The sequence below is a fragment of the Nocardioides humilatus genome (assembly GCF_008373755.1).
In the GTDB taxonomy this organism is placed as follows: domain Bacteria; phylum Actinomycetota; class Actinomycetes; order Propionibacteriales; family Nocardioidaceae; genus Nocardioides; species Nocardioides humilatus.
This window is the reverse complement of record NZ_VUJV01000008.1, coordinates 166279-223949: the sequence shown is the minus strand read 5'-3', so window position 1 is coordinate 223949 and position 57671 is coordinate 166279. Positions and strand designations below refer to the sequence as shown.

The 57671-nt window shown below is 68.0% G+C and carries 47 protein-coding genes, 1 tRNA gene and 1 pseudogene (2 of these 49 only partly in view); 38 read left to right on the top strand and 11 right to left on the bottom strand.

Annotation, left to right across the window (positions count from 1 at the left end; translation table 11 throughout):
• The 8 genes in view from F0U44_RS20415 to F0U44_RS20380 are tightly spaced (at most 50 nt apart) and all read left to right on the top strand, a layout consistent with a single transcriptional unit that may run on beyond the window.
• On the top strand, positions 1 to 548 hold the 3' portion of the coding sequence (locus F0U44_RS20415; protein ID WP_149730219.1) for a prephenate dehydrogenase. The gene continues 520 nt to the left of window position 1, outside the view; only the last 548 of its 1068 coding nucleotides appear in the window; its start codon lies beyond the left edge, outside the window; it ends in the stop codon at positions 546 to 548.
• 11 nt (positions 549 to 559) lie between these two features.
• Entirely contained in the window at positions 560 to 1255 is a 696-nt protein-coding gene (gene cmk, locus F0U44_RS20410) for a (d)CMP kinase (RefSeq protein ID WP_246160695.1), read from the top strand.
• On the top strand, positions 1252 to 1977 hold the full coding sequence (locus F0U44_RS20405) for a lysophospholipid acyltransferase family protein (RefSeq protein WP_149730217.1): 726 nt from the start codon (positions 1252 to 1254) through the stop codon (positions 1975 to 1977). Before cmk ends, F0U44_RS20405 begins: the two co-directional genes overlap by 4 nt.
• Entirely contained in the window at positions 1970 to 3322 is a 1353-nt protein-coding gene (gene der / locus F0U44_RS20400) for a ribosome biogenesis GTPase Der (protein ID WP_149730216.1), read from the top strand. Before F0U44_RS20405 ends, der begins: the two co-directional genes overlap by 8 nt.
• A 45-nt stretch (positions 3323 to 3367) precedes the next feature.
• Complete coding sequence (gene imuA', locus F0U44_RS20395) at positions 3368 to 3964, top strand: DnaE2-dependent mutagenesis accessory factor ImuA' (RefSeq protein WP_149730215.1); 597 nt, start codon at positions 3368 to 3370, stop codon at positions 3962 to 3964.
• A complete protein-coding gene (locus tag F0U44_RS20390; RefSeq protein WP_149730214.1) occupies positions 3961 to 5574 on the top strand; it encodes a DNA polymerase Y family protein in 1614 nt (537 codons plus the stop codon). The genes imuA' and F0U44_RS20390 overlap by 4 nt, the downstream gene beginning before the upstream one ends.
• Positions 5575 to 5624: 50 nt before the next feature.
• The gene (locus F0U44_RS20385) at positions 5625 to 6167 is read left to right on the top strand and encodes a hypothetical protein (RefSeq protein ID WP_149730213.1); all 543 of its coding nucleotides are present in this window, start codon (positions 5625 to 5627) and stop codon (positions 6165 to 6167) included.
• Positions 6164 to 7024 (top strand): LLM class flavin-dependent oxidoreductase, encoded by an 861-nt coding sequence (locus tag F0U44_RS20380; RefSeq protein ID WP_281292665.1) that lies wholly within the window; start codon positions 6164 to 6166, stop codon positions 7022 to 7024. The genes F0U44_RS20385 and F0U44_RS20380 overlap by 4 nt, the downstream gene beginning before the upstream one ends.
• Here F0U44_RS20380 and F0U44_RS20375 read toward each other — a convergent pair.
• Complete coding sequence (locus tag F0U44_RS20375; RefSeq protein WP_149730211.1) at positions 7021 to 7275, bottom strand: hypothetical protein; 255 nt, start codon at positions 7273 to 7275, stop codon at positions 7021 to 7023. The two genes, F0U44_RS20380 and F0U44_RS20375, sit on opposite strands and share 4 nt — an antisense overlap.
• A 106-nt stretch (positions 7276 to 7381) precedes the next feature.
• Here F0U44_RS20375 and F0U44_RS20370 point away from each other — a divergent pair, with 106 nt between their 5' ends.
• Positions 7382 to 10654, top strand: a complete 3273-nt coding sequence (locus F0U44_RS20370) for an error-prone DNA polymerase (protein ID WP_149730210.1) — start codon at positions 7382 to 7384, stop codon at positions 10652 to 10654.
• A 3-nt stretch (positions 10655 to 10657) separates the two neighbouring features.
• On the opposite strand, the gene F0U44_RS20365 is transcribed toward F0U44_RS20370, so the two are convergent.
• The 4 genes from F0U44_RS20365 to F0U44_RS20350 form a co-directional block, all read right to left on the bottom strand.
• Entirely contained in the window at positions 10658 to 11128 is a 471-nt protein-coding gene (locus F0U44_RS20365; RefSeq protein WP_149730209.1) for a hypothetical protein, read from the bottom strand.
• A gap of 64 nt (positions 11129 to 11192) precedes the next feature.
• Positions 11193 to 11783: a hypothetical protein gene (locus tag F0U44_RS20360; protein ID WP_149730208.1), complete on the bottom strand. Its 591-nt coding sequence runs from the start codon at positions 11781 to 11783 to the stop codon at positions 11193 to 11195.
• A 66-nt stretch (positions 11784 to 11849) separates the two neighbouring features.
• On the bottom strand, positions 11850 to 12422 hold the full coding sequence (locus tag F0U44_RS20355; protein ID WP_149730207.1) for a TIGR03086 family metal-binding protein: 573 nt from the start codon (positions 12420 to 12422) through the stop codon (positions 11850 to 11852).
• A gap of 29 nt (positions 12423 to 12451) precedes the next feature.
• The gene (locus F0U44_RS20350; protein ID WP_149730206.1) at positions 12452 to 13819 is read right to left on the bottom strand and encodes an FAD-dependent oxidoreductase; all 1368 of its coding nucleotides are present in this window, start codon (positions 13817 to 13819) and stop codon (positions 12452 to 12454) included.
• Positions 13820 to 13974: 155 nt separating this feature from the next.
• Between F0U44_RS20350 and F0U44_RS20345 the strand changes: the two genes are divergently transcribed.
• Positions 13975 to 14562 carry an RNA polymerase sigma factor gene (locus F0U44_RS20345; RefSeq protein ID WP_149730205.1) on the top strand — a complete coding sequence of 196 codons (588 nt, stop codon included), beginning with the start codon at positions 13975 to 13977 and terminating at the stop codon, positions 14560 to 14562.
• A complete protein-coding gene (locus tag F0U44_RS20340) occupies positions 14563 to 15471 on the top strand; it encodes a maleylpyruvate isomerase N-terminal domain-containing protein (RefSeq protein WP_149730204.1) in 909 nt (302 codons plus the stop codon).
• Here the strand turns inward: F0U44_RS20340 and F0U44_RS20335 are convergent.
• The 3 genes from F0U44_RS20335 to F0U44_RS20325 are packed head-to-tail and all read right to left on the bottom strand — an operon-like array spanning position 15468 to position 20300.
• Positions 15468 to 16586 (bottom strand): response regulator, encoded by a 1119-nt coding sequence (locus F0U44_RS20335; RefSeq protein WP_149730203.1) that lies wholly within the window; start codon positions 16584 to 16586, stop codon positions 15468 to 15470. The genes F0U44_RS20340 and F0U44_RS20335 overlap by 4 nt on opposite strands.
• A gap of 4 nt (positions 16587 to 16590) precedes the next feature.
• On the bottom strand, positions 16591 to 18204 hold the full coding sequence (locus tag F0U44_RS20330) for an ATP-binding protein (RefSeq protein ID WP_188113588.1): 1614 nt from the start codon (positions 18202 to 18204) through the stop codon (positions 16591 to 16593).
• 2 nt (positions 18205 to 18206) lie between these two features.
• The gene (locus F0U44_RS20325) at positions 18207 to 20300 is read right to left on the bottom strand and encodes a putative bifunctional diguanylate cyclase/phosphodiesterase (RefSeq protein WP_188113587.1); all 2094 of its coding nucleotides are present in this window, start codon (positions 20298 to 20300) and stop codon (positions 18207 to 18209) included.
• 214 nt (positions 20301 to 20514) lie between these two features.
• Here F0U44_RS20325 and F0U44_RS20320 point away from each other — a divergent pair, with 214 nt between their 5' ends.
• From F0U44_RS20320 to F0U44_RS20310, 3 genes are all read left to right on the top strand, one after another.
• Positions 20515 to 21855, top strand: a complete 1341-nt coding sequence (locus F0U44_RS20320; protein WP_149730200.1) for a glycosyltransferase family 2 protein — start codon at positions 20515 to 20517, stop codon at positions 21853 to 21855.
• Positions 21856 to 21955: 100 nt separating this feature from the next.
• Positions 21956 to 22774, top strand: a complete 819-nt coding sequence (locus tag F0U44_RS20315; RefSeq protein ID WP_188113586.1) for a Calx-beta domain-containing protein — start codon at positions 21956 to 21958, stop codon at positions 22772 to 22774.
• 93 nt (positions 22775 to 22867) lie between these two features.
• A tRNA-Pro gene (locus tag F0U44_RS20310) sits at positions 22868 to 22941 on the top strand.
• Between the two features lie 67 nt (positions 22942 to 23008).
• On the opposite strand, the gene F0U44_RS20305 is transcribed toward F0U44_RS20310, so the two are convergent.
• Both F0U44_RS20305 and F0U44_RS20300 read right to left on the bottom strand, forming a co-directional pair.
• The gene (locus tag F0U44_RS20305) at positions 23009 to 24217 is read right to left on the bottom strand and encodes a tyrosine-type recombinase/integrase (RefSeq protein WP_149730198.1); all 1209 of its coding nucleotides are present in this window, start codon (positions 24215 to 24217) and stop codon (positions 23009 to 23011) included.
• Positions 24218 to 24231: 14 nt separating this feature from the next.
• Positions 24232 to 24528, bottom strand: coding sequence for a helix-turn-helix transcriptional regulator (locus tag F0U44_RS20300; RefSeq protein ID WP_246160693.1), 297 nt, complete (start codon positions 24526 to 24528; stop codon positions 24232 to 24234).
• Positions 24529 to 25018: 490 nt separating this feature from the next.
• Between F0U44_RS20300 and F0U44_RS20295 the strand changes: the two genes are divergently transcribed.
• From F0U44_RS20295 to F0U44_RS20200, 21 genes and pseudogenes are all read left to right on the top strand, one after another.
• A complete protein-coding gene (locus tag F0U44_RS20295) occupies positions 25019 to 25945 on the top strand; it encodes a tyrosine-type recombinase/integrase (protein ID WP_149730197.1) in 927 nt (308 codons plus the stop codon).
• 140 nt (positions 25946 to 26085) lie between these two features.
• Positions 26086 to 26478 (top strand): helix-turn-helix domain-containing protein, encoded by a 393-nt coding sequence (locus tag F0U44_RS20290; protein WP_149730196.1) that lies wholly within the window; start codon positions 26086 to 26088, stop codon positions 26476 to 26478.
• Complete coding sequence (locus F0U44_RS20285) at positions 26475 to 28703, top strand: protein kinase domain-containing protein (RefSeq protein ID WP_149730195.1); 2229 nt, start codon at positions 26475 to 26477, stop codon at positions 28701 to 28703. The genes F0U44_RS20290 and F0U44_RS20285 overlap by 4 nt, the downstream gene beginning before the upstream one ends.
• Positions 28704 to 28748: 45 nt before the next feature.
• A complete protein-coding gene (locus F0U44_RS20280; protein WP_149730194.1) occupies positions 28749 to 29423 on the top strand; it encodes a vWA domain-containing protein in 675 nt (224 codons plus the stop codon).
• A complete protein-coding gene (locus F0U44_RS20275; RefSeq protein WP_149730193.1) occupies positions 29424 to 30179 on the top strand; it encodes a PP2C family serine/threonine-protein phosphatase in 756 nt (251 codons plus the stop codon).
• The gene (locus F0U44_RS20270; RefSeq protein WP_149730192.1) at positions 30176 to 30805 is read left to right on the top strand and encodes a hypothetical protein; all 630 of its coding nucleotides are present in this window, start codon (positions 30176 to 30178) and stop codon (positions 30803 to 30805) included. Before F0U44_RS20275 ends, F0U44_RS20270 begins: the two co-directional genes overlap by 4 nt.
• A 554-nt stretch (positions 30806 to 31359) precedes the next feature.
• Positions 31360 to 32304 (top strand): SGNH/GDSL hydrolase family protein, encoded by a 945-nt coding sequence (locus F0U44_RS20265; RefSeq protein WP_149730191.1) that lies wholly within the window; start codon positions 31360 to 31362, stop codon positions 32302 to 32304.
• Positions 32305 to 32390: 86 nt separating this feature from the next.
• Positions 32391 to 34328 carry an MFS transporter gene (locus tag F0U44_RS20260; protein ID WP_149730190.1) on the top strand — a complete coding sequence of 646 codons (1938 nt, stop codon included), beginning with the start codon at positions 32391 to 32393 and terminating at the stop codon, positions 34326 to 34328.
• Positions 34325 to 35263, top strand: a complete 939-nt coding sequence (locus tag F0U44_RS20255; protein ID WP_246160691.1) for a carbohydrate kinase family protein — start codon at positions 34325 to 34327, stop codon at positions 35261 to 35263. The genes F0U44_RS20260 and F0U44_RS20255 overlap by 4 nt, the downstream gene beginning before the upstream one ends.
• 2 nt (positions 35264 to 35265) lie before the next feature.
• Positions 35266 to 36636 (top strand): flavin monoamine oxidase family protein, encoded by a 1371-nt coding sequence (locus tag F0U44_RS20250; protein ID WP_149730189.1) that lies wholly within the window; start codon positions 35266 to 35268, stop codon positions 36634 to 36636.
• A 2-nt stretch (positions 36637 to 36638) separates the two neighbouring features.
• Positions 36639 to 37097, top strand: coding sequence for an SRPBCC family protein (locus tag F0U44_RS20245; protein WP_149730188.1), 459 nt, complete (start codon positions 36639 to 36641; stop codon positions 37095 to 37097).
• Between the two features lie 2 nt (positions 37098 to 37099).
• The gene (locus F0U44_RS20240; RefSeq protein WP_149730187.1) at positions 37100 to 39268 is read left to right on the top strand and encodes an aldehyde dehydrogenase family protein; all 2169 of its coding nucleotides are present in this window, start codon (positions 37100 to 37102) and stop codon (positions 39266 to 39268) included.
• 573 nt (positions 39269 to 39841) lie between these two features.
• On the top strand, positions 39842 to 41116 hold the full coding sequence (locus tag F0U44_RS20235) for a GDSL-type esterase/lipase family protein (RefSeq protein ID WP_188113585.1): 1275 nt from the start codon (positions 39842 to 39844) through the stop codon (positions 41114 to 41116).
• Positions 41117 to 41198: 82 nt separating this feature from the next.
• A pseudogene (locus tag F0U44_RS23830) lies at positions 41199 to 41387 on the top strand (LysR family transcriptional regulator); the annotation flags it as partial.
• Between the two features lie 39 nt (positions 41388 to 41426).
• Positions 41427 to 42152 (top strand): LysR substrate-binding domain-containing protein, encoded by a 726-nt coding sequence (locus tag F0U44_RS20230; protein WP_223163768.1) that lies wholly within the window; start codon positions 41427 to 41429, stop codon positions 42150 to 42152.
• Between the two features lie 361 nt (positions 42153 to 42513).
• A complete protein-coding gene (gene sph / locus F0U44_RS20225) occupies positions 42514 to 43464 on the top strand; it encodes a sphingomyelin phosphodiesterase (protein ID WP_149730184.1) in 951 nt (316 codons plus the stop codon).
• A 27-nt stretch (positions 43465 to 43491) separates the two neighbouring features.
• Entirely contained in the window at positions 43492 to 45009 is a 1518-nt protein-coding gene (locus F0U44_RS20220; protein WP_149730183.1) for an aldehyde dehydrogenase family protein, read from the top strand.
• Between the two features lie 28 nt (positions 45010 to 45037).
• A complete protein-coding gene (locus F0U44_RS20215; protein WP_149730182.1) occupies positions 45038 to 45991 on the top strand; it encodes an alpha/beta hydrolase in 954 nt (317 codons plus the stop codon).
• On the top strand, positions 45988 to 47022 hold the full coding sequence (locus tag F0U44_RS20210) for an NAD-dependent epimerase/dehydratase family protein (RefSeq protein ID WP_149730181.1): 1035 nt from the start codon (positions 45988 to 45990) through the stop codon (positions 47020 to 47022). The genes F0U44_RS20215 and F0U44_RS20210 overlap by 4 nt, the downstream gene beginning before the upstream one ends.
• Before the next feature lie 134 nt (positions 47023 to 47156).
• Complete coding sequence (locus tag F0U44_RS20205) at positions 47157 to 49343, top strand: neutral/alkaline non-lysosomal ceramidase N-terminal domain-containing protein (protein ID WP_188113584.1); 2187 nt, start codon at positions 47157 to 47159, stop codon at positions 49341 to 49343.
• Positions 49344 to 49725: 382 nt separating this feature from the next.
• Positions 49726 to 52173, top strand: coding sequence for a hypothetical protein (locus tag F0U44_RS20200; protein ID WP_188113583.1), 2448 nt, complete (start codon positions 49726 to 49728; stop codon positions 52171 to 52173).
• 36 nt (positions 52174 to 52209) lie between these two features.
• On the opposite strand, the gene F0U44_RS20195 is transcribed toward F0U44_RS20200, so the two are convergent.
• The gene (locus F0U44_RS20195) at positions 52210 to 54267 is read right to left on the bottom strand and encodes a heparinase II/III family protein (RefSeq protein WP_188113582.1); all 2058 of its coding nucleotides are present in this window, start codon (positions 54265 to 54267) and stop codon (positions 52210 to 52212) included.
• 139 nt (positions 54268 to 54406) lie between these two features.
• Here F0U44_RS20195 and F0U44_RS20190 point away from each other — a divergent pair, with 139 nt between their 5' ends.
• The 3 genes from F0U44_RS20190 to F0U44_RS20180 form a co-directional block, all read left to right on the top strand.
• The gene (locus F0U44_RS20190) at positions 54407 to 56584 is read left to right on the top strand and encodes a Calx-beta domain-containing protein (protein WP_188113581.1); all 2178 of its coding nucleotides are present in this window, start codon (positions 54407 to 54409) and stop codon (positions 56582 to 56584) included.
• 9 nt (positions 56585 to 56593) lie between these two features.
• Complete coding sequence (locus F0U44_RS20185; protein ID WP_149730176.1) at positions 56594 to 57499, top strand: patatin-like phospholipase family protein; 906 nt, start codon at positions 56594 to 56596, stop codon at positions 57497 to 57499.
• Positions 57500 to 57606: 107 nt separating this feature from the next.
• Positions 57607 to 57671: the 5' portion of a glycosyltransferase family 2 protein gene (locus F0U44_RS20180; protein WP_149730175.1), read on the top strand. The gene runs 1363 nt beyond the window's last position; only the first 65 of its 1428 coding nucleotides appear in the window; its start codon is at positions 57607 to 57609; the stop codon falls past the right edge of the window.

Genomic DNA, 57671 nt, shown 5'->3' with positions numbered 1-57671 from the left:
ACCTCGCCGTCGCGCGGACCTCGCACGTGCCGCACCTGATGTCGGCGCTCGTCGCGGGCACGCTCGCTGGAGCGGCACCCGACCACCTGGCCCTGACGGGACAGGGCGTCCGCGACGTCACCCGGGTCGCTGGCGGCGACCCCACGCTCTACAGCCAGATCATCGGCGGCAACAGCGCGGCGGTCGCCGGTCTGCTCCGCGAGGTGCGTGACCGGCTCGATCTCGTGCTCGAGGCCGTGACCGACGGTGACCGGGTCGGTCTGGAGTCGCTGCTCGCCCACGGCGTGGCGGGCACCCGGGCGATCCCGGGCAAGCACGGCGGACCGGTGCAGGCGGTCGCGGCGGTCCACGTCGCCGTACCGGACCATCCGGGGGAGCTGGCACGACTCTTCGCCGACGTGGGCGCGAGCGGGGTCAACATCGAGGACGTGCGGATCGACCACGACCCGGGTCGACCGGTCGGTCTGGTCGAGCTCGACGTCGCGGAGGGCCGCGCTGTCGAGCTGGTGGCCGCGCTCGAATCCAAGGGTTGGGTGACTCACCGGTAGGATTGCCGCCTGTGAACGCAGGTGGACTGAGCCAATCGTTGGGCTCGCTCGTGGTGGCCGTCGACGGTACGTCCGGCTCCGGCAAGTCGAGCACCTGCCGCGCGGTCGCCGAACGGCTCGGACTGCGCTATCTCGACACCGGTGCGATGTACCGCGCCGTGTCGTGGTGGATGCTCCAGCACGAGGTCGACATCTACGACCCGGCCGCCGTCGCCGCGCAGGCCGCGACGCCCGTCCTGGTCTCCGGCACCGACCCGCGCAACCCGACGATCACGCTCGACGGCGTCGACGTGTCGGCGGAGATCCGCAGCGATGCGGTCAACGGCGCGGTGTCGCCGGTGAGCACGGTCCCTGCGGTGCGGGCGCGATTGGTCGACCTCCAGCGGGCCATCATCGGCGCGGGAGGGATCGTCGTGGAGGGTCGCGACATCGGCTCGGTCGTGTGGCCCGAGGCCGGGCTCAAGGTCTACCTGACCGCCGACCCGACCGCTCGAGCGCGCCGGCGCGCGGCCGAGGCGGGCACGGCCGACGTCGCTGCCACCCAGGAGTCGCTGCTCAACCGCGACCGGATCGACTCGCTGCGCGCCGTCGCCCCGTTGACCATGGCGGACGGCGCGGTCCACATCGACAGCACGGACCTCACCCTCGACGAGGTCGTCGACCTGGTCGTCGGCCTCGCCACCGCGCCGGCGGACGTCTCGCCGTGAGCGCCGCGTCCGCTCACCGCGAGCGGCCGCGTAGCGATGTCGTCCGGCACCCGCACCGCTGGCTGCTCCACGGAGCACGTCCGCTGTGCCGGTGGATCATCCGGAGGCGGTACGACGTCCGGGTGATCCATCCCGAACGGTTCCCGAGCCATGGCCCGGTGGTCGTGGCCGGCAACCACGTCGGCGTGATCGACGGTCCGCTGATGGCGATCTTCGCGCCCCGTCCCGTGCACGCGCTCACCAAGATCGAGATGTTCAAGGGTGCGCTCGGCGGCCTTCTTACAGCAGCCGGGCAGATCCCGCTCGACCGCACCGCCGCAGACCCGGGTGCGGTGCGCGCGGGCATCCGGGTGCTGCGTGACGGCGGTGCCGTCGGCGTCTTCCCCGAGGGCACCCGGGGGAGCGGCGAGATGGTCTCGTTCCAGCGCGGCGCCGCCTACCTGGCCCTCACGACGGGGGCGACCGTCGTGCCACTGACGTTCATCGGCAGCCGCGAGCCGGGCGGCTCCCTCAACTCGCTGCCGCGCCGACGCGCACGGATCGACATCGTCGTTGGGCAACCCGTGCCGGTGACGGCCGTGCCGTGGCCGCGGCGCGTCTCCCAGGTCGCGGCGCTCGCCGACGACCTCCATCAGCAGATGCAGTCCGGGCTCAAGGACGCGCTGGCCGAGACCGGCCGCAGCCTGCCCGGCCCCCTACCTTCAGGAGAACCGCATGAGTGACCCCGACATCGACACCAGGGTCGACACCGGCCCCGTGCCCGTGCTCGCCGTCGTCGGCCGGCCCAACGTCGGCAAGTCGACGCTGGTCAACCGCATCCTCGGGCGTCGCGAGGCCGTCGTCGAGGACATCCCCGGCGTGACCCGCGACCGGGTCTCCTACGACGCCGAGTGGAACGGGCGCGCCTTCACGGTCGTCGACACCGGCGGTTGGGACCCGGACGCGCGAGGGCTCGCAGAGCGGATCGCCGCCCAGGCCGAGATCGCGGTCACCCTCGCTGATGCCACGCTCTTCGTGGTGGACGCGATGGTCGGGATCACCGATGCCGACGAGGAGGTCGTCAAGATCCTGCGGCGGTCGGGCAAGCCGGTGATCCTGGCGGCCAACAAGGTCGACGACCAGCGGACCGAGGCGGAGACCTACGGTCTCTGGAACCTCGGGCTCGGGGAGCCCTACCCGGTGTCCGCGCTGCACGGTCGCGGGTCGGGCGACATGCTCGACGCCATCCTCGCTGTGCTGCCGGAACCGCCGCCCGTCGCCGAGAAGGAGCTGGGCGGCCCGCGACGGATCGCGATCGTCGGACGACCCAACGTCGGCAAGTCCTCGCTGCTCAACAAGCTCGCGGGCGAGGAGCGGGTGCTCGTCGACAACGTCGCCGGCACCACCGTCGACCCGGTCGACGAGCTGGTCGAGCTCGGCGGGCGTCAGTGGCGTTTCATCGACACCGCGGGCATCCGCAAGCGCGTCAAGGAGGCTTCGGGCCACGAGTACTACGCGTGGCTGAGGACCTCGACCGCCATCGAGCGCGCCGAGGTGTGCGTGCTCGTCCTCGACGGGCAGAACTCGATCGCCGAGCAGGACATGCGGATTCTCCAGGCCGTGCGTGAGTCGGGCCGTGCGCTCGTCATCGCGTTCAACAAGTGGGACCTCGTCGACGACGAGCGCCGCTACTACCTCGACCGCGAGATCGAGCGCGACCTCGTGCAGGTGCAGTGGGCTCCGCGGATCAACATCACCGCTCGGACCGGGTGGCACATCGACCGGCTGGTGCCGGCGATCGACCGCGCCATCGAGGGGTGGGAGACCCGGGTGACGACGGGGGCGCTCAACGCGTTCCTCGGCCGACTGGTCGCCGAGCACCCGCACCCGGTGCGCAGCGGCAAGCAGCCGAGGGTGCTCTTCGGCACCCAGGCCCAGACCGCGCCGCCGACCTTCGTGCTCTTCACCTCCGGCAAGCTCGACGCGGGCTACGAGCGGTTCATCGAGCGCAGGCTGCGCGAGGAGTTCGGCTTCGTCGGCACGCCTATCCAGCTCCAGGTGCGGCCGCGCGAGAAGCGGAAGCGTTGACCCTCCCCACTTGATTTGTTCGAACATATGTTCGAACATTGAGAGGTGAGTGCCCAGCCCCTCGAAGCGGTCGCGACCGTCGCTGATCTGCAGCGGCGGATCGAGTCGCTCCAGGGCGGTCCGACCCGACTGACGGTGCCGGTCCACCCGGTGCTCGAGGGGCTGGTGCAGCTGCGCACGGGCACCAGTTATGCCGTCGACTCAGCGACACTGGCGCTCGGCCTCGCTGCCGGAGCGTCGCGCGCAGGGGAGTGGGTCGGCTTCGCCGGGTGGGGTGACTTCGGTGCCGAGGCGGCTGACCAGTGGGGCATCGACCTGCGCCGCACGGTGCTGGTGCCCGACCCGGGCGATCTCTGGCTCGAGGTCACTGCGGCGCTCGTCGACGTGCTCAAGGTGGTCGTGCTCAAGCCCACCGGGCAGGTCGATGCGAAGTCGGCGTCGATCCTCGACGCCCGGCTCCGCGCCAGGTCCTCGGTCCTGGTCGTCTGGGGGGAGTGGCCGCGCGTCGAGGCGCGGCTGAGCGCCGAGCAGGCGGTCTGGTCCGGTGTCGGCCGCGGCCGTGGCCGGCTCGACCAGAGGGGCTTGCGTGTCGCCGTCACCCGCGGCACCCGGCGTTCGGCGCGTGACCTCGTGCTCCCATGAGGGTGCTCGTCGCCTGGTGTCCCGACTGGTCTGTCACCGCCGGGATGTTCGAGCTGGCCGAGACAGGTGAGGCTCAGCACCCCGCAAGCCAACCCGCGGCAGTCCTCGCCAACAACATCGTCGAGGTCTGCAACGGGGCCGCGCGTGCCGAGGGCGTACGACGAGGTCAGCGGCGCCGTGATGCGCAGTCGCGGTGCCCCGAGCTCGTGCTGCTCCCGGCCAACCCCGAACGCGACGTGCGCTACTTCGAGCCGGTGCTCGCCACGGTCGAGGACCTGCGACCAGGTGTGGCTCCGATCCGCCCGGGCCTGCTGGCAGTGTCGGCGCCGGGCCGCTACTTCGGTGGCGAGCCCCATGCGGCAGCTCTCCTATCTCAGCACCTCGTCGATGCGGGCGTGTGGGACTGCAGGTTCGGTGTCGCCGACGACCTCTTCACGGCTGAGCAGGCGGCCCGGCAGGCGCCGGTGCAGGACTGCGTGGTCGTGTCTCCTGGTGCTTCGGCCGCCTTCATTCAGGCGCTGCCCGTGCGGGTGCTCGCCGACACGGTCGATGGTGGCGCGGAGGGGCGTGAGCTGGCCGACCTGCTTCGTCGCCTCGGTCTGCCGACCCTCGGTGACTTCGCTCGGTTGTCGCGCGCGGAGGTGAGCAACCGGTTCGGTGCTTTCGGGCTGAGCGTCTGGCAGCGCGCCCAGGGTGGGGCGCCGACCAGGCTCGGGTCGCGGGAGCCGCCACCCGAGCTTGCCTGCGAGATCGGATTCGAGCCGCCCCTGGAGTCGGCAGAGGCGGTCTGCTTCAGCGTGCGCACCACCGCTGAGAGGTTCGTCGCCGGACTCGCGGAGCGGCAGCTGGTGGCGGTCGCCGTACGCATCGAGGCCGAGGCCGACGGCGTCGTCATGTCTGCCCGCACCTGGCTCCATCCGCGATGCTTCACCTCGCGCGACCTCATCGACCGGGTGCACTGGCAGCTCCAGGCCGGCATGGCCTCCTCGGGGCTGCGGAGCCGGCGCGACGCGGGAGCCGTGAGCGCACCGGTCGAGCGGGTGCGGTTCCTGCCGGAGACCGTCGAGCCTGCCTCTGCCCACGCCGAGGGGCTGTGGGGTGGCGGTGCTGATGAGCAGGTGACGCGAGGCGTCGCCAGGGTCCAGGCGATGATCGGCTTCGACGCGGTGCGCACGCCCGTGCTCCAAGGCGGGCGCAGCGTCGCCGACCGTCAGTCGACCGTGGCCTGGGGCGAACGTCCGGTCGGGCTTCGGCCGCTCGATCGACCGTGGCCAGGCCGCATCCCCGGCCCAGCGCCTTCACGGGTGTTCGCCGTGCCGCCTGCCGCCGAGGTCGTCGACGAGGCGGGCAGGTCGGTGACGGTGACTGAGCGTGGAGCAGTGACCGGTGAGCCGTGGCGCTACCGGATCGACGCTGCCGCCGACGTGGCCGCCCGGCGTTGGACCCCCGTCGCCTCCTGGGCCGGCCCGTGGCCGGTCGACGATGCGTGGTGGGTGTCGGAAGGTGGAGCGGGCAGGTCGGCGCGCTTCCAGGTCGTCGGCGTCGACGGTCGCGCGTGGTTGCTGGTGTGGCGCGCCACCGGATGGGAAGCAGAAGCCGGTTACGACTGACCCTGTTGAGGCCCTGTCGAGGCACTCGCGGCGGGTCTAGGGTGCGAACCATGGATCCGGTCACCAAGAACCTGCGAGCACTCCAAGGAGCCCTCGAGCACAGCCTGACCATCCAGCGTGCGCGAGTGCAGGAGATCGTCGACGACCTCGTGTCCCGGGGCACGCTCAGTCGCACCGACGCCGACGGTTTGATCGGTCAGCTGTTGTCGAGCAGCAAGGACTACTCCCAGGCACTGCTCCAGGTGCTCGAATCAGTGACGTCCGAGACCCGTAAGACCCTCGGTGCCGGCATCGCGCCGGTGATGGCGACCGCCGGCAAGCTCGCCGGCACCGTGCGCAAGGCGCCCGGCCTCGGCGGCAAGAAGGCGGTGAAGCTGGCGCCGAAGCAGGCGGCGCAGGCGCCGAAGGCCGCTCCCGCGCCACCGGTCGACCCGCTCCCCGGGCTGGCCGCGATGACCGTCGCGGAGATCAAGCCACGGTTGGCCGGCCTCAGCGTCGGCGCGCTGCGCAAGGTCCGCGACAACGAGCTGGCCGGGAAGGCGCGCAAAAGCGTCATCGGCCAGATCGACACGCTGCTCGGAGCGAAGTCCTGAGGCTCCACGTCATCCTCTGGCCGATCCAGGACTGGCCGGGGATGGCTGCCACGTGGCAGCGCGCGGAGGAGCTCGGTTTCGAGGGCGCGTGGATCTATGACCACCTCGCCTGGCGCGGCCACTCGCCGTGGGACGACGCCTATGCCTCGCTCGCCGCAGCAGCCGCGATCACCTCGCGGATCCGGCTCGGGACATTGGTGACCACCCCCAACTTCCGGACGCCGATCCCGACCGCCTCGGCGATCCGCACGATCGATCGGATCTCCGGTGGACGACTCACTGTCGGCATCGGCGCCGGCGGCGACAGCCACACCTCCGACGGTGACGTCCTCGACCGTGACTGGTCGCCGCGCGAGCGAGCCGACCGGTTCGCGGAGTGGGTCGAGCAGCTCGACACCCTGTTGACGGGGGAGTCAGTGTCGGCAGCCGGGGACTACTGGTCGATGCGTGAGGTCACCGTCTCGCCCGGTCTCGTGCAGCAGCGGCCGCCCTTCTGGATCGCCGGCAACGGTCCCCGTGGCCTGCGTCTGGCAGCTCGGCTGGGTCAGGGCTGGATCGCGAACCCGGTCACCGAGACGCCGTACGAGGAGGTGCGGGGGACGATCGGGCGACTCGAGGAGGCCTGTGACGCCGCCGGACGTGACTTCGCGGCGATGCCGCGCCTGCTGCTGACCGGGTTCACCGAGGAAGCGTGGGTCGGCTCCGTCGATGAGTACGACGACCTGGCTGGTCGCTACGCAGAGATCGGCATCACCGACGCGGCGATCCACTGGCCGCGCCCTGGCTCGGAGTGGGACGCGGACATGGACGTGTTCGAGCAGATCGCCGCGAGCAACGGCGGGAACGGCTCCCGCTAGGCAGGCTCAGACTCGGCCTCGGTCGGTTCGCCGCCCTTGGTCGCCTCGGTCTCGGTGTCCTCGCCCTCGGTCGTCTCCTCGGGGAGGTTGTCGTCCGTCGCCGGATTGAGGTTCGGATCGAGATCGCGGGGGACCCGGGAGTAGGGCCCGTCGCCGCCGACGCCGGGCACGGCATGGGGTCCACCGGGTGAGGGTTCGGGCGGGACTGCTGTGGGGACGGGACGGTTGGTGGCGGAATCGTCGTCGGACATGCCTGCCTCTCAGGTGGTCGCTCCAGGGAGGTATCCCGATCGGCAGTGATCCATCCCTGAGAGCTCATGACTGTCGTATCGAACATATGTTCGATACGATGAAGCGATGGGGTGGAGCAACCCGCCGGTTCCGTGGCGGGAGATCGAGCGTCGGTTGTCCGGCCGGACGCCCGGCGTCGAGGACGCACCGGTGTCCCGGCGGAAGAGGCCGACGATCGACGTCGTGGAGGTCGTGCGGCCGGAGTCCGTGGTTCCCTACGCAGAACTGCACTGCCACAGCCACTTCAGCTTCCTCGACGGCGCATCCTCTCCGGTCGACCTGGTGACGGAGGCGGCCCGGCTCGGCCTGAGCGGACTTGCGATCACCGACCACGACAACTTCGCCGGGGCACCACTGTTTGCCGAGGCGAGTGCCGCCTACGGGATGCCGAGCATCTACGGCGCCGAGCTCTCCCTCGGTCTGACCGGACCTCAGAACGGGGTGCCCGACCCTGAGGGCAGCCACCTGCTGGTGCTCGCCCGGGGAGTGGAGGGCTACCACCGGCTGGCTGCGGCGATGACCGAGGCGCACCTGACCGGTGACGAGAAGGGCAAGCCGTCCTACGACCTCGACGAGCTCGCCGAGCGAGGGCGCGACCACTGGGTCGTCCTCACCGGTTGTCGCAAGGGCCAGCGGTCACTGCAGGGGGTCGGCGACCTGGTCGCGCGCTTCGGTCGTGACAACGTCGTCGTCGAGCTCAACGGCCACGGCAAGCCGGGTGACGACGAGACCCACGACCTCCTCGCCGGGATCGCCCGGGAGAGTGGCCTCCCGCTCGTCGCGACCGGCAACGTCCACCACGCGACTCCTGCCCAGCGACGGCTCGCCGCCGCGATGGCGGCGATCCGGGCCCGCCGCAGCATCGCCGACCTCGACGGCTGGCTCGACCTCTCCGGCTCCAGCCACCTGCGCAGCGGTGCGGAGATGGATGCGCTGTTCGGGAGATTCCCCGGCGCCGTCAGCCGCACGGTCACGCTCGCCGGCGAGCTTGCCTTCGACCTCCACAAGGCGTCACCGCGGCTGCCGAAGCAGGGCATCCCCGAGGGGGAGACGCCTGGGTCATGGCTGCGGAAGCTGACCGAGCGTGGCTTCGAGGAGAGATATGCCGGCACCGATCTCGAGCAGGAGGCACGAGCGCGCATCGAGGCCGAGCTCGAGGTGATCCTCCGCAAGGACTTCGCGGGCTACTTCGTCATCGTCCACGACATCGTCAGGTTCGCGCGCGACCGCGGCATCTTGTGCCAGGGTCGCGGGTCGGCGGCGAGCTCGGCGGTCTGCTACGCGCTGGGCATCACGGCGATCGACTCGGTCTACTTCCGACTGCCCTTCGAGCGGTTCATCTCCGAGCACCGTGAGGAGGAGCCCGACATCGACGTTGACTTCGACTCCGATCGCCGCGAAGAGGTCATCCAGTGGGTCTATGAGACCTACGGTCGCCGCAACGCCGCACAGGTCTGCAACATCGTCAGCTATCGACCCCGGATGGCGGTCCGTGACGCCGCGAAGGCGCTCGGGTTCTCCGCTGGTCAGCAAGACGCCTGGTCGAAGTCGGTCGACGGGTGGTCGAGCGCGGTCGAGGCCGAGTCAGCGATCCCCTCCCAGGTCGTCGAGCTGGCCGAGGAGCTGCTGTCGGCGCCACGTCACCTCGGCATCCACTCCGGAGGGATGGTTCTCACCGAGCGCCCGATCGGCGAGGTGTGCCCGATCGAGCGGGCGCGGATGCCCGGTCGCACGGTGCTGCAGTGGGACAAGGACGGTTGCGAGTCGATGGGGCTGGTCAAGTTCGACCTGCTCGGACTCGGCATGCTCGGTGCGCTCGACCACATGATGCGACTGATCGAGCAGCACCTCGGCACGAGGTGGGCACTGGAGACGATCCCCAAGGAGGAGCCCGAGGTCTACGACATGCTCTGTCGTGCCGACTCGATCGGCGTCTTCCAGGTGGAGAGCAGGGCACAGATCGGCACGCTCCCGCGTCTGAAGCCGCGGAGCTTCTACGACCTGGCGATCGAGATCGCCCTCATCCGTCCCGGCCCGATCCAGGGTGGAGCGGTCCATCCCTACATCCGTCGCGCGACGGGGAAGGAACCGGTGACCTACGACCACCCGTCACTCGAGCCGGTCCTCGGACGCACTCTCGGCGTGCCCCTGTTCCAGGAGCAGCTGATGGCGATGGCCGTGACACTCGGCGACTGCACGCGCGACGACGCCGACCTGCTCCGTCGTGCGATGGGGTCCAAGCGAGGAGTCGAGCGGATCGAGAAGGTCAAGGAGAAGCTCTACGCCGGGATGGCGCGCAAGGGCATCTCCGGCGACCAGGCCGACGGCATCTACGTGAAGATCCTGTCGTTCGCCAACTTCGGCTTCGCCGAGTCCCACGCCCTCAGCTTCGCGTTGCTGGTCTACGCCTCCTCCTGGTTCAAGCTGCACTACCCGGCCGCCTTTCTCGCGGGGTTGCTCCGCAACCAGCCGATGGGCTTCTACTCGCCGCAGTCGTTGGTGGCCGATGCCCGTCGGCACGGGGTGACGGTTCTGCGACCGGACATCTTGGTCTCCCAAGCGCAGGCAGACCTGGAGCCAGCCGAGCCCACCACCACCCGACACCGCTACGACAGCGGGCTCGCCGTGCGCCTCGGGCTCGACTCCGTGCGGGGGATCGGCAAGGAGCTGGCTGAGCGGATCGTGGCAGAAAGGAGCGGGTCGCCGTACTCCGACATCACCGACCTCTCGCGTCGCGCCGGTCTCACCTCGGTCCAGCTCGAAGCGTTGGCGACGGCAGGAGCGTTCGACGGGTTCGGGCTCGACCGTCGGCAGGCGCTGTGGATGTCGGGCTATGCCGAGTCCGACGCTCAGCTGCCCGGCAGCACTCCGGCGCCACCACCGCCGACCCTTCCCGGGATGAGCGACGAGGAGCTCACGTTGGCCGACCTCTGGGCGACCAAGATCTCGCCCGAGCGCCACCCGATCGAGCACCTGCGCGCCGACCTCGACGCTGCCGACATCGTGCCGATCACCACCCTCTGGCAGACCGAGTCCGGGCGCCGGGTCCACGTGGCGGGGCTGATCACCCACCGCCAGCGGCCAGGCACAGCAATGGGGATCACCTTCCTCAACCTCGAGGACGAGACCGGCATGCTCAACGTGATCTGCTCGGTCGGGGTGATGCGCGCTCACCGGCACGCTGCTCGCAACCGGGTCGCGGTGATCATCCGCGGCAAGGTCGAGCGCAACGACGGCGTGGTCAACCTGGTGGCGGACAAGGTGGAGCCGCTCGACGTGCTCGTCCCTGGCGCCGGTGCTGCTCTCCAAGCGCGCCAGGCGTCACGTGACTTCAGGTGACCCTCAGGAGCTGGGGGCGTCGGGGCTCTGGGCCTCCAGGTCGTCGCAGGTGAAGTCGTCACAGCTGACCAACCACGTGCCACCGACATCGGTCAGCCGATAGGTGGTGGTGATGTTGATGTACCTCGACCCGACGACCGCAGTGGCGGTGTCGCCAGCGACCTGGATGTTGGAAACCAGGATGTCGTCCTCACCGAACTGCGGCTCGATCCAGGTCTTCTGCCGCTGGTCGCAGGCCTCGTCGGGCGTGATGTCGTCGAAGAGCGACAGTTCGACGAGGTAGTCGTCGGTCAGCAGGTCGCAGCTCGGATCGAGCAGTGAGGCGACCAGAGCGTCACGGACCGCCTGTTGGTCGTCGGACAGGGTCGAGCTCGCCGACGGCGCAGGCTCGTCCGCCGACGAACCCTGGTCGTCGCCGCACGCACTGACGACCAGGGGGAGGGCGAGTGCGGCGACGACCAGTGCAGGCTTCATGCGGCCGAGTAAAGAGCATCGGCCGACCGCGTGCGGCCAAACCAATTAACTCAGCGTTGAGAAATCAGGCCGACTCGAACCACGGGTGGTGCAGGTCGTAGAACGTGGCGTTGGCCATGGCGTAGTCCATGTCGGCGCGCATCGACTCCGGTGCGTCCATCGTCTCGGCCGCTCGTGCGGCTTCCTCGGTGGTGAAGGCCACGGTCTCGGTGAAGGTGCCGTCCGCCTCGATCGCCAAGGTGGCACCGAGGATGTCGGGCCGCGCCTCGTGGATGCTGTCGGTGTCGGCGAGCATCGCTTTCAGCCGTGCCGGGTCATCGACCTTGCCGCGGATGACCTGGACGAAGCCGGCCTGGTCGGAGCCACCGCCCATCAGCAGGGTGACGTCGTCGCAGTCGTGGAACTCCATGGGGCCGTCCATGACCGCCGCGAGCTTCTCGGACCATGCTCCTTGCTCGGGACGCTCGGAGTTGGCCATGGCGGCCTCGCGGGACTCGAACCGGACCACGCCGACGAACAGGTCGTCGTCGGTGAAGCCGTAGGTGCCGCCGAGCCAGCCTGTTGCGCCGGGCGAGATGTCGCGGCGCCATTCATCGGCAAGGGCGTGGAGATCGTCCTGCCGTGTGCACATTCCTTGGATGATCTGGATGAACACGGTTACCTCCTCAGGGCCGACTCGACGCTACGCCCCGACACCTCCCGGTGCCATAGCGAATCGGGGTCAAACAGCCGCGCCCAGCGGCGTCCGGCCGAGGTAGCCGGCGAGCCGGTCGATGGCCGAGGCTCCGTCCGGGACCTCGACCGAGGGGCCGAAGTCGTGGCCGCGCATGGCGGGGTCGGCGAAGGTCGCTTGGCAGAACGCCGCGGTCTCGGCGACCAGTGCGTCGTCCCATGCGACCTGCTGACCGGTGGCGGTCGCGAGGTCCCAGGCATGGATGACCTGGTCCATCGCCGGCAGCTGCAGCGCGAACATCGCGGGGAACTCGCCGAACGGGAGCACCGCGTTGCCGTCGAGGCCCTTGACGCGCCAAGCGGCCACGACCTCGGCCCCGATGGCGTCGTAGGCCGCGACCGCGTCGTCGCCGACGAGGTCCCGGGTGAACAGCGTCGGGTCGACCTCGCCCTGGGTCGCGACGTCGAAGAACATCGTCAGGGCGCCGAGCATGTGGTTGATGAGTCCGCGCACGTCCCAGTCGGTGCAGGGCGTCGGGTCGCCGTACGACGACAGGGGCGCGCCCGCGATGACCGGGCGGGCTTGCGCGATGGATGCTTCGAGCCGGGTGATCGGGTCCATGGTGGTCTCCTTGGTGGGGGTGGGGGTTTTCAGGCGGCGGCCGCGCTGGTCGCAGTGGCTTCGGTCGCAGCGGAGCGGTTCCGGCGGAACACCCGCATCAGGACCGACGGCTTGAAGAACGCGGTCGGTGGGTCGATGAAGCCCGCGACGCGGAGGAACTGCTGGGCGAGCACCGGATCGGTGCGCGCCGCGAGCGTGAGCCTGTCGAGGTAGCTGTTCATGAACTTCATGTCCGGGGTGCGCTTGCCCTCGACCTCGTCGAAGCGCAGGTCGCCGCTGGTCGTGATCTTCCAGGCGACGTCCTCCAGCCCGTGGGCCTTGCGGTAGTAGGCCTTCGGGTCAACCGGACCGCGGCGGAGCATGTCGCGCAGCGCCACGGCCTGGAGCGCGGCCACGGACATGCCCTGGCCGTACATCGGGTTGAACGACGCGATCGAGTCGCCCAGCGCCAGCAGGCCGACCGGGTGGGTCGCGACGCGGTCGTAGCGCCGCCGCCGGCTGTAGGGGAAGTGCGACGGCTGGAACTCGGTGACCGGTTCGGCACCGTCGAGGGCGTCGGCGATCCGGCCGACGGAGAGGGCGCGGGCGAACGCGAGGTAGGCCTCGTCGGTCTTCGCGGGTGCGCCGTCGAGGAGGCCGCCGAGCGTCACGATGTAGGTGCCGTCCTCCTGGAGGATGCAGACACCGAAGTGGGGGGTGGCGTCCGGGGTGATGACCTGGAAGACATCGGCGCCCATCACGTCGTTGGCGAAGCGCCAGCGTCGGGTCAGGTAGGACATCTTGCAGTGGACGCGCTCCTCCTCGGGTGCAGGCAGGCCGAGGCCGGTCAGCCAGTCCGGGAGCTTCGATACCCGTCCAGAGCAGTCGATGACGAGATCGGCGGAGATCTCGTCGGCCGTCCCACCGCCGGTCGGGGTCACCGCCACGCCTCGGACGTGACCGTCCTTGCCGAGCGGGGCGACCACGTCCGTCTGGTCGCGAAGGGTCACGTTGGGCAGCGCCGCGATCCGGGTGCGGACGGTGTGCTCGAGATAGGGACGCGTGATGCCCATCACGACGTTCCCGGCGATGCCGCGCGCCAGCGTGCCACCGCCGATCCACCACCCACAGTTGCCCGACGCGTCGCCCGCGCGCCCGCCACCGGCAACCAGGTCGTCGGTGATGCCCGGGAGGAGGTCCTCGAGGGCGAGCAGTCCACCGGGCTGGAGGGCGTGCGCGTGCCGGCCCTGGGGCACGCCCCGCCGCGGGGCGGGCTCGGTCGGCAGAGCGTCGTGGTCGAGCACAGTGACGCGATCGAAGTAGGGCGCGACGGCTGCTGCGGCGACGAGACCACCCATGCTGGCGCCGATGACGACGGCGTGCGCGCCGTGGCGGGAGGTGCGGGACAGATGGTTCATCGATGCTCCTCGGGAGGCGGGGTGTGCCGGTGATTCGACCCGCCACCCGTCCCGGATCACGCCGGAAAGTTAAATCAATCCGAGCAAATCCGACGCGCTGTTCGGAGCGAATGAAGTCTGTGACCGCGACCGTCGAGACGGAGTACCTTGGCGCCATGTCGGAGCGCACTGCGCCCGGGCGCGAGGTGGGGTTGCTGGCTCGCATCCGCGTCGGTGACGAGTGCGCCCTTGCCGCGGTCTACGACGACTACGCGCCGCTGGTCTACGGCGTCGCACGGCGGGTGACCCGCGACGAGCAGCTCGCCCGGGACGTCTGCCAGGAGGTCTTCACCTATCTCTGGGAGTTTCCCGAGAAGGTCGACCTGACCCGCGGACCGTTGCGGGCCTTCCTCGCGATGATCGCTCACCGTCGTGCCGTCGATGAGGTACGGCGATCAGAGCGGCGCTCTCGAGCCGAGACCTCGTCCGTCGAGCTCGACGTGGCCGACGATGCGAACGGCCCCGAGACCGACGTGGTCGACAGCGCTGCCGCTCGATGGCGCGACGAGCGCCTCGCCGCGGTGCTCGACCTGCTCCCGGAGGACCAGTGCGCAGCCCTGCGGCTCGCCTACTTCGACGGGCTCACCTATCTCCAGGTCGCGACCCGTCTCGGGATACCCGAGGGGACGGCGAAGTCCCGCCTGCGCCTGGCCCTCGCGAGGTTGCGAACCTTGCTCGATCCCGAGTTTCGGGCGGTGATCTAGATGTACGACGACGAGTTCGAGCTCTCGACCCTGCCTCTCGCGGAGGCGGTCGCTGAGGCGCCGCCGGCCGACCTGCGCGCCGCGGTCCTGGCGGCTGCGTGGGGACGACGCGAGCCCGGCCGTCCGACGACACGACCGGGCCGGATTTCCTCCGCGGACGCCTTCGAGCGGTCGGTCGATGACTTCTACGGCCTGCTCGCATCCCTGGGACCGGAGGATGGTGAGCGGCACGCCCACGAGGATCACGGGAGCGTTCACGATCTGGTCGCGCACCTGACAGCGGTCGAGCGGCTCAACCAGCGCTGGCTCGACACCGAGGACGAGGTGGAACTGCTGCCGGACCACGTGGCGGCGACCCGGCCGACGGTCGAGGCGCTGGCGGCCGTGCCGTTCGGTGAAGTGGTCGACCAATGGCATCTCGCCGCCCGGGGTGTCGTCAGCGCCGCGCGCGACTGCCCGCCGTCGTACCCGATCGTCATCCACGACATCCCCGGCAACGTCGATGTGCTGCTGACACTGCGGATCTTCGAGCTGTGGGCGCACGCGATGGACATCGCCTTCGCCACCGACCGCCCGCTGCCCGTGCCCGACGACGAGCGGATGCTGATGATGTCGTCGCGGCTGATGCGGGGCGTGCCCGGCGCACTGCTCTACCGCGGCGCGGTCGTGACCGGCCGGACCGCTCGATTCGTGCTCACCGGCGACGCCGGCGGCTGCTACGACGTCGCTCTCGACGGGGGAGCGGTCAACGGTGCAGAGCCGGACGTCACGATCATCGGCGACGTCGTCGACGTCTGCCGGATCGCGGCCGGCCGGCTCCACCCCGACGGGCTGGACGCGGTGATCGAGGGCGACCACGAGCTTGCCAGGCTCGTGCTCGCCCACATCGACGCGTTCGCCCGCGACTAGCGCACCAGGGCCAGCGCCTCGATCGCGCCGACCACGTCCATCCCGACGCCCTTCTCTAGGAATCGGGTGGCGCCGGCCGCGAGCGCCTTCTCCTCCAGCAAGGACGAGGCGAAGCCCGACAGCACGATCACGGTCGCTCCCGGCGCGACCGCGCGGATCTCGGGCAGCGCCTGCAGGCCGTCCTTCACCGGCATCGCCAGGTCCATGAGGATCACGTCGGGAGCGAGCTCGGCGGCGCGGGCCACCGTCTCCGCCCCGTCGCCGGCCTCGCCGACGACCTCGACCCCGGCTCGCTCGAGCTGGACCCGCAGCAACCGGCGCATGTCCGAGTAGTCGTCGGCGATCAGCACGCGGGTGCCGACGATCGACGGTGTCGGTGCCAGCACGCCAGCGTCGTCGAGTTCCGGGCTCACCGGAGCGCTGCGGACCAGCAGGCCGGGCTCGGGGGCCTCGTCCCCCCGGTCGAGGAGAAGGTCTCCCATCATCCGCCGCGCGGCCTTGAGTGTGCGCTCGAGGTAGGACTCGGCACCTTCCAGGTCGTCGAGCTGCAGCGCCAGCACAGCGGCGCTGATGCCCTGCACGACGTTGTCGTTGATCTCGAAGGCCTGTCGGCGTCGTACCTGCCACTCCCGGAGGCTGGCCGCGAGCTCCTCGCTCTCACGCTCCGCGCTGACCCGCTCGGTGATGTCGACGCAGGTGCCCCGCATCCGGATCGGGTTGCCGTTGTCGTCGGTCACCACCACACCGTTGGTCGCGAGGTGGCGCACCTCGCCGTCGGGTCGGACGATGCGTTCGGTCACCTGCCACGAGCCACCCTGCTGGTAGGCCTGACGGTGCATCTCCGTCACGGTGTCGCGGTCGTCGGGGTGGACCATCGACAAGAACCGCTCGTAGGACGCGTTGAACGACCCGGGCTCGTGCCCGTAGATGCGGTAGAGCTGGTCGGACCAGGAGTTCTTGTCGGTGACGATGTGCCAGTCGTAGTCACCCATGTTGGCCAGGCGCTGCGCGTCGTCGACCCTCTCCCGCAGCTCGGCGAGCGCCGTGCGGCTCTCGGCGAGCTCGATGCGCAGCCGCTCGATCTCCGTGCGGTCCATGCTGCCGTGGTTGTCCATGGATCTACCTCGTTCCCATCAGGTCGAACTCGATGACGGCGCCAGGGCCGTCTGGGCGTGAAAGTGCGCGGATCGAGCCGCCGTGCCGCTCGACGATGCGGCGGCAGGTGCTCAGGCCCAGGCCGGTGCCCGGGATGTCGTCGCTGTGCGCGCGACGGAACGGCTCGAAGATCCAGTCGTGGGCCCCGTCGGGGATGCCGACACCTCGGTCGGCGACCGTCACGACGACTCGACCACCGTGCGTGTGGCACGCGCTCACCGTCACGTCGGGACCCTCGCCGGGGCGTGTGTACTTCAAGGCGTTGCCCAGCAGGTTCTCGACGAGCTGGCGGATCAGCACCGGGTCGCCCCGCACCTCGCCGAGCCGGTTGGTGTGCACGACCTCCTCGGCGTAGTGGTCGCGGGCGACCTGAGCGACGACCTCGGCGAGGTCGACGTCCTCGGGGGCGGCCTCGCGCTCCCGGGCGATCGCGTCGGCGAGCAGGTCGTCCACCAGTGAGCGCATCCGTGAGGACGCGCGGGCGATCCCCTCGAGCATGTCGGCCGAGCCGGGCGGCGGTCCCAGGGGTGCGGCATCGAGCGAGCGGGCGAGCTCGTCGGTCCAGGCGTCGATCACGGTGATCGGTGTGCGGAGGTCGTGGGCGACCCGGTGGGCGAAGGTGAGCAGTTCCTGCCGCTGGTCGTTCTCCTGGGCGAGGAGCTCGGCCTGGAGGACCGCGGTCCGCTCACGCATGGCAACGGGAACGAGGCCGACGACGAAGGTCATCGCCACGAACAGCTGGGCGAGCAGGACGTCGGTGCGCACGTCACCCAGGCCGGAGAAGGGTCCCTTCTCCACGACGGCCAGCCACAACGTGGCACCGCCGACGCCCAGGGTGAGGCTGGCGACCGTGAGCGGCGCGAAGCGCATCCCGGCCCAGACCGTGATGGCGGGCATCAGGAAGGTGACCGGCCAGGTCGTCGCGTAGTCCACGCCGACCAGCGCCGCGGCCGCGGCGAGGAGCACGGCCAGTTCGCCGAGGCTCGCGTCGGGCAACGGGTCGTGCCGGTTGGGGCGCTGGCGCGGGCCGCCGCTGCGGTCGATGAGGAGCAGCGTGGTGATGCCGACCCCGACGACGCCACAGACGTTGCGACCCCACCAGGCCAGCGCGATGACCGGGGAAAGCATGTGGCCGGTGGCCGCGATGGAGGCCAGCCCCAGGACCACGCCGACCAAGCAGCCCACCCCGGTCGCCCCGAGGAAGCCGAAGAGTGCCTGGGGGCTGTCGAGCGGAGCGGGGCTGCGCTCACCCGTGCCCGGGGCCCACCGCCCCAGGAGCACGACGACGACCAGCATCCCGGTCAGCTGAGCCGCGACCAAGAGCACGGAGAGCGTGGGATTCACGCCGGTCGCCAGGCAGGCGACGGTGCCGATGCTGCAGACGACGAACAGGCCGATCCCGCGGGCGACCTCGGACCGCTCGGTCACGAACCACGCGAGCGCGACCCCCGCTGCGGGCCAGACGAGGGCGATCGGGCGGTCGTCGACGATCGATGCCCGACCGACGACGGTCGAGAAGAGGTAGACCCCGAGGAGCCAGGCCCTCGTCGTGCCAGCGTGCGTCAGCCCGAGGCTCACGACTAGAACACCCCGATCGCCTGCACCGTGCGCACGGCGTCCTCGGCGGGCACCCCAGCGCTGTAGAGGTAGCCCTGCGCCTCGTCGCAGCCCCGGGAGCGGAGGTAGTGCTCCTGGTCGCGGGACTCGACGCCCTCGGCGACAATGGAGACGCCCAGCGCGTGACCCATCACGATGATCGCGTCGACGATCGGCGCGTGGGACTCGGCGACGATCTCTCGGATGAACGATCGGTCGATCTTGAGCTTGTCGACCGGGAAGCGCGTCAGGTAGGCGAGGCTGGAGTAGCCCCGGCCGAAGTCGTCGACCGCGATCGAGATGCCGAGGTCGCGCAGACTGCTGAGCAGGTCGAGGACCTCCCAACGGTCATCCATCAAGATGCCTTCGGTGATCTCCAGCTCCAGCTGACTCGGCTGGAGGCCGGAGTCCTTGAGCGCACCCACGACCTCGGCAAACCAGCTCGAGCTGCGGAACTGCCGCGGGGAGACGTTGACGGCGAGCTTGAGCGGCCGGCCCAGTACCCGCTGGAAGCTGGCGACATCGCGGCACGCGCGGCGCAGGACCCAGCCGCCGAGCTGCACGATCATGCCGCTGTCCTCGGCCACCGGGATGAACTGGTCTGGCGGGACCGATCCGTACTCGCGGCTGCGCCACCGGGCGAGCGCCTCGAAGCCTTCGACGCGCCCGGTGCGCAGGTCGACCTGGGGCTGGTAGGCGATCGACAGCTCGCGAGCGCTGATCGCGTGGCGCAGCGCGGACGCCATCGTCATGCGGTCGTTGGTCTCGTCGAGCATCTTGGGGTGGAACCACTGGAAGTTGTTCCGGCCCGAGGCCTTGGCCTGGTACATCGCCGTGTCGGCGTGTTTGAGAAGCGACGAGGGGTCGGTGCCGTGGCGGGGGTAGATCGCGCCGCCCACGCTGACGGTGAGTGCGAGCTCGTGCCCGGCGACGACGACCGGGATCATCAGGTCCTCGAGCAGCTCGTCGATCCGGGTCTCGAGCGCCTCGGCGTCGGCGAGCCCGTCCACGACGATCACGAACTCGTCACCGCCCAGCCGCGCGACCAGCTCTGTGCTCTTGGTCCAACGCTTGAGGCGCTCGCCGACGCGGAGGAGCAGCTCGTCACCGGTGTGGTGGCCGAGCGAGTCGTTGACCCGCTTGAAGTGGTCGAGGTCGAGCAGGAGGAGGGCGATCTCGGTGCCTTCGCGGTCGGCCTCGTTGATCGCGCCGCGAAGGTGCTGCACCAAGGTCGTGCGGTTCGGCATCCGGGTGAGACCGTCGTGCGTGGCGAGGAAGACCACCTCGGCCTGGGCCTCGATGCGCTTGGTGATGTCGTAGGCGACCGCCAGATAGCCGGTCAGCTCGCCCGAGCTGTCGGTCAGTGCGGTGATCGCCTCGTTGACCGGCACGCTGAGGCCGTCGCGGCGGCGATAGGTGCGCTCGCGCTCGTCGCCGGCGGCCGCCGCGAGCGACTGGGCGCTCTCACCGTCCGGCGCGGAGTCGCCGTGGAGGTCGGCGAGGCGCGCTCCGACGAGCGCCTCCTGGCTGAACCCGAGGAGCAGCTCCGCCGACGGGTTCGCCGCGAGGATGACTCCTTCGGGATCGGTGGCGAGGACGCTGAACGGGATGCTGTCGAGGATCGAGCGACGCAGCGCCCCTTGGCGCGCCTCGTCCTGGGAGGCCTGAGCCTCGAGGCGCTCGGTGATGTCGATGACGGAGGCGAGCACGTAGTGGTCGGCGCCGATGTCGATCGGGTTGAGCCCGATCTCGATGGGGATCTCGGAGCCGTCCCGGCGCAGCCCGTATAGTTCGCGGCCAGCGCCCATCTCGCGACGGTCGGGCCGCTGGAAGAAGTCGCGTCGGAAGCTCACGTGCCGGCCGCGGAAGCGCTCGGGCAACAGGTCCTCGACTCCCATCGACAACAGCTCGTCGCGGGAGTAGCCGAAGGAACGCTCGGCCTGTGAGTTCACGAGGACGATCCGGCCGCGGTCGTTGACCATGATCATCGCGTTGGGCGCGGCTTCGACAACGTGGAGCAGACGCTGCTGCTCGAGAGGGTCGGCGTCCGCACGCGACCCGGCGTCGCTGTGCTCCATGGCTGCTCCTCCGGTGGGTCGACTTTCTCGAATGTAGGGGCGCGGGACCGTGGTCCGTGGCCGGTTGGGACCACGACGGGCCACATCGAACCGATCGGCGTGGTCACCCCGACCCATTGGGACTAGGTGACCCCTGGACGATCGGACCGAATGGGCGTTCGGACAGTGCTAGAGCAGGTCGTACGACCTAACGTCAGTCGGGAAGGAGTGATCCATGGAGGGGTTCCGACGGACGGTTGGTCTCGTCGTGCTGGGCGCGGCGGTCGCCGGCGCTGGTGCGGTGGGATGGCTGGGCCTGCGCGCCAGCGTCGTGCTGGCGATCGGCTGCACCCTCGCCTGCCTCGGCATCGTGCTCGAGGCGGAGATCCGGGTCGCCGAGGGTGTTCGCCGACGCGGGCGGAGCGACCAGGCGCCCCTGGCCCCCCGGCTTGTCATGGCCGAGACCCGCGGTGACTACGCCGGGCCCGTGACCATCACCGCGCTGATCCCTGCGCACAACGAGGAGTCCCGCATCCGCGCGACCCTCGCAGCGCTCAAGGCTCAGACGCATCCTCCCGACCGGATCATCGTCGTCGCCGACAGCTGTACCGACTACACCGTGAGCATCGCCCACGCGTGGGGGGTCGAGGTCCGCAAGACCGAGGGCAACGAGCACCAGAAGGCCGGTGCGCTCAACCAGGCGCTCGAGCTGCTGCTGCCCGAGCTCGGCGACAACGACGCCGTACTCGTGATGGACGCCGACACCGTGCTCGATCCCGGCTTCGTGCAAGCAGCCGTGCGTCGGCTGTCCGATGACCGTGCGCTCATGGCGATCGGTGGCCAGTTCTTCGGCGAGACCGGAGGAGGGTGGCTGGGCCTCTGCCAGCGCAACGAGTATCTCCGTCTGAGTCGCGACGCTCGCCGGCGCCGGGGCGGTGTCGTGGTGCTGAGCGGGACCGCGTCGGTGTTCCGCCCCCGTGCGCTGCGCACGATCGCGGCCCACCGCGGCAGCCTCCTGCCCGGGAAGAAGGGCGATGTCTTCGACACCGTCACGCTCACCGAGGACGACGAGCTCACCTTGGCTCTGCGGTCACTCGGTGCTCTCATGATCTCGCCGCCGCAGTGCGCCGTCGTCACCGACGTGATGCCGACCTGGGCGTCGCTGTGGGTCGAGCGTCTGCGCTGCCAGCGCGGGGCGCTGGAGAACCTGACGGCGTACGGCGTCCGGCCGCACACCTACCGGTTGTGGGCCCGCCAGCTCGGCATCGGCTACGGGGTCGTGGCGATGGCGTCCTTCGCGCTCCTCATGGGCACCGTCGCCATGTCGACGGAGAGCTGGACCTGGTTCCCGCTGTGGATCGGGCTCGCCCTGGCGGTCGCCACTGAGCGGGTGATCACGGTCTGGAGCGGTGGCTGGGCCTCGCGCGGAGTGGCTGCCCTGGTCCTGCCCGAGCTCGCCTACGCATCGTTCCTCGGGGCGGTCTATGTCAAGGGAGCGCTCGACATCGCGGGGCAGCGCAAACCGAAGTGGCGCGGCGCACTTCCCGACTCCGGAGGCCTGGGCGCGCTGCGGTAGCCCGAGGGATTTCCCTCTTGACCCGCCTCGCCGGGCGCGAGGAAGGTGTGGCCGTAAGGCGGATCGGGCCGCAAAGCAGCCCTTCCGATTCGGGGTCACGATGAACAGCTCCCGCTCCGCCCGCGCCCGTCTCGCCTCAATCGCGGCGATGTCCTTCGCCGTGGCGTCCCTGACGCTGACCACGTCGCCCGCCAACGGTGACGTCAGCGACGCGAGTCTCGCGCCCCCGCCGACGTACACGATCGACGACGTCACCATCACCGAGGGCGACACCGGCAACCAGGCGCTCCTCTTCGTCATCGCGCGCACCGGCGACCTGGCCGCCGCGTCGTCGGTGACCTTCGAGACGTCCGAGGGCAGCGCGGCCGCGAAGCGCGACTTCACGGCGTGGAGGCCGAAGGCCATCAAGTTCAAGGCGGGCCAGGCATCGGCAACGGTGAAGGTGAAGATCAAAGGGGACAAGGTCCCCGAGTACGAGGAGTTCTTCTACGCCTACTTGTCCGCCCCGGTGGACAGCGTGCTCACCGACACCTATGCCCAGGGCACCATCTTGAACAACGACCCTGGGGAGCCTCCGGTCTACACGATGGGTTCGGCGCAGCTCGTCGAGGGCGACGCGGGGCAGACCAACATGCTTTTCACGATCCACCGCAGCGGGGACCTGAACTTCGCCGGCTCGGTGAAGTACTACACCCTCGGTCTCTTCGGTCATGCCGAGGCCGGTGAGGACTTCGTCAACAAGAAGCCGACCAAGGTCAGCTTCCCGGCCGGTGTCGCGGACAAGGTCGTCAAGGTCGCCATCAAGGGCGACGTCGAGGTCGAGATCGACGAGTACTTCCACGTGGCGCTCACCGACCCGGTCAACGGGGATCTCAATTTCTTCCCGTTCGGCTACGGCCTGATCCTCAACGACGACTGACCGAACACGCGGTTGCGCCATCCCGATTCCGGCAGCCCGGGTGCCCTGGGGTAATGTTCCCACCGCTTCGGACGGCGATCCCGGACGGAGCTTCGGGCTGTGGCGCAGCTTGGTAGCGCACTTGACTGGGGGTCAAGGGGTCGCAGGTTCAAATCCTGTCAGCCCGACAAAAAGACCGGCTCTGACCTGCGGAAACGCGGATCAGAGCCGGTCTTGGTTTCGAACCCGAAGGCGCTATTCACCACTTAATCCCGAAGTATTCGGTCCGCGGTCCGGGTCCGGGTCAGCCAGTTCCTCCAGGACATGCGCCACGTCGGCCGCGATCGCGGGTTTGGAGATGTAGAACTCACGGGTGATGGCGGGGGAGGAGTGGCCGAGCTGTTGGGAGGCGGTCTCCGCGCCGACCCGCTCTGAGATCAGGGTCGCTACGGTCTTGCGGAAGGTGTGGGGCGTGACCCAGTCCAGGCCCGTGTCCTGGCGGATCTGCCTCCAGCGGCGCTCGACGTTGTTGACCTGCTGCCAGGTCCCGTTCCGGGTTGGAAAGACCGCGTCGACGGGGTTATGTCCTTTCGACTTCCGCCGGCGTTGGAGCACAGCGACCGCGAAGTCGGGCAGAGCGACTGTCCTGACGCTGGCGTCCGACTTGGGAGTGGCCTTGCGGTAGGTGCCTTTCCCCGGCTCGGTCTTGATGGTCCCGTTGATCGTCAGGTTGGGGCGAACGGTTGAGAGTGAGACGTCGACCCAGCGCAGTGCGAGGATCTCGCCGATGCGAGCTCCGGTGGCGAGCATCAGGTCGATGATGTCGGCCATGTCGCCATTTGCCTTCGGTCCCGGGCGCTGCTTGGACGTCCATGCTCGGAGTGCCTCGCGAACCGTGTTGAGATCCTGGAGCGTCAGAGAACGAGTCTCTGGCCTGTCCCGGTGGATGCGCGAAGTCTGCTGAACGGGGTTCACCACGAGCGCGTCGTGGCGGACGGCCAAGCCCAGCATCGCCCCCATCACGACCTTGGTCTTGCGCTGTCGGCTGGTGCTCGTCGCGCGCAGGCGGACCAGGAAGAGGTCGAGTCGGCTGGTGGTCAGCTCCCGCAGGCGGAGGCCGCCAAGCTCCGGGACGACCACCTTGGTGAGCACACGCTCGTACTCGTTGATCGTTGTGGCTTCGATGCGGCCTTCCTCGCGGAGGTAGGCCAACCAGAGTGCAGCGAGCTTCGCGACGCTCGTGTCGGCGGTGATCGCCTGTTGGGTCGGTGTCGCCCGGTCGACCAGCTTCTCGCGCAGCGCACGCTCTGCCGCGGCGATCGTCGTTCCTGTGGCCGTGACCTCTCTTGTGACGCCGTCCCTGTCCCGGATCCGAGTCCGCGAGCGGTAGGCGCCTTCGCGGACCCGTGTCGTCCGGATCGCGCCCCAGGTGCCTACCGAGGTTGGCGGGCGTCCGTGTCCCATGTCGTCACCCCTCCTCAGCGCGGCCGGCTGGCGCGGGACAACGACATGCCGTCGCGCCGCACGGGGATGTCCGGGACGTCGTCGAAGCTCTCGAGGTGCTCCGCGACCCAGGCGTCCAGGTCCGAGCGCCGGTAGCGCAGGCAGCCGCCGAGCTTGACCGCGCGCGGACCGAAGCCGGCCCGGCGGGTCCGCCAGGTGTAGAGGGTCGCCTTCGGGATCGAGAGGTACGCCGCCGCCTGGTCGATGGTGAGGATGCCGCCGTCCACGCTGGTGTCGATCGTCGTGCTCATCATGTGCTCCTTCGTGGTCACGAGGACAGGTTTGCCCTCATGACTGGAGGTGTGCACAACGAACCGCGCCACCTGTGGACCAAGGGCGTCGAAAGGCCCCCTGTCCACGCGGAATGCCCGGGGGACGGCCTCCAGCTTGCTCGAGTGCGCACTCCAATGACGCCGGTACTTGAAGCCGATGACCTGGCGGTTCAAATGGACGGCAGCGTCGGCGCTCAGAGTCCAGGCGGGGTGAACGACCACCTTTGCTCAGCCAAGGCCCCGCATGTCGCGATGCGCGTGGGTTTGCTGTGGCTTGATCCTGTAGCCAGAGGTCGCAGGTTCAAATCCTGCCCCCGCTACCAAATTCAGGCTCGGAATCTACGGATTCCGAGCCTGAAAGCATTTAGAGATTTGATCAAGTGTCCACTTACGGCTGAGTTATCCGGACAAGGCTCGACGCCGCCCGGGTTCGTAGCCGCCTCCCTCGGCTGAACGCGTGCCGATGACCGCTCGCTGGTCAGTTGTCTCCATGACTGACCTCACCGCACCCACTGCAAAGGCACTGATGGGGGAGTGGCAGCTAGCGCTCACCGCCGAGCGCAAGAGCCCCGCCACGATCGCCCTCTACCTCGACGCCGTCGGCCGCTACCTGATCTGGGCCGAGACCCGCGACCTTCCGCCGATGCGACGCACCAGCCTGCAGACCTGGATCACCGACATGCTCGACGCCGGCCGCTCACCCAGCACCGCCCGGATCCGGCAGCAAGCCGTACGCCGCTACGCCGCCTGGCTCACCGCAGTCGGGCACCTCGACGCACCTCCGTTCCAGGGCATGAAGTCACCCAAGCTGGACCACCCCGTCGTCGACCCGCTCACCATCGCGGAAGTACGTGCCCTCCTGCTCACCTGCCGACCCGACGGCGCAGACGGTCCCGAGACACCCCGCCCGCTCCGGCACGTCCGGGACGAAGCGATCATCCGGCTGATGGTCGAAACCGGCATCCGGCTCAGCGAAGTCATCGCCCTCACGGCCGACGACCTCGAACTCGCCACCGGCCTCGTCACCATCCAGCGCGGCAAAGGCGGACGCGGCCGCATCATCCCCATCGGGCCGGCCACCACCGCCGCGATCCACGACTACCTCGCCGTCCGCCGCATCCAGGCCCACGCCGACCGCGAGCAGCTGTGGCTCGGCGAACGCGGCTGCGGCCTCGTGGGCGACGCCCTTTACCGCTCGCTGCGCCGACGTGCCGAGCCTGCTGGCATCGTCGGGTTCCGGCCGCACCGACTCCGCCACACCGCTGCCCACCGCTGGCTCGCAGCGGGCGGATCTGAGTCCGGCCTGATGGCCATGGCTGGCTGGACCCGTGTCGAGATGCTCATCCGCTACACCCGTGCCAACGCAGGCGAACGCGCTGCCATCGAAGCCCGACGCCTCGATCTTGGCAACCTCTGATCCTGATTTCACGGACCAGCAGGAGTCCGGTGCGTAATTCTCTGTAGACCCCGGATTTCGGTTGACTGCACTTACTGCACATGGTTACAGTTATTGCAGTTATTGCAGTTAGTTGCACCTGTGTCAGTTAGGAGTGGTCGATGCCCGAGGTCCTGCCGGACGACGTTCAGGCGTTGCGTGATGCGTTGGAGTCGTCGCCCGAGGAAGTCACGGTCACTCTCAGCCTGACACGGAGGAGTGCCGAGAAGGTCCTCGAGTTGCTGGAGGCGGAGCATTCGACTGGCGCAGTAGTAGTGCCGGTGAAGGACCTTCTCACCAGTACCGAGGCCGCCACCATGCTTGGCATGTCACGTCCGACGCTCATGAAGCTCGTCGAATCGGGAGCCATCGACCATGTCCGGGTCGGGACACACCACCGAATCCCGATGCGGGCGATTGTCGAGCTTCAACGCCGACGCCAGGTGGAGCACGAGGAAACGTCAGCGGCTGTTGAGGAATTCCGAAGCAACATCACCTTCGGAGGTCCCAAGTGACCTCGGCGTCCTACCAGCAACTGGATCCAGTCCAGTTCGTCCAGCCGCAAAGCAGGCTTCTCATTGACACGAACGTCTTCATGGAGACTCGCCCGTCATACGCAGGAGGCCTGAAGCCGCTCTTTGAGCGGTGCAGCGAGGCGATCCGCACCCACGGCAACCCGATCGTGGTGCCGACCAAGGTCCAGGACGAACTGAACAAGAACTCGGTGAGGTTGCGCAGCAAGGACCCCGACAAGGCCACCAAGGCCGCCAACGCCCTGGTGTTCCTGCAAAGCGCCAGCGAGATGGGCCTGATTCGCAAAGATCTGGGGGACGGCTCCAACCCCTACGCCGACGACCTGTTCGTAGCCCTCTTCGAGAAATTCGCGGACACCTACGAGATGTGCTTACTCACGTTCGACGTCACCCTCAAGCTGCGGATTCGCCTCCTTGCCCGCAAGACGGGGCGTCGACTCGTCGCTGGCTACCCGACCCGGACCGGAGAGCTGTCGGTAGAGAGCGACGCCGAGCTCTATCGGAAGGGGATGGAGAAGCTCGCCGAGCGAAGGGGCGGGGAGCGCGAGATGACCGTGCTCGAACCGTTGCTAGCCGAGTTTCGCCAGGTGTTCGGCTTCGACGAAGGCGCATCGCCGAAGCCGCGCGCGACGACGCTCCTGGCGAAGCGCCGGGATGCCCAAGTCAGCGGAGTCGTGCCGTTCTCTGCGGACGCCAAGATCAAAGGGGGCGACAGCCTTTTGCCGGTGGGCACGTTGCCGATCGAGGGGAGTCTCGTGCATTGGGCTTCGGCGAACGAGCGTGGCAGCTTCGTCTTGGGAGCCTTGTTGGGCACGGGCGGTGAAGGGAGCGTGTACGAGGGTCAGCGCAACACCGTCGTCAAGATCCTCGACAAAGACCACGTCACCCAGCACCGCAAGGAGAAGGTCGACCTTCTCGTGCATCGGGGGATTCGCTCCATGGGCGTCTGCGCGCCGTCGGCCGTGGTGCACAACGAGTCGGGCGAGTTCGTCGGCTATGTCATGCCGAGGGCCGCGGGTAGGGAGTTTCAGCGGACCATCTTCAACCCGAAGCGGTTCAAAGAGGCATTTCCCAAGTGGCGGAAGCAGGACCTCGTCGATGTGTGCATCGCGTTCTTGGAGGAGGTCATTTTCCTGCACGCCCAGAACATCCTCCTCGGAGACATCAACCCGAAGAACCTGATGGTTGACGACAAGAAGCGCGTCTTCATCATCGATGCGGACTCGTGGCAACTCGAGGGCTACCCGTGTCCGGTCGGAACTCCGATGTTCACGGCGCCGTCGCTGCTTGGGACGTCCTACTCCGAGCGACTGCGCACCGTGGAGGACGAGAACTTCGCCATCGCCACCATGCTCTTCATGATCCTCATCACCGGACAATTCCCCTACATGCGCAAGGGGACGGATGGCGACATGGTGAAACTCATCAAGGAGGGCAACTTCGCGTTCCAGTACGAGAACAGAAACGATCGCAACCAGCCGGACGGCGACTGGAAATTCATGTGGAGTCACGTCCACAAGCCGGTGAAGGACATGTTCTGGCACACCTTCCACAAAGAGGGACGGCGCTACCGGAAGCGCCCCACTGCGGCTGAGTGGCTCTCGGTGTTCAAGGACTACCAGGCGTTCCTGAAGGGCAAGACGAACTTCGATCCCATGTCGAATGACGTTTACCCAATCCGCAACAAGGCGTTCAGGCCGGACACCCCGATCGTTGATTGCCCGCAGTGCCAACGCCGACACGCCATCGCGGGTATCTGGAACGACGACGAGAACGAATACTTCGTACCGCCGCTCTGCAACAAGTGTCGGGTCTCGCCGGCCGGCAGGACGGGTGCAACTCGATCCGCCATGGTCCAGTGCAGGGATTGCAGCACGACCTTCTCCAAGAGCCAGGCGAAGTACGGGCGGTGCCCGGCTTGCGCGAAGAAGGACGATGAACGCCAAGCTCGGTCCAAGAGTCTGGATCTGTCTCGACTCTGCGCGCGATGCCAGAAACCGTTCATCACCTACGGCAACGTCGATTGGCACATGAAGCAGGGCAAGCCGATCCCGACTACTCACAAGGCTGGCTACGGCGGCACCTACCCGGCGGGGTGCGTCCCGGCAAAGGCCACCCAAACTCGACCGAATAGCAAGGCGTCGACGTCGACGGCCAGTCAGCCAGCCAAGAAGAAGGGCTTCTGGGCGCGGCTGTTCGGTCTCTGAGCGGACATTCCGTCCCACCAGATCAACCCTAGAAAGGAACCAGCAATGGCAACACTCAACATCGGGGCCGACGATCTCGTCGACAACCCCACCCCGCGCGTCCCCGTGTCCCTCTGTCTCGACACCAGCACTTCGATGAGCGGTTCGCCGATCGAAGAACTCATCCGAGGCGTCAACCTCTTCTACGACGCCATCGACGAGGACGACGACGCCCATGACTCGGCCGAGATCAACCTCGTGGAGTTCAACTCCTCAGCTGGACTGATCCACGACTTCGCCAGCATCGAGCGTCTGCAGCGCATCTCCTCGCTCACCGCCAACGGGAGCACGGCAATGGGCGCCGGCGTGAACCTCGCCTTGGACACGTTGGAAAGCCGGAAGGCGACCTACTCGGGCAGTGGCGTCCTCTACTACCAGCCGTGGCTGGTCCTCATGACCGACGGCGGCCCGACCGACAACATCGACCTCGCCGTCAAGCGCGTCGTGGAGATGGTCGAGGCCAAGAAGCTCACCGTGTTCCCTATCGGCATCGGAAGCGGCGCCGACATGAAGACCCTGGCCCGATTCAGCCCCAACCGTCCTCCGCTCCGCCTCGACGGGCTCAAGTTCAAGGAGTTCTTCGAGTGGCTGTCGAAGTCGGTCTCGCGCGTTTCGCGCTCGACTCCCGGTGACACCGTGAAGCTCGACCTCGAAGGCCTTGCAGGGTGGGCGGAGCTCTAGGTGTTCAAGGAGTTCCACTATCAGGTCAGGGGCCATGGGCACCTGCGGGATGGCACGCCGGTCCAGGATCGGACCAAGTACGTCTCCCGCGATGGAGTGCAGGCGCTCTGCCTCGCCGATGGCGCTGGATCTGCATCGCACTCCGAGTTCGGTGCCCAGGCAGTCGTGGACGAGGGGTGCCGGCTACTCGTGGAACGGTTCCACGAGTTCGCGGCTAGCCCTGACGGCGGACAGGTCAAGGTCGACCTCCTCTCGCGTCTTCTCGACAAGCTTCAGCGGGTTGCCGAGCGCCACGGCTGCGAAGTGGTCGACCTTGCGGCTACCTTCGCTTGCGTCGCGACTTCGGGGGACAGGTTCCTCGGCGCACACGTTGGCGACGGCGTTGTGGGCTACCTGAAGGATGGGAACCTTGCGGTGATCTCGGCCCCCGACAACAGCGAGTTCGCCAACCAGACGACGTTCGTTACGTCCAGTGGGGCACTGAAGTCCATGCGACTCTTCCGTGGTTCCCTGGCCGGCGTAGCGGGATTCGTGCTCATGAGCGACGGTACGGCCGAGAGCTTGTTCAGCCCGCGCACCGGCGAGTTGGCGGCCGCCTGTTCAAAACTGATTACTGCGGTGGGAACCGCCCCCGCGCAGCAGGGCAAGAACTCCGAGTACAGGAAGCGGTTGCGAAAGCTGGTCGACATCCGGATCCGCAACGCCACGAAGGACGATTGCTCGATCGGAATCCTGGGACGCTTGGAGACGTCATGAGCACCGACGAAGCGGTGGCCTCGGAGATCGCACGTCGGATCGACCAGCTTCGCGTGGACCTGGATCGCATCCGTGTCGACTACGCAGAGATCTTGGTGCACCTGTCCAAGCTGTCGACGACGGAGACCGAACCAAAGAAGCGCAGGGCGATGGAGTTGCTGGCGACGGTCGTCTCAACGGATTACGAGATGAAGCTCCTGCTCTTCAAGGCCCTGGCAGAACCAGAGGATCGGGAGGTCTGGGAGAAGTACCTCGTGCTGGCAATCCAGACGGCCGTTGACGAGCTCCCTCGTCGGGTCGGATCGGATCACCGCGACGCGGGCAGGGACTTCAAGGAGGCCCTGAAGCCAATGAAGAGTGATGTTGTGTTCATGCATGACCTCGGCGTGATTCGCGACAGGGTCGCGGCACACCACGACCTGACCAACGGAGACCACTGGCAGGCGCAGTGGCACTTGGCTGCGATCGCGAACAAGCGCGCGGGACATTCGGTGCTCAGGAGCAGCGTGGTTGTGCACGCGTCGACGGTTCTCGCGGCGCTGGATGAGTTGGGCCGAGCCCTCATTCAGGAGGACCGTGGCCTTCTGCCGCCGAGGCCGCGCCACTCGGCCGACAACCATGGGTGACCGATCGCATTGTTCCGAGGCAGCGAGATTCGATCTGTGGCCATCAATGCTCCAGAAACGACCGGATCTTGTCGGCACCAGTCGGGTAACCTGAGGTCTGGAAGCGAGGGCGAATCCCTCACAACACCGAGCGAATCGGTAGCTTCCGAGACTTGTCGGTAGTCCTCGCGACGTCCACGAAGGCGCCCAGAGGATTCTGGTTCAAATCCCAAGGGGCTCGTGCGCCGCTTCAGGGCACGACTTCTTCGAGGTCGCACCGAGGGCAGCGCTATCGGTCGCGGGCCGGGAGGATCCACCAAACCCTTGGATCCGGGGCTGCGATAGCACGATGGACCGGGACTGGCTGGCGAGGTACCCGCGACCACTGGTCACCATCACGGGTTCCTCGGGTCTGGTTCCTCGGGCTGACGCGCCAGCTGTTGCCGGGCCACCACGCCCGCACTTGCTGGAGGGTGCGTGGAACGCCCAGGGTCTAGGCATTCACACGCCCCGGTTGTAGATCGGCGCAGAGCTGGTGTTTCACAAGAACCGAGTCCGACGGCGACTCTTGGTGCGTGCCCAACACCCGTGGAACCGTGACCGCAGTGCTCGTCGGCGCGCTGCTCAGCCTCGCCCTGCCCGGCGAGGCAGGAGCACAGGGGCGATCTCACTCTGCTGGACCCCGATACCACGAGTACGTCGCCCTCGGTGACTCCTGGAGCGCCGACGTGTTCACGTCACTGCCCACCTCTGAGTTCGTTCCGATCGACTGCGCCCAGTCACCGACCAACTACCCGCACCAGGTCGCGGCGCGCCTGAAGGTCCCGGTGTTTCGCGACGCGACCTGCGGCAGCGCCACGAGCGAGCACTTCGTGGAGGCCCAGAGCCTCCCTCTCGGGGGAGTCAACCCGCCTCAGTTCGACATGCTGCGCAAGACCACAGACCTGGTCACCGTCGGGATCGGCGGGAACGACATCGGGCTGGCCGACGCGGTCCTTGGCTGCCTGAACCTCCTGCCGGCCGACCTGCTCGGGCTGCCGGCACCGCTCGGAGCACCGTGCAGCAATGCCTTCAGCACAGGGGACAAGGACCGCTTCCGTGAGGCCATCAAGGTGACCGAGCCGAAGCTGCGCATGCGACTCAGGCAGATCCATCGCAGGTCACCTCGAGCGGACATCTTCCTGGTCAACTACCTCAACGGTCTGCCCACGTCGGGCAAGGGCTGCTGGCCGATCGTGCCCATCACTGATGCCGACATGGCCTACCTGCAACGCACCTTCCTCCTCCTGAACGCGATGCTGGAGCGGGTCGCGAAGGCGGACAAGCACACCCGACTCATCAATACCTACACCCCGACGCTCGGCCACGACTTGTGCCAGCCGTCCGGGACCAAGTACGCCGAGGGGCTGATCCCCTTGGCGCTGGACAACCCCTTGCTCCTCGCCATCCCGTTTCATCCGAACCAGCGAGGAGCGGACGCCCAGGCACGCATCGTGACCCGCTCTATCTCGCGGAACTGAACCGCCCGCACCGGACGGTCGAGTCACTGGGGACTCGATCGTCCGGACGGGACTCACCAAACCCTTCAACGCCACAGGGAAGCCTCATGACGAAACTCGATGTACCTATCGCCAACCCAGCCGTGCCCTGGCCGCGCCGCCTGTTGCGGCGCGAGCTCGACCACTACCCGACCTTTGGCCCGCGGGTGGTGAGCCTGTCGATCGTGGTGCTCACGACGGTGCTGTTCTACTACCAGTACTACGTCATCAGCAGTGTGAGCACGGCGGTCCTTCGCGAGACTGGCATGTCATTCCTCTTCTTCGTGGGCATCAACGTCGTCTCGGTCGTCGCCAGCGCGATCACGTCCCTGGCGGCCGGGATCACCGACAAGTACGGCCGGGCCAACGTAATCGTGTGGGGGGTCCTCGGGTGTGCGCTGGTCTGCGTGTTCGGCATCAGCAACGCACACACGACCATGAGCGTGGCGGTCTGGTACACCGTCCTCGGCGCGCTTGAAGGCGTCGTGTTGGTGGCTACACCCGCACTAGTACGTGACTTCAGTCCGCAGCTCGGTCGGGCCTCCGCCATGGGCTTCTGGACCTTGGGACCGGTGCTCGGCTCCTTGATCGCCACCGCGGTGGTGAGCAACACCTCAGACCACCTCGCCAACTGGCAGGACCAGTACGTCATCGCGGGCGTGGCTGGACTGGCCGTTTTCGTCGTCGCCCTCTTAGGCCTGCGCGAGCTGTCGCCCGAACTCCGTGACCAGATCATCGTCAGTGACAAGGACCGCGCCCTGATCGAGGCCCGGGCCAAGGGGATCGACGTCGAGGCAGCCGTGAAGAACCCGGTCAAGCAGCTGATGCGGCTGGACATCCTCGGCTCGGCGATCGCGATCAGCCTGTTCCTGTTCATCTACTTCGTCGCGGTCAGCTTCTTCCCGCTGATGTTCCAGACCGTATTCGGCTACTCCGAGTCCCGCGCCAACTCGGTGACCAGCTGGATGTGGGCGTTCCAGGCCGGCTCTCTGATCGTGGTCGGGCTGCTCTCCGACAAGCTTCGTGTGCGCAAGCCCTTCATGCTGGTTGGTGGTGTCGGCGCGGTGATCTCCACGATCGTCATGATCGACGTGACGGGGGACCCGACAACGAGCTACACCACCTTCGCCGTCGTGATGTCGGCCATGGCGGTCTGCATCGCGCTGGTGTTCGCGCCGTGGATGGCCAGCTACACCGAGACCGTGGAGTCGCACAACCCGGCACTCACGGCGACGGGCCTGTCCGTCTGGGGCTTCACGATCCGGCTGATCGCTGGTGTCGCAGTCTTCCTGGGACCCGCCATGGTGACGAGCGCGACGACGCTGGTCACCGACGGCGAGCAGGCCGCAGCCCTCGCAGCACGGTACGAAGCGGAGCTGGGCACGGCGGCCAAGATCGACCCGGCCGTCCAGGATGCGCTCGCTGAGAACCCCGACGACCAAGCTGCCCAGGTGGCCGCCCTCAGTCAGGTCTCCGGGTTGGAGCCCGCAGTGGTCGCGAAGGCGGTCGAGCTGAGCACGACGCAGGGCGACGCACTTGCCGCCGGACAGGCACTCAGCCCGGACACCGCTTCCGCCCTGCTTGCCGACCCGACCGATCCAGCTGCCGGTGCTGCGGCCGTCGGCGAGGTCACCACCGCACTCGGGATCACCCCGGAGGAGGCGATGCAGCGACTCCAGGCGCTCGCCCAGATCCCGCCGGCTGACCTCGGGCTCATCATGCAGAACGGCCCGGCGGTCCAAGCCGCGGCGGCCCAGCTGACGGCCCTGGGTGCCGTGCCGGCCGACGATATCGCTCTGCTCACCAAGGTCGACGAGGCGCTCAAGGATGCTCCTGGCCAGTGGCAGAACTACTTCTGGTTCGCCGTCGGCGGCGAGATCCTCTTCATCCCGCTGATCTTCATCATGGCCGGGGCCTGGAGCCCTCGCCGAGCGCGCGAGCTGGAAGAGGAGCACGAGGCCCTCGTCGCAGCGGAGCTCGCCAAGTTGGCAGGAGCTGCGTCATGAGCGAGATGCGTGTCGTCGCACTTGGTGCGCACGTCTTGGACACCCTGGTCCGCCCGGTCGAGCAGATCCCATCCGGGCAGAGCGGTGAGCTGGTCGAGCAGATCAAGATGACCGCCGCCGGCCCGGCAGGCGGCACCGCAGTAGTGCTGTCCAGGCTGGGCGCCGCCGTACAGAGCGCCGGAGCCGTCGGGACGGACGCACTGGGGGACCTGCTGCTCGCGCTGCTGGCCCGGGAGGGGGTGGACACCTCGCTGCTGGTACGGCGGGACGGGGTCCAGACCTCGGGCAGCGTGCTGCCGATCCGGCCCGACGGGTCTCGGCCCGCATTCCACGTGATCGGTGCCAACGGCAGCTACGAACTGGAGGACGTCCCCTGGGACGCCATCGCAGCAGCAACCCACCTGCACGTGGGCGGCCCCGAGTTCCTCGGGGAGATGGCGGTCAAGGTGCTGTCGTATGCACGCGATCACGGCGTCACGACGTCGGTCGACTCGTTGGCACCCGCGGACCCGGGCTTCTTCGAGCTGTTCGCGCCTGTGCTGCCCTTCGTCGACTACCTCCTCCCGAACGATGAGCAGGTGCTCGGCTGGACCGGCACCGATGACCTGGTTACCGGCTGCCAGGCTCTGCTGGCACGTGGTGCCGGGTGTGTCGTCGCCACCGCCGGTGCCGACGGGGCAGTCGTAGTAGCCGGGGACCTCATTGAGGCAGTGCCGGCGTTCGCCGTGGACGTGGTCGACACCACGGGATGCGGTGACGCCTTCTCTGCCGGGTTCCTGCGAGCCCTCTCGCTCGGGTATGACGCACGCGACGCAGCCTCCTTCGGGTGCGCCACCGCGGCACAGGTCGCAGGCGGGCTCGGCAGTGACGCCGGCAACTACGACCTCGACTCCGTGCTCGCGTTCGTGGCCTCGGACCCCACGCCGGTGGGCTGACGATGGCCGCCAAGCTCGACGTCGTCGTGGTCGGTGCCGGACTGGCCGGGCTGACTGCGGCGCGAACACTTACGGCAGCAGGACGCAGCGTCGTCGTGGTTGAGGCGCGGGACCGCGTCGGTGGTCGGACCCTCAACCACGACCTCGGGGATGGTCAGGTGGTGGAAGCCGGAGGGCAGTTCGTCGGGCCGACCCAGAACCACATCCTGAAGCTGGCCGGGGACCTGGGCATCGACACCGTCGCGGCCAACACTGTTGGCGACTCTGTCTATGTCCACGCCGGCAGGTCCCGGCGCTTTTCTGGTGAGATCCCGCCAGACCTGTTGGCACTCCCTGACCTGGCGCTCACGATGCGCCGCATCAACCAGTTGGCAGCGCAGGTTCGGCTGGATGCCCCGTGGAAGTCGCCGGATGCCGCCAAGTGGGACTCGATGACCTTCGAGAGCTGGATTCGGCGGAACACTGTGACGACGGGTGGTATTGACCTCGTCAACGTGTTCCTCGGCTCGGCCTATGGAGGCGGTGCACAGGACGCGTCGCTCTTGTTCAGCCTGCACTACATCGCCGGCATGGGCGACGAGGACAACCCTGGCACGATCGAGCGCGGCATCGGAAACGAGGGTGGCGCCCAGGAGTCCCGCTTCGTCGGCGGCTCGCAGCTGGTGTCGATCCGGGCCGCAGAGCAGCTCGACGACCGCGTCGTACTCGGCTCGGCGGTCCGAGCGATCGAACAGGACGCGACTTCCCTCACGGTACGGACCGACGACCGGTCCTGGGCCGCGAGCCACGTGATCGTCGCCGTGCCTCCGGCGCTCGCCGCGCGGATCGCCTGGAACCCCTTGTTGCCGGCGCAACAGGACGCACTCTTCTCGCGGCTCACCTTCGGCACGCTGATGAAGTGCGAGGCGGTCTACGACGAGCCTTTCTGGCGTCAGGACGGCCTCTCCGGTCAGGGCGTCTTCCGCTCCGGATCGCCGCTGTGCTCCATGCACGACAACACGCCGCCGAGCGGTGGTCCCGGGGTGCTGATGGGCTTCCTCGGCGGGGCCCAGTGGCGCCGCTGGGCGCACCGACCCCCGCGGGAGCGGCGTGCCGCCGTACTCCGTAGCTTCGCCGAGGTTGCCGGCCGGAACGCACTGCGGCCCACCGACTACTTCGAGCAGGACTGGACGACAGAGGAGTTCACCCGGGGCGGGCCGACAGCGGTCGCCGCGCCGGGCACGGTGACCGGCTTCGGTGAGTGGCGCGACCGGCCGTTCGGGCGGGTGCACTGGGCCGGCGCCGAGCACTCCGACTACTGGAACGGCTACATGGATGGTGCGGTGCGATCCGGCAAGGACGCCGCGAACGCCGTACTCGAGCAGGGAGACTGAGAATGACGACGATCGAGGTCAGCGAGACCGCGACCCTCGCGGTGCCGATCGACCGGGTGTGGGAGGTCGTGAGCAACACCGCCCGATACGCCGACTGGGTGCACGGCGTGGTGGAGGTGACCGACGACCACGGACCCGCGACGGTGGGCAGGACGTACTCCGAGGTCAACAAGTCCGTGGGTCCGCTCACGATGCGCACGACGTGGACCGTCCGTGAGGTCGACCCGCAGCGCACCCGCGTGGACACGGGGGTCGGCCTGGCCCCACTGCAGAACTTCGTCAACGTTTTCGACTTCCGGGCGAACCGCGACGGTGGCACCGAGATGACCTACACGGCTCGCTACAGCGTCGGTCTGGGTCCTGTGGGCGTGATCCTCGAGAGGCTGCTGCGACCGGGCATGCGGCACGGATTCCAGACCTCGATGCGCAACCTCGAGGATCTGATCACGGCGGAAGGCTGACCATGACGGTTTCCGGCGAACCACGCCCGGCCGCCAAGGCGGGCGTCGACGGTGCGGCCGTGGCTCGCCTTCGCGAGGTGTACGACGCGCAGCGGGCGGCCTGTCTCCGGGAGAGCTACCCTTCGGCGGCGGTGAGGCAGGAGCACCTGGGCGCGCTGCGGGCCGCTGTGCTCGCACACCGTCAGCAGATTCGGGACGCTCTGCGCAGCGACTTCCAGGTGGCTCCGGACGCGCTGACCGACCTCGTCGAGATCCTCGGCGTCCTGGGGCGTGCACAGTTCGCCGAGGAGAACCTCGAGAGCTGGATGAAGCACGAGGACCGCGTCACCGACGCAGGGCTGCTCGGCAGTGCTCGGGCTGAGATCAGGCACCAGCCAAAGGGCGTGGTCGGCAACATCGCGGCCTGGAACTTCCCCTTCGACCTCACCCTTGGTCCGCTCGTGGAGATGCTGGCCGCGGGCAACCGAGTGGTCATCAAGCCATCGGAGATCGCGCCCGCTTCCGCGGCCCTGGTCCAGGAGATCCTGGCAGGGACCTTTGACGAGGACCACGTAGCCGCGGTGAACGGCGGGCTCGAGCTGGCGCAGGCCTTCGCCTGCGTGCGGTGGGACCACCTGCTCTACACCGGGAGTCCGGAGATCGGCCGTCAGATCGCGACGGCGGCTGCGCAGAACCTGGTGCCGGTCACCCTCGAGCTGGGTGGGAAGAACCCGGTGATCGTTCACGCGGACAGCGTGGATGACGACACTATCGAGCAGATCCTCGGCGTCAAGATGATCAAGAGCGGCCAGCTGTGCATCACGGCCGACTACTGCCTGGTCCCTCGCGCACAGGTAGCCGACTTCGTGGCACGAGCAGAGAAGTTCGCAGCCACCAGGACCCCGGCCCACACCTCCTCGAGCGACAACACCGGCATCGTCAGCGACCGTCATCTGGACCGGCTCCTGCGACTGCGCAGCGAGTCGTCCGCAGCGGGCGCTCAGGTCGTCCAGCTAGATCCAGCCGCGTCCGTCGATCGCGCCACTCGGCAGATGCCTATGTCGCTGGTCATCGACCCCGCTGACGACGATCCAGTGATGACTGAGGAGATCTTCGGCCCCCTGCTGCCGATCAAGCCGTACGACTCCCTCGACGAGGCCATCGCCTACGTCAACGCGCGCGAGAAGCCGCTGGGGCTCTACGTCTTCGCCAAGGACCTCGCCGTTGCCGAGGACGTCCTGGTCCGCACCTCGTCCGGCGGCGCATGCGTGAACACCGCTGCGGTCCAGGGCTCTGTCCCCTCGCTCGGCTTCGGTGGCATCGGCCGCAGTGGCAGCGGCCGACACCACGGCATCGACGGCTTCCGGGAGTTCTCCAACCCACGTGGCGTCGTCGTACGCGGCCAGGGGGACCTGCTGCCCGCGCTGTTCCCGCCGTACGCCGAGCTCGCGGAAGCGGTCGCGACGGCAGCCTTTGAGGGGCACGGCGCTCCTGTCGCAGCCCCCGGAGCGTCGACGCAACCGCGCCCGAGGTCGTCGTTCGACCGTGAGCGCGACGAGGTGGTCAACGCCTGCCACCGCTTGACCGAAGCCGGCCTGCTGATCGGGACGTCCGGGAACGTCAGCGCTCGCTACGGCGACCTGGTCGCCATCACGGCGACCGGAGTCGTCCTGGGCGAGGCGCGGCCCAGCGACGTTACGATCATCGACCTGGACGGTGAAGTGGTCGCAGGCGAGCTGGCGCCGACCTCTGAGCTCGACCTCCACCTGAGCATCTACCGAGCCCACAACGCAGGCGCTGTCGTGCACACCCACGCACCTGCCGCAGTGGCCGTGGGTGTCGTGGTCGACGAGCTTCCCGTCCTGCACTACTCCCAGCTCATTCTCGGCGGGTCGATCCGGGTGGCGCCGTTCCACGCGTTCGGCACGGAGGCCCTGGCCGAGGCCGGGACTGACGCGCTGCGAGGGAAGAACGCCGCCCTCCTGGCCAACCACGGAGCCATCAACTACGCGGCGACCCTCGACAAGGCGGTCGAGAACGCCGAGCTCCTGGAGTGGTGCTGTGCGCTGAAGCTCAAGGCGTCCCCGCTGGGGGCACCGCGCGCTCTCACCCAGGAGCAGCAGGAGGACGTCATCAACATCGCCGTACGACGTCGGTACGGCCAGACGCATCGCCTACCAGGTCAGGTCTGAGGTCCTGACCCACCCACGCATAGCGCATCCAACTCGACGACCGAGGCGGACGGATCCGCACCACCTCCCCAGGAAGCGTGGGCCGGACCACCATCCGCGCTCTCCGTGCCAGGAGCGGTCGAGCAAGCACGGAGCCGGCCCCGTCGCTCGGTGCAGCGGCCCAGCTGCCGACCCAGGTCACCGAGCTCGGGCTGCGGCTGGGTCAGCTGTGGATCGGCGGGAGACGACAGCGACGATGGCGCGCAGGAGCGTGCGGATCGATCTGTGCAGACGCATGGTTGTCGGGGCCGAGGAGAGACACCAACGTGCGTCTCGTTCACACGTCGAAAACCAAACAAGGGCCAAACTCGTGCATGAGCAAGGAGGGGCCGAAAACTCCAACAACGGGAGTGCGTGAATGAGGTCGGAATTGGTGTTTCCCGCATGGTGCGCAGTGCCCAAGACTTCCAACGTCTGCGCGAGGTCGGCACTGATCTGGATGACGTGTCGCGAGGAGTCAGCGGTCTGCCGAGGGAGTCAGGCCTGACCCGTAGGAGTTCGCACAGATCGGAAACCACGTCTGAGGGAGTGTCTGTGCGAGTCAAGGTCTTAAGTCTCACGCTCATGCTGGTCGCCGGTGCGACCGCTCTAGCCCCACCCATCGCCCAGGCGGCCGATGTGCCAGGGCCGGGAGTGCACCACTACGTCGCGTTGGGGGACTCGTTCACGGCCGGGCCGTTCATCCCCGGATGGGCCTCGGTCGACTGCGCTCGGTCGAACAACAACTACCCGACGACGCTGGCTGTAAAGCTGGGCCTGTACTACGAGAACGACCGGTTCACCGATGTCTCGTGCTCCGCCGCCGACACGACGTCGATGGAGGGGGACTTCACCACCGTGTTGGGCACTAACCGGGGGCCCCAGCTGGACGCAATTCGCCCTGACACGGATCTCGTGACGCTGGGCATCGGTGGCAACGACGAGACGTTCTTCGGGACCTTCGTCGACACCTGCGCGGACCTCCAGAACGACGACCTGACGGGGAGCCCGTGCCAGCAGGCCAACACGGTCAACGGCGTTGACCAGCTCGCGATGATCCTTCCGCGCACTAAGGCCCGCGTCGCCCGGGTGATCCAGGCGATCAAGGAACGCGCGCCGGGTGCCCGGATCGTGGTCGTGGGATACCTGCGGGTACTCCCCGCGGATCTGACGCCCTGCGTCGACGTGCCGCTGTCGCCTGGCGACATCGAGTGGTTCGACGGACTGGAGCGCCAGCTGAACGGTGTCCTGAGCAGCGCTGCGAGCGAGAACGGGGTGACGTTCGTCGACACGTACGGGCCGGGTCTGGGTCACGATGCATGCGCGGGTGACGACGCCTGGGCCCAGGGTGTCTACACCGATGTCTTCGAGGCAGGCGCCTGGCACCCGCTGAAGGCCGGCATGGATGCTGTCGCACAGCTCGTCTATGACAAGCTCAACGGGATCGACCTCGCTGCGGGTCACCTGGTGACCGCCTCGTCGACGGAGAGTGGCTACGCGCCTTCCAAGGCCCTCGATCGTGACCCGTACACCCGGTGGGCCAGCTACTACTGGCGCGACAACGAGTGGCTCAAGGTCGACTTGGGGTCGAAGAGGACCATCCGACGTCTGGAGCTCAACTGGGAGTACGCCTACGCCAGGGGCTACCGAATCGAGGTCTCCACCGACGGCAGCACCTGGCGCACCGTCTGGTCGACCATCAACGCCGACGGTGGTCACGACACTGTGAGGTTCGTGCCGACCGCGGCTCGCTACGTCCGTCTCGTCGGGGCCAAGCGCGGGACGCGGTACGGTATCTCGCTTTACGACCTCGAGGTGTACAACTCCTAGGGGCATTCGTGCGAAGCCGGCCCGACGCGATACCCGTTGGGTCGGCTTCGCTTGTCGCTAGGCGCTTGTCAGGACGGCTAGTATCCGAACCATCACTGATCTGCACACGCGGAAGCTCCGCCAATTCGTTGTCGTCGCCGAAGAGCTCCACTTCAGTCGGGCGGCGGCGAAGCTCTTCATCGCTCAGCAGGCTCTGAGCCGGCAGATTCGCGAGCTGGAGGACGAGCTCGGGACGCCACTCTTCCTGCGCAGCACCAGGAAGGTCGAGCTCACCCCGGCTGGCACGGTGTTTCTGGAGAGTGCCCGCGCGGTGCTCGAGTCGTTCGATCGCTCGGTGGCTCTGGCTAGGCGCGTCGGCAGCACTCCGGTTGCCACCGTGAGAGTGGGTGCCTGTGTCGGCGGCGCTCTGGAGCTGACGGCCCCCATCATGAACGAGTTTCGCGAGCGCTACCCCGAGGTGGTGCTGGAGTGGCGCGAACATGCCGTCGTCGACCCGTCGGCAGGGCTCGTAGACGGTGCCTCAGACATTGCGATCGTCCGCTTGCCCTTGTCGGCTGAGGGCATCGAGAGTGTTGCCCTCTTCAACGAGCCGACGGTCGCGATTGTCGCCATCACACACCGTCTGGCCGGCCGGAGGTCCGTCGTGATCGGAGACCTATTGGAAGATCCGATCACGGTGTCGGCCTCGGGGGACGACGCCTTCCGGGCCTTCTGGAGCCTGGAGGCCTATCGAAGAGGCATTCCGCCCAAGGTCGTCACGATTCACTCGGTGACCGAAGAGGTGCAGGTGGTGGGGACAGGGGCAGCAATCGCAGTGACTGCCGCTGCCACGACGCGCTACGGCTCGCATCCGAGCCTGCGGTTCCTGCCAGTGACCGATGCTCCACCGTCCACGGTCGCGCTGGCCTGGCGCACCGACACCGTGGGTCCCCTCGCGAGGCGCTTCCGCAAGGTTGCCCTAGCCGTACGTGACCGCGAGACAGCCATCCTGCACTCGATCGAGCACCCGGCGGATCTATACCCCGGACACCCCTGAGCGCGGCGCGGGACCGGGGCTCAAACTGAAACCTATTCGAGTTCGATTTCGCTCAACGTGAAGCGGGAGTGCGCACCGTGCGCAGGACCACGCGAAGAGGCGGGACCATGACTTCGTTCAGGCGGGACGTGGACGTCCTTGCCTGCCGAGGAGCGAGACCAGGGCGTCTCAGCGAGGTGGAGGTGATGGTGCGCAGCTATCAGGCTGGTGCTGCTTCACAACCAAAGTGTGTTGATCGTAGGGATCTCGGTGTTTCCCTCGGCCCGGGTCGGTCGTGAACGCTTGCCTTTGGCTGCCGCGTTCGATCAGCCGTTTGCGAGGACTGCAGGCTGACGGACTCAGAAGACGTGAGAGGCACATCATGCGACTGCACACCACCCTGCCGGCCCTTGTGCTGGCAATCACGTCGGCGATCTTCGGCGTCCCGAGAGCCCAGGCTGACGGCCTCGCCGCGGCGCACATCAGGGTGTTGACGCACAACGTGATGCTGATGAACCCCATAGCGGGAGACTTCGGCAATGCCACCCGAGCCGACCTGATCGCTGAGGCGGATTATGTTCGCGGCTATGACGTGGTGGCCTTCCAGGAGGCCTTCGACAATGGCCCGGTGGACAGGCTCACGGCGCGGCTCAGGCCGGAGTACCCCTTTCAGACGCCGGTCCTCGGCCGGGGGACCGCAGGCTGGGATGAGTCGACAGGGCCGCTGCTGTGGCCCTTGCGGCCCGAGGACGGTGGCGTCGCGGTGCTCAGCAAGTGGCCGATCCTCCAGCAGGTGCAGCACATCTACGACATCGGCTGCGGCTTCGATGCCCTTGCGGCCAAGGGCTTCGTGTACGTCCAGCTCAACGTCCGGGGGAAGCGGGTCCACGTCGTGGCTAGCCACACCCAGGCCGACGACTCCTTGTGCATCTTCCGCTCCCCAGCGCAGATCAGGGCCGCACAGTTCGCGGCCATCGACCGCTTCCTGGATGCGCGAAGGATCCCGGCGGACGAGCAGGTGATCATCATGGGCGACCTGAATGTGGTTCGGTCCAGTCCCGAGTACGCATCCATGCTGAGCGTCTTGGACAGCGTTGCTCCCACGTCGTACGGCGGGAGCACCACGAGCTTCGATCCCGAGACCAACTCGCTCGCTGCGGCACGGTATCCCGGTGAGCCCGGTCAAGACCTCGACTACGTGCTCCAGCGGCGCACCAACCAGTCGCCTGGGGCCTGGCCGAACAGGGTGCTGGCAGCCAAGGCGCCAGCCTGGAACCTGGGTGACGTGACCTACCACGACTACTCCGACCACTACCCGCTCGCGGGTGGATGACCAGTCGGTCGAAGAGAGGAAGACGATATGAGCGCCGGCTTGATGCGAGTGGCAGCCGAGGACATCCCGGTCGAGAACCCCTCGACGGGCGCATTGGCGGGATCAGTGTCCAACATGAACGAGACCGAGGTCGAACGGCTGGTCGCGGTCGCCCGGGCTGCGCAACCCGCATGGCAGGCGATCGGCTTCAAGGGGCGTGCTCGTCATCTCAGAAGCATGCAGCGCTGGTTCGTGGACAACATCGACCGGGTCGCGACGACCATTCACGAGGAGAACGGCAAGTCGCTGGACGAGGCCGCCATCGAGGCCGTCTACGGTGCGATCGCCTCAGCGTTCTGGGCACGGAAAGCGCACAGCTACCTAGCCGACCAGAAGGTGCGGAGCCGCTCGATCCTCGTCTTCGGGCGGTCGATGTTCATCCGCTACGCGCCAGTCGGCGTGGTTGGCGTGATCGGGCCGTGGAACAACCCGCTTCTCAACAATTTCGGAGATGTGATCCCTGCCCTCGCGGCCGGCAACACCGTCATCCTCAAGCCTTCGGAGGTGACACCGCTGACGACCCTGTTGATGGTCGAGATGGCCAAGGAGATCGGCTTGCCGAGCGGCGTCTTCCAGGCAGCCACCGGCGATGGCGCAACGGGAGCGGCACTCGTCGAGAGCGTCGATGCTGTCATGTTCACGGGGTCCACGCGCACCGGAAGAAAGGTAGCGGCGCGATGTGGCGAGAGGCTCATCCCGTGCAGTCTGGAGCTCGGCGGGAAGGACCCAGCGATCGTCTTGGCCGACGCCGACCTCGACCGTGCCGCCGCCATGATCGTCTTCGGATCCATGCACAACAGCGGTCAGACCTGTACGTCGATCGAACGCGCGTACGTCGAGGCGCCCGTCTTCGACGAGTTCGTCGCCAAGGTGACGGACCTCTATCGGAGTCTGCGACTGGGCGAGTCGACGGCGCTCGGCAGCTCGGACTGCGGTTCTCTCACTTTTCCACCGCAGCTCGAAACGATCACCGGACACGTCTCGGACGCGGTCAGCCGCGGAGCCACGATTCTGACCGGCGGTCACGTGCAGCCGGGCGTTGGCAGGTTCTTCCAGCCGACGATCCTTGTTGATGTGACCCCCGACATGGCCTGCCTGAGGGAGGAGACGTTCGGTCCCACCTTGCCGATCGTCAAGGTCGCGGACGCCGAGGAGGCGATCCGCCTCTCGAACGCCTCCCCGTACGGTCTCCAAGCCTCCGTCTACACGAAGAACAAGCGAGTGGCCGAACGAATCGCACGCAGCCTGGAGGCCGGGACCGTGACGATCAATGACTCCCTGGCGAACTACTTTGCGCTCGAGCTGCCGATGGGAGGGTGGAAGGACTCGGGACTCGGGACCAGGCACGGCGCCGACGGCATCCGGAAGTTCACCAAGCGCCAGTCGGTGATGCGCACGCGATTCCCCATGAAGAAGGAGCTGCACGGCATGCCCTTCGAGGCCAAGAACTCCCGGCTCCTCCGGCGGATCGTCGAGATCGCCTACGGACACCCACGCACGTCATGAACTCCAGTCCGGCGTTTGAAGGGATGGCATGACAGTCCGCAAGTCGTTGAGACTACTGCTTCGGCTCGCCTCATGGGTCGAGTCGTCCGACTCGGCCCGGCCGGTCGAGCAGCGTCGTGCCAGTGCCGCCGCAAGCCCCCTGCAGATGCGGACCGTCATGCGCCGAGCGCGTGGGCCGCTGTCGATCACCGATCACCAGGTCGAGCTCGGGGACCGAACGATCACCGTGCGTGTCTACCGCTCGCCCGGACCGCAGCAGCGGCCCGCCCACGTGTTCCTCCACGGCGGTGCGTTCTGGCTCGGCAGCGTGGCGGAGTACGGTCCGCTGTGCCGCTGGTATGCCCTCAAGGCGGGATGCGTGGTCGTGTCGGTGGACTACCGCCTGGCGCCCGAGTCTCCGTACCCGGCAGCGGTAGAAGACGCCTATGCCGCACTGCGATGGGTCTTCGACCAGGCGGAGATGCTCGGCGTCGACGCCCGCGCCATCTCCATCGGGGGCGTCTCAGCGGGCGGAGGGATCGCTGCCGCCACGGCCATCGTCGCTCGCGACCGTGGAGGGCCCGCCTTGCGCTTCCAGCTCCTGGAGATTCCGGTGACTGATCTGACCCTCAGTCAGCCGAGCACCCAGGAGTTCGCCGAAGGGTTCCTCCTGACGAGGGCGGAGTTGTGCGAGGGCTATGGGTTCTACGTGCCTGACCCTGGCCGTCGTACTGACCCTTATGCCTCGCCGTTGCTGGCCGCTGACCTGAAGGGTCTGCCTCCGGCCTTCATTCTGACGGCGGAGTGCGATCCCCTCAGAGACGAAGGGGAAGCATACGGGCGGCGGCTCGAGGGCGCGGGGGTCCCCGTGCGCGTGCACCGGGCCTCCGGACATGTGCACGGGTCGACGTACCTGACCAGGTTCATGCCGTCGGCCCGTGCAGCACTTGCCGCCACCACAGCCGCACTGGCTGAGGGCCTCGCCACGAAGGAGCTCCGATGACGCCCGTCCTGGTCACCGGTGGTGGCGGGTACGTCGCCTGCCACCTCGTGCGACAGCTGCTCGAGCGCAACATTCCCGTGCACACGACGGTTCGAGATCTGACCAATCGCGCCAAGATGCAACCGCTCGCCGCGATGAAGCTGGAGTTTCCGGGCCTGCTGAGGTTGTTCGACGCAGACCTGATGGTCCCTGGTTCCTTCGCGAAGGCGATGGCCGGCTGCGAGGTTGTGCACCACGTCGCCTCGCCCTTCCTGATGCCCGAGCGGATCACCGACGGCCAGCGGCAGGTGGTCGACCCCGCTGTCGCGGGCACCAGCAACATCCTCGACACCGTGGAAGAGACACCGAGCGTGACCCGGGTCGTCCTCACCTCGACGGTGGGAGCCATCTTCGGCGACTACGTCGACGTGCTCGCCATGAAGGATCAGGTCCTCAGCGAGGCGTACTTCAACACCACCAGCACGGTTGAGAACAACCCGTACCACTACGCCAAAGTGAAGGCCGAGCGCCTCGCCTGGAGGTACGCCGAGGCGCAGGACCGCTGGCGGCTGGTGACGATCAACCCCGGCCTGATCCTCGGCCCGTCGCTGACCCCGGCCTCCGATTCGGGCAGTCTGTTCCTGCTGAACGAGCTGCTGCGCGGCGATTTCTTCTACGGCGCACCGGCTTTCTCGTTCACCACGGTCGACGTACGCGACGTGGCCCTCGCACACATCCGTGCCGCGGAGCTCTCTCACGCACACGGCCGCTACATCCTGGCGCAGCGGACGATGACCTCGATGCTGGAGATCGCGCGCTTGGTCAGGCCTGTCCATCACCGCAAGCGGGCCCTTCCCCGATGGCGCATCCCGGACGTCGCTGTCCGGATCATAGGACCCCGGTTCGGTCTGACCCCCGACTACATCGCCAAGCATCTCGGCATCGAGTTCACCGTCGACAACCGGCGAAGTGTCGACGAGCTCCAGATCCAGTACCGGACGACCGCGGAGACGCTCATCGACCACTACCGAAGCTGGGCGGCGCAGCAGTGACGACTACACACCACTGACTCACCAGACAGGCCACCATGCAACCCCGAGAACCTGAATGTCGCGGAAGGCTGAACCCAATGGGCTCGCGTTACAGATCCACAATCCTCGGCCTTGTCGCCGCTCTCACCCTCACCGTGACGGTCGGCTTGCCCAGCCATGCCGATCCGCGCGAACCGGGCACCGTCTTGAAGCGCGCGGGGCAAACTCTCCTGGTCGGTGCAGGGCAGGCGGACATCACACCGGTGACCGGGGGGTTCAAGGGTGGCTGGGCGTGTTCCTGTGCGAAGGCGCTGGGTCAGCACACGCGGCTCTACGCCAGGGTGATCGTCCTGCAGCAGGGAGGCCGCAAGGTCGCCCTGGTCGCCGAGGACCTCGCCTTCCTCAGCGCGGGCATGATCCGGGACGCGGCCGCCCTGTTGCCGGGGCGCGGCTTCTCCGAGCAGAACATCATCGACTCCGCAACGCACACGCACGGTTCGCAGACGGGCTTCATGAACTTCGGCGCCTACAACTCGGTGCTCCCGGAGATCACGAACCTCACCGAGTTCAACCTGACCGAGACGGCCGCCGACCCGGCGATGTACAGCTTCATGACCCGGCAGCTCGCCAAGGCGATCCGGCAGGCGGACAGCTCGCTCGCACCCGGGGCTATCGGCTGGGGACGCACCACCCTGTCCGGCCTCACCGAGAACCGCAGCCTCGAGGCGCACCTCGCCGCGTACGGCATCGACGAGCCGCCCGGCACCGGCAGCGTGGACCAGGACCCACAGGGATACGCCGGGACGATCGACCCCGCGGTCGACGTCCTCCGGGTCGACCGCGTCGTCAAGGGGAAGCGCCGCCCGATCGCCGTCTTCACCACGTTCGCCAACCACGGCACCGTGGTGAAGGAGAACTTCCCCTACTACACCGCCGACCACCAGGGTGCCGCCGAGCGCGTGCTCGCAGACTCGATCCGGCGCACATCACATCTGAAGCCGACCGCCAAGGTCGTCACTGCGTTCGCCAACAGCGACGCTGGTGACATGTCGTCGGGCCTGACCTACTCGGGCCCAGCGGACGCCGAGCTCGTCGGGCGGCGGGAGGCCGCCGCGATGCTGCGCGCCTGGCGCCAGGCGGGTCACCACATGATGCGTCACCCGGTCATGGACCTGCGCTGGACCCGGCTCTGCATGTGTGGGCAGTCGGTGGACGGACATCCGACCGACACCACCCCGATCCTAGGCCTTGCGCAGGCCGCGGGATCCGAGGAAGGCCGCACCATCTTCAACCAGCTCGGCCTGGCCCACGAGGGAGTCAGCCGACTTCCGCTCGGCCTGGGCGCGCAGGGCCGAAAGATCGCCCTGCTCCCCGAGAAGGGCGAGATGCCGCAGGACGTCCCGCTCACCGCGCTGCGCCTCGGCGACCGCATGCTCGTCACCTGGCCGGGGGAGGCGACCGTCGGCGTCGGCAAACTGGTGCGCAACAGCGTTCTGGCGACCACAGCTGCCAGTGGGATCAAGCAGGTCGTCTTCACCGGGTACGCCGGCGAGTACCTCGACTACTGGACCACTCCCCAGGAGTACGAAGCCCAGCACTACGAGGGCGGGTCCACCGTCTACGGTCAGTACGCCTCGCTGCTGGTGCGCGACGCGATCGTCGACCTCGCCGGCCGGCTGGTCCGGGGACAGGCCGCCCCGGCACCACATCCCTTCGACCCCAACAACGGGACCCACGTCTCCGCCGCCGACTACGGTGCCGGCGCGGGCCAAGGCGTCGTCACCGGGCAGCCCACCGACGCGACCCGGCTCGGCCACCCGTCGTTCTCCTGGACCGGCGGGGCCAACGGCATCGACCGTCCGGTCGGCCGCGCCTTCGTCCGGGTGCAGCGGCAGACTCCCCGGGGCTGGGTCACGATCTCCGACGACCTGGGCCTGCAGATGCTGTGGGGCGTCGACGCCGCCGGGCAGTACCAGGCCCGTTGGGAAGTACCGCTGGACGAAAAGCCCGGTGCCCATCGCTTCCTGATCACGGCCAAGCGATACACACTCGCGTCCGCTCCGTTCCAGGTGGGCAGAGGCGCCGTGCTGTTGCCCGTGGTCACCTCCGGCAACGCCGTACAGCTGATCTACCCGCCGTCACAGGTCAACGTCGACTGGACCTACCGGCCGGCGATGGCGCCGACGGGCAGGATCACCTTCCTGGTCGACGGCCGAACCGTCCGGGTCAAGGGCGCCAACGGCCGGTTCCGCATCCCGGCGGGGGCGCACGTGTCGATCCCGGCCGGCGCTGCACGCGACGCCAGCGGGAACCGCAACCCGGAGGAGCACGTGATCCGCTGACCCACCGGTGGTCGCCACCGCCGTGCCGCAGATATTCCCCAAATATTCGGTCTGATTCCGGCATACGCCGTCTCACCAGCTCAATGACCATCTGGGCGGAATGCGACGTGCGTGCAGGTCAGAGCAAGGATGCGCATGAACTCGCCAGACGGCTGAGCCGATGCGCTAGAACAAGGGGTCGCAGGTTCAAATCCTGTCAGCCCGACCGAAAAATCTGCAGGTCAGAGGCCGTCTCCGTGATCGACGGGGCGGCCTCTCGCCGTTTTCGATCTTGGTGGCAGACCGAGGGATTTCCCTCTTGACCCAGCGTCGCTGGCGGACCATGTTGGGGCCAACGCGGATCGGGCCGTAGCCCAGTTGTCCCTTCGAAATGGGGTTCGAAGTGAATCGGTCCGCTCCAGTCCGTGTCCTTCTCGTCATCTTCACCGCGCTGATCCTCGCGATCGTCTCGATGTCGATATCGCCTGGCGCATCGCCGGCAGCGGCGAAGCCTGCGCCGTCGGCGAAGGAGAAGGTCAAGCCGAACTCCTCCCAGAAGGTGCCTGCGGCGCTGAAGAAGGCGATCGCCAACATCGTCCAAGACGATCGCCACAAGGTGCTGCAGAACAGCGGGACGACGGGGAACGGGCACTTCCAGTTCGGCTACTCGGTCGCCATCAGCGGCAAGTGGGCGATCGTCGGCCTGCCCGACGCCACGATCTCCGGCGGAGGCAACAGCGGTGAAGCGCTCGCCTTCCAGCGCGTCGGCAACGACTGGAAGATGCGCCGTAACTTCAATCTCTTCTCCTCCGGGCCGGGCGACCGTTTCGGCGAGTCGGTGGCGATCTCCGGCAACTACGCCTTCATCGGCGTCCCCGGCTCCAACTCGAATGGCGTCGACGCCGGTCGCGTCGAAGCCTGGAAGCTGCTGGGCGGCGCGACGTGGGACCGCCTCGACTGGAACCTCCACCCGGACGTCCCCACCCCTGGCGCGCGCTTCGGATCGTCGGTGAGCCTCACCAGCTCGGTAGGCGTGATCGGATCGCCGAACCTGGGCAATGGCGCGGTCGACCTGTTCGTTCGCGGCGGCAAGGTGTGGGACTGGAAGTCCCAGGTCGCTCCGGGCGACGTGTCTGCCGGCGCGCGCTTCGGCGCGAGCCTCGACATCGATGGTTCCTACGCGGTGATCGGTGCGCCTGATGACAGCAGCGGCGCCGGTGCTGCGTTCATCTACAAGCGCAGCGGCGACATCCTGTTCGAGACTGCGATCCTCGCCCAAGACGGAGGTCCCCAGGCGGGCAGCCACTTCGGCGACGACGTCGCCATCGACGCGCGGTGGGCCGCGGTGACGCAGCCTGACTGGACCGACGGCACCCGCAACGGCAGGGTCCACTCCTACCAGCGGTCGGGTTCTGCCTGGCCCGAGAAGGCGACCATCACATCGACCCCAGGCGTCGACTTCGCCACCGCCGTCGACGTGGACGGCACCAACGCGCTCGTCGGCGAGGACGGCGACACGGTCGTGCCGTTCACGAAGGCGTCGATCGGCACGTGGACGCGGGGCACAGATGTCTCGGTCGCACCCGATGACGTCGCCGTCCCGGTCAGCGCCCTGGCCCTCTCCGGGAAGTACGCGCTGTACGGCTCGCCGTTCACGCCGGGCATCTTCGGCGAGTCGAACATCGGGGCGATCGGCGGTCTGACCCAGGCGAGTGGCGTCTGGAGCCGGACCGACCGCATCCAGATCCCGTCCCCCCAGGTGGGCGAGCAGTTCGGCTACTCGGTCGCCTACGACGACACCGGGACCCTCGCCCTCGTCGGGGCACCGGGCTCGAACGGTGGCGCGGGCGCCGCCTACCTGTTCCGGAGCAACGGCGAGCTCATGTGGCACCTCCAGGAGCGGTTCGTCGCCGACGTGCCGTCGCCGGGTGCTGCCTTCGGCTCCTCGGTGGCGATCAAGGGTGACTACGCGGTCGTCGGTGCACCGGACGAGGGGAGCGGAGCGGCGTACGTCTTCTTCCGCGACGGCACGGCGTCGGAGTGGACGAGCCAGGCCCGCCTCGCGCCGTCAGCTGGTGAACAGGACTTCGGACGCTCGGTCGCGGTCGACGGCAACTACATCGCCGTGGGCGCTCCCGGGCACGTGTTGGCCCAAGGAATGGCCGTGGTCTACCTCCGCAGTGGTGTCGCCTGGAACCAGCAGGTGAGCTTCGCGCCGGGCGGGGCCGTGCCCACCGACGACTACGGACGCGACGTCGCGCTGGAAGGGACCAACCTGGTCGTCGGCGCTCCGGGCACTGCCGGTGGCGGTGCCGCCTACGTCTGGGTGCGTTCGGGCACCACGTGGCCGTTGAAGACCGTGCTCACAGCGACGGGATCGGTGGCCGGCGACAAGTTCGGCTACGCGGTCGACATCAGCGGCAACCGCGTGGTGGTCGGCGCCCCCGACCGCTCCGTGAAGGGCGGCGCCTTCGTCTTCACGAAGGCCAGCAGCGGCCCCTGGCCGGAGGCGTCGTTGTTCGTGCCCGCCGTCTCCGTGGATCTCGGTTGGGACGTGGCCATCGACGAGGATCGGGTCTTGGTGGGCGACCCGCTCGGGCCCAACCCGTCCGACTCGGCCGGTGGTCGTGCCCTCCACTACCGCCTGTCCGGGACGTTCTGGAACAACGACGTCACGCTGACCCAGAACTACACCAACGACCTCGACAACGACTCCCAGTGCGGACTCTCGGTCGATCTGGCCCACACGGCCACGGTCAACGCGGGCGGCAACGACTACGGGCTCGTCAGCTGCCCGAAGTTGGACTCAGCGGTGGGCGAAACCGGACACACCTTCGTCTACTACCCGTAATCGGACGGTGAGGTGCCGCTCTTCGCCCCGTGCGGGTCACGGGGCGAAGAGCGGCAACGTCTGGACGCCGGAGGGGAGTGCGCCGTCGAACGACCCGGCGGCGCCCGTCAGGCGGAGCGTCCCGCCGACGGAGTCGCGCTCGAAGCGCACGGTCGCGGTGCCACCGGACGCGAGGGAGATCGTGACGCCGTCCTTGGTGCCCTGAGGGTCGGCCGCGATCGATGTCGCGGCGCCGTCGACGCTGATCACGTTGAGGAACTCAACCTGATCGCCACCGGGGACGGACCAGGCCAGGCGGAACCCACCGAGGTAGTCGCTGTCGACGTTGGTGAGGTCGGAGACCTTCGACGTCGCGGTCGCCGGTACGACGCGTCGGTCGACGAGGCGGCCGCCGTCCCACGTCGCGGTGTTGCCGCCGCTGACCGTCGGGCGGAACGGTGAGTTGAGGAGCCACTGGTAGGACGTCCCGGCGTCGGCCTCGACGCGGTCGTAGACGACCACCACACCGGGCTTGAGGTAGACGACCTCGCGCTGCAGCTTCGTGACGGGCTCGTCGCCCGTGCTCGGGTGGGTGTAGAGCGACGTGGCGTCGGCGGCCGCGTAGGTGAAGGAGTCGTCGTCCGCGAGTCGGAGCACCTCGGCGGTGCCGTCCCACTGGGTCAGTGGGTCGCCGCTCTGGACGATGTCGACGAGGTTGTGGGCGGACGTCTCCTGGCGCAGGCCACTGTGCGAGTCGATGTTGGGGTCGTAGGCGAGCCACTCGTCGTCGTACACCAGGAAGGACAGCTGGTCCTGGTGCGCGTGCGACTCGGTGTGCGGCCCCATCGCGTATTCGAGCCAGGTGGCGCCCGTCGTCCACCCGGACCGGGCGAACAGGTGCCCCACGCCATCGGCGAAGTAGGTGGAGTTCAGCGACGACAGCGGCGCCTTGGTCGTCGGACCGCCGCCGAAGAGGAAGTCGTAGACGTACTCGAACTGCTGGGTCATCTTGGGCACCGAGTTGCTCGACAACCAGGTGCGGAGGGGAGCGGTCAGCGGGTCGTCGGGGTAGAGCTCGGCGAGCGCGAGGCCGTATTCACGGTGGTAGTCGAAGAGGCTCGCCGTGCTGTCGCGCGCGTGGTCGCCGATCGGTGCGATCCGGTCGAGCGTCGGCACCGTCGCGTGCATCAGGTAGGCCATCGAGAGGCGGGCGTGCGAGGTCAGGTCGTCGATCGACTCGCCGGTGCTCGCCTCCCAGACGTCGTAGAGCCACCACAGCGTGCGCATCGCGGTGCCGTAGCCGGTGCCCTCGCGCGAGCCGCCACCGTGGAGCTGCTCGGCGAACGTCGGGACGAGCAGGTCCTGGATCTTCGCCTTGCGGAACTTCGAGATCCAGCGGCGGGCGTCGTCGTTCTCGCCCTTGGTCGCGAGTCCGAGGAGCTCGGTCGCCTCGAGGAACGAGTAGAAGTAGTTGTTCGACGGGTTGTCGATCGACCAACCGCTCCACGGCACCACGCGGCCGCCCCATTTCGCCTGCTCGGGATGCCAGACGTTCCAGACGGCCTGGTTGGCGAACCCGATCCACCGGGTGCGCTGCTTCCGGGTGATGGCGCCGAAGCACCAGTCGTAGGTGAGCGCGATGTCGGCGATCCGGGGTCCCACCTCGAGATAGCTGTCGCCGGCGATGAGCGGCACGTCGCCATCAGCGATGAGCCGCCGTTCGGCACGGACCTGCCGCTGTACGCGGGCGACCGCGTCGGTGCAGTACTTCGCATCGCCGGTCAGCGCACCGAGCAGCGCGGAGTACCACGCGTGGTAGTCGTAGATGTCCCCGCTGCCGCTCAGGCCCAGCGCGCTGTTGACGAGCTTGCGGAAGCGCACGGCCGCTGGGGCACGGTCGGCGAGGAGGCCGCGCAGCCGGGTGGTGTTGGCGGCGTTGAGGTAGACCCGTGGGTGCGCGGCGGCGTACGACGCCTCCGGAGCGCCCTGTGAGGAGACCCGGGCGCCCGGATCCGCGTCAGGGTCCGTCGGCACGGCGCAGGTCGCGGTCGCCAGGCTGAGCGCCAGTAGATGTGCCGCAGCTCCTGCGCCCAGCGCGCGCGATCGTCGTCCCACAACTCCATGATTGCCCTCGAGGGCTGGCCAGGGCAGAGATCGAGGGTTTTCCCTATTGCTCGCATTCCGGGCGGAGGTGCAGTGTGGCCGCAGGCGGACCGGGCCGCAGCCCACCTGTCTCTTCGAAATGGGGTTCGAAGTGAACCGCTCAGCTCCCGTCCGCATCCTTTTCGGTGCGCTCTTCGCGATGTTCATCGCGCTCGCCTCGTTAGCGGTCGTGCCGTCACCAGCGAACGGTGATTCCAACGAGGGCACAGCCAACATCGATCCGGACTACCGGACCAACGCCGGCAAGATCGCCGCCGGCGACGGGCACACGTGTGCCGTTGCGGGTCCGGACGCGCACGTCTACTGCTGGGGCTGGAACGGCGCCGGGCAGCTGGGCAACGGCACCACGATCGACTCCGCCGAGCCCGTGCAGGTGAAGCTTGCAGGGGAACCCATCGAGGGAGTCGTGGACCTCACCGCGGGCGGCAACTACACCTGCGCGATCTTCGAGAGCGGCCTCGGTCGCTGCTGGGGCGGCGGCGGCGCCGGCCAACTGGGCACGGGATCGACGGGGTCGGTCTCGCACCCCGTCGCTATCGCGGGTAACCACTTCTTCACCGGCATCTCGGCGAGCTACACCACCACGTGCGGGACGACCGCGACCCAGCTCTACTGCTGGGGCAACAACGAGAGCGGCCAGCTCGGCCAGGGCGACCTGATCGAGCGCGACGAGCCCACGCTGGTGAACATCTCGGGCACGCCGGCGAGCGTCAGCGTCGGGGCCGGGACCGTTTGTGCGACCAACACCGCCAAGGACCTCTTCTGCTGGGGCTCCAACAGCCACGGCCAGGTCGGGATCGGCACCACCGGATCGGACCGGACGACGCCGCTGCAGGTCAGCAGCCTCACCGATGTGGAGGCGGTCACCAACGGTGCCGCTCACACGTGCGCGATCTCCTCGGCAGCCGTGGGCGCTGGGACCTACTGCTGGGGCGCCGGCAGCGACGGTCGGCTCGGCCGCAACTCGACCACTCCCTCGAACATTCCGGTCCTGATCTCCGGCCTCGGCGTCGCTGACCGGGTGATCAGCGCCGATGGCAACCACACGTGCGTGACCGACGCGGCCTACCTGCGCTGCTGGGGTGACAACCAGTACGGACAGCTCGGCAACGGCACCACGACGGACTCGCTCGTCCCGTTCCAAGTGCCTGGCTACACCGCAGAGGTCCCGACGATCACGACCGGGTACGACCACACCTGCGTCCAGTTCCAGTCGGGCGCGGTGGACTGTTGGGGGCAGAACGATCGGGGTCAGCTCGGCAACGGGACGACCACGAACTCGTCGACCGGAGTGCACGCGCTCCAGGGCCCCGACGTGTTGACCAACGTCGTGATCACCCCCGACGACCATGCGCTGAACGTCGCTTGGGATTTCCCTGACGAAGACGGTGTGCCGATCACCGGCTACCACCTGAAGGACCTCAACGGGGCCTTCGACTTCGTGACGCCCAACGGCGCGGGCAACAACCGCACGATCGAGAACCTCGTGGAGGGTCAGAGCTACCGAATCTCCGTGAGCGCCATCAACGACGTCGGGGAAGGCCCTGCCGTCGTCATGCCGCCGGTCGTCATGGACTCCGGTCCCTATGTCGAAATCAACGACTATGCGGCCTACGAGGGCGACTCCGGCCGCCAGACGCTGATCTTCAGCGTCCACAGGTTCGGCACCAGGAACGCCGCCGTCCAGGTGCGGGTGTCGACCTCGGACGGCACAGCGATCCAGCCGGGCGACTACGTGAAGCGGTCGACCGTCGTGAAGTTCAAGCCGTTCGAGACGGTCAAGGAGTTCCAGGTCAAGGTGAAGGGCGACAAGCTGGTCGAGGACGACGAGTCCCTGAACGTGACCCTGTCGGAGCCCGTCGGTGCGCAGATCTGGGACGGCTCGGGCACGGGGACCATCTGGAACGACGACGCGGGCGTCAAGCCGGCATTCGTGGTCGACAACGTGAACATGGTGGAAGGTGACTCGGGTTCCACCAACATGATCTTCACGATCACCCGCACGGGCAGCAGCGCCGCCAAGGGCTCGGTGCGGTGGCAGCCGCTGGGCCTGGCGATGAACGCGACCGCTGGGGAGGACTTCGCGGCCAAGAACCCGACCAAGGTCAGCTTCGCTGCTGGGGTCACGTCCAAGACGGTGAAGGTCAAGATCTTCGGCGACACCGACGTCGAGGCCAACGAGTACTTCCAGGTGGTCCTCTCCGACGCGGTCAACGGCGACCTCCCGTTCCCCAACTGGGGTTACGGACAGATCCTCAACGACGACTAACCTGACGCCATGAGGGCTCCGATGACGAGGAAGGCTCTCGTCATCGGAGCGGGCGGGGTCACCGGGCTGGCGTGGTCGAGCGGCACGCTCGCGGCGCTGGAGGCACAAACGGGTTGGGACCCGCGCACCGCAGGCGTCGTCATCGGGACGTCCCAGGGGTCCTACCTGGGCGGTCTGCTCGCCAGCGGGATCAGCACCGCTGAGCTCACCCGGTGGTACCGCAAGGAGCTGCCGGACACGCACCCGCTCCGGACCCGTGCGGAGAGCCGGCCCGCGGCCGCCGTACGACGTCGACGGATCCCCGTTCCGGCGTCGCCCGCCCTCGTGGCGCGCTTGGGCCGGATCTCGACGTTGGCTGCGCTGTCGGGGCTGGTGCCCGCGGGCGGCGGGTCGCTCGATGCGTTCCTGGCTCCGCTGGCGGCACTGGCCGGAACGACGGACTGGGTCGACCACCCTGACTTCCGGGTGACGGCACTCGACTACGACAACGGACGTCGCGTCGTCTTCGGTGCACCCGGACCGGACCGGCCGCCGGCGCTGGAGGCGGTGCGGGCGTCGTGCACAGTGCCGGGAGGGTTCCCGCCGGTCGTGATCAACGGTCGTCGCTTCATCGACGGCGGCGCTCACTCGACGACCAACGCCGACCTGGCTCTGAATGCCGATCTCGACGAGGTCGTCGTCCTCGCGCCGATGGCGGGGGAGGGGCGCGGGCTGTTGCGCGGATTCGCCAACCGGCACCTCCGGGCGGAGGTGGCGGCTCTGCGCTCGGCCGGCGTGGCCGTCCGGGTGCTCACTCCCACCGCTGAAGACGTCGCCGTGATGGGCGCGAACCCGCAAGACCCTGCCCAGCGGTTCCGGATCTTCGACACCGCGCTCGCGAGCGGTCCACGCCGCGTCGAACGGGCCTACCGCTGACCGATCGCCGAGCCGCCTAGTCCCAACGGGCCGGGTCAACTTCGACGGCCGGTCAGAATGCGTCGGACCCCCTCGGATCTGCGCTCGGGTTGGGGGACGATGCCGAAATGGGCAGGTACCAGCGCGCCGCAGGGCTGCTGATCTTCGGGGCTGCCGCGACGGCTGCGCTGCT

Excerpts from the sequence above, each read along its gene's own strand:
- F0U44_RS20325 (WP_188113587.1), bottom strand. The coding sequence starts at position 20,300 with ATGGAGCACAGCGACGCCGGGTCGCGTGCGGACGCCGACCCTCTCGAG.
- der (WP_149730216.1), top strand. The coding sequence starts at position 1,970 with ATGAGTGACCCCGACATCGACACCAGGGTCGACACCGGCCCCGTGCCC.
- F0U44_RS20385 (WP_149730213.1), top strand. The coding sequence starts at position 5,625 with ATGGATCCGGTCACCAAGAACCTGCGAGCACTCCAAGGAGCCCTCGAG.
- F0U44_RS20345 (WP_149730205.1), top strand. The coding sequence starts at position 13,975 with ATGTCGGAGCGCACTGCGCCCGGGCGCGAGGTGGGGTTGCTGGCTCGC.
- F0U44_RS20255 (WP_246160691.1), top strand. The coding sequence starts at position 34,325 with ATGAGCGAGATGCGTGTCGTCGCACTTGGTGCGCACGTCTTGGACACC.
- F0U44_RS20240 (WP_149730187.1), top strand. The coding sequence starts at position 37,100 with ATGACGGTTTCCGGCGAACCACGCCCGGCCGCCAAGGCGGGCGTCGAC.
- F0U44_RS20270 (WP_149730192.1), top strand. The coding sequence starts at position 30,176 with ATGAGCACCGACGAAGCGGTGGCCTCGGAGATCGCACGTCGGATCGAC.
- F0U44_RS20250 (WP_149730189.1), top strand. The coding sequence starts at position 35,266 with ATGGCCGCCAAGCTCGACGTCGTCGTGGTCGGTGCCGGACTGGCCGGG.
- F0U44_RS20185 (WP_149730176.1), top strand. The coding sequence starts at position 56,594 with ATGAGGGCTCCGATGACGAGGAAGGCTCTCGTCATCGGAGCGGGCGGG.
- F0U44_RS20215 (WP_149730182.1), top strand. The coding sequence starts at position 45,038 with ATGACAGTCCGCAAGTCGTTGAGACTACTGCTTCGGCTCGCCTCATGG.
- F0U44_RS20295 (WP_149730197.1), top strand. The coding sequence starts at position 25,019 with ATGACTGACCTCACCGCACCCACTGCAAAGGCACTGATGGGGGAGTGG.
- F0U44_RS20210 (WP_149730181.1), top strand. The coding sequence starts at position 45,988 with ATGACGCCCGTCCTGGTCACCGGTGGTGGCGGGTACGTCGCCTGCCAC.
- F0U44_RS20260 (WP_149730190.1), top strand. The coding sequence starts at position 32,391 with ATGACGAAACTCGATGTACCTATCGCCAACCCAGCCGTGCCCTGGCCG.
- F0U44_RS20280 (WP_149730194.1), top strand. The coding sequence starts at position 28,749 with ATGGCAACACTCAACATCGGGGCCGACGATCTCGTCGACAACCCCACC.
- F0U44_RS20335 (WP_149730203.1), bottom strand. The coding sequence starts at position 16,586 with ATGGACAACCACGGCAGCATGGACCGCACGGAGATCGAGCGGCTGCGC.
- F0U44_RS20390 (WP_149730214.1), top strand. The coding sequence starts at position 3,961 with ATGAGGGTGCTCGTCGCCTGGTGTCCCGACTGGTCTGTCACCGCCGGG.
- F0U44_RS20340 (WP_149730204.1), top strand. The coding sequence starts at position 14,563 with ATGTACGACGACGAGTTCGAGCTCTCGACCCTGCCTCTCGCGGAGGCG.
- F0U44_RS20245 (WP_149730188.1), top strand. The coding sequence starts at position 36,639 with ATGACGACGATCGAGGTCAGCGAGACCGCGACCCTCGCGGTGCCGATC.
- F0U44_RS20305 (WP_149730198.1), bottom strand. The coding sequence starts at position 24,217 with ATGGGACACGGACGCCCGCCAACCTCGGTAGGCACCTGGGGCGCGATC.
- F0U44_RS20220 (WP_149730183.1), top strand. The coding sequence starts at position 43,492 with ATGAGCGCCGGCTTGATGCGAGTGGCAGCCGAGGACATCCCGGTCGAG.
- F0U44_RS20350 (WP_149730206.1), bottom strand. The coding sequence starts at position 13,819 with ATGAACCATCTGTCCCGCACCTCCCGCCACGGCGCGCACGCCGTCGTC.
- F0U44_RS20375 (WP_149730211.1), bottom strand. The coding sequence starts at position 7,275 with ATGTCCGACGACGATTCCGCCACCAACCGTCCCGTCCCCACAGCAGTC.
- F0U44_RS20355 (WP_149730207.1), bottom strand. The coding sequence starts at position 12,422 with ATGGACCCGATCACCCGGCTCGAAGCATCCATCGCGCAAGCCCGCCCG.
- F0U44_RS20365 (WP_149730209.1), bottom strand. The coding sequence starts at position 11,128 with ATGAAGCCTGCACTGGTCGTCGCCGCACTCGCCCTCCCCCTGGTCGTC.
- F0U44_RS20290 (WP_149730196.1), top strand. The coding sequence starts at position 26,086 with ATGCCCGAGGTCCTGCCGGACGACGTTCAGGCGTTGCGTGATGCGTTG.
- sph (WP_149730184.1), top strand. The coding sequence starts at position 42,514 with ATGCGACTGCACACCACCCTGCCGGCCCTTGTGCTGGCAATCACGTCG.
- F0U44_RS20370 (WP_149730210.1), top strand. The coding sequence starts at position 7,382 with ATGGGGTGGAGCAACCCGCCGGTTCCGTGGCGGGAGATCGAGCGTCGG.
- F0U44_RS20320 (WP_149730200.1), top strand. The coding sequence starts at position 20,515 with ATGGAGGGGTTCCGACGGACGGTTGGTCTCGTCGTGCTGGGCGCGGCG.
- F0U44_RS20315 (WP_188113586.1), top strand. The coding sequence starts at position 21,956 with ATGAACAGCTCCCGCTCCGCCCGCGCCCGTCTCGCCTCAATCGCGGCG.